The organism is Pseudooceanicola aquaeponti (genome assembly GCF_050897975.1).
GTDB lineage: Bacteria > Pseudomonadota > Alphaproteobacteria > Rhodobacterales > Rhodobacteraceae > Pseudooceanicola.
In genome coordinates this window covers 500,754-558,424 of the sequence record NZ_JBPAXY010000002.1, presented here as the reverse complement: position 1 = coordinate 558,424, position 57,671 = coordinate 500,754, and the positions used below count along the sequence as shown (strand labels likewise).

Annotated in this window: 47 protein-coding genes and 1 tRNA gene (2 of these 48 cut by a window edge); 27 read left to right on the top strand and 21 right to left on the bottom strand. The window is 66.2% G+C overall.

Going from position 1 to position 57,671, the window contains the following annotated elements:
- From ACRARE_RS06255 to ACRARE_RS06235, 5 genes are all read right to left on the bottom strand, one after another.
- Positions 1–10, bottom strand: the 5' portion of a protein-coding gene (locus ACRARE_RS06255; RefSeq protein ID WP_432655549.1) for a hypothetical protein. The gene continues 278 nt to the left of window position 1, outside the view; only the first 10 of its 288 coding nucleotides appear in the window; the start codon lies at positions 8–10; its stop codon lies off the left edge, out of view.
- 141 nt (positions 11–151) lie between these two features.
- Positions 152–418 carry a hypothetical protein gene (locus ACRARE_RS06250; RefSeq protein WP_432655548.1) on the bottom strand — a complete coding sequence of 89 codons (267 nt, stop codon included), beginning with the start codon at positions 416–418 and terminating at the stop codon, positions 152–154.
- 338 nt (positions 419–756) lie between these two features.
- Complete coding sequence (gene gltB, locus ACRARE_RS06245; protein ID WP_432655547.1) at positions 757–5,295, bottom strand: glutamate synthase large subunit; 4,539 nt, start codon at positions 5,293–5,295, stop codon at positions 757–759.
- A gap of 53 nt (positions 5,296–5,348) precedes the next feature.
- The gene (locus tag ACRARE_RS06240) at positions 5,349–6,089 is read right to left on the bottom strand and encodes a hypothetical protein (RefSeq protein ID WP_432655546.1); all 741 of its coding nucleotides are present in this window, start codon (positions 6,087–6,089) and stop codon (positions 5,349–5,351) included.
- A gap of 90 nt (positions 6,090–6,179) precedes the next feature.
- Entirely contained in the window at positions 6,180–7,619 is a 1,440-nt protein-coding gene (locus tag ACRARE_RS06235) for an NAD(P)-dependent oxidoreductase (RefSeq protein WP_432655545.1), read from the bottom strand.
- Positions 7,620–7,850: 231 nt separating this feature from the next.
- Here ACRARE_RS06235 and ACRARE_RS06230 point away from each other — a divergent pair, with 231 nt between their 5' ends.
- A complete protein-coding gene (locus tag ACRARE_RS06230; protein WP_432655544.1) occupies positions 7,851–8,654 on the top strand; it encodes an undecaprenyl-diphosphate phosphatase in 804 nt (267 codons plus the stop codon).
- A gap of 351 nt (positions 8,655–9,005) precedes the next feature.
- On the opposite strand, the gene ACRARE_RS06225 is transcribed toward ACRARE_RS06230, so the two are convergent.
- Positions 9,006–9,995, bottom strand: a complete 990-nt coding sequence (locus tag ACRARE_RS06225) for a complex I NDUFA9 subunit family protein (RefSeq protein WP_432655543.1) — start codon at positions 9,993–9,995, stop codon at positions 9,006–9,008.
- A 159-nt stretch (positions 9,996–10,154) separates the two neighbouring features.
- Between ACRARE_RS06225 and ACRARE_RS06220 the strand changes: the two genes are divergently transcribed.
- Positions 10,155–10,241: transfer RNA gene (locus tag ACRARE_RS06220), tRNA-Leu, on the top strand.
- A 121-nt stretch (positions 10,242–10,362) separates the two neighbouring features.
- Here the strand turns inward: ACRARE_RS06220 and ACRARE_RS06215 are convergent.
- Positions 10,363–11,118 carry a siderophore-interacting protein gene (locus ACRARE_RS06215; RefSeq protein ID WP_432655542.1) on the bottom strand — a complete coding sequence of 252 codons (756 nt, stop codon included), beginning with the start codon at positions 11,116–11,118 and terminating at the stop codon, positions 10,363–10,365.
- Between the two features lie 321 nt (positions 11,119–11,439).
- Positions 11,440–12,807, bottom strand: coding sequence for an aminotransferase family protein (locus ACRARE_RS06210; RefSeq protein ID WP_432655541.1), 1,368 nt, complete (start codon positions 12,805–12,807; stop codon positions 11,440–11,442).
- A gap of 210 nt (positions 12,808–13,017) precedes the next feature.
- Between ACRARE_RS06210 and ACRARE_RS06205 the strand changes: the two genes are divergently transcribed.
- From ACRARE_RS06205 to ACRARE_RS06130, 16 genes are all read left to right on the top strand, one after another.
- A complete protein-coding gene (locus ACRARE_RS06205; RefSeq protein ID WP_432655540.1) occupies positions 13,018–14,451 on the top strand; it encodes an aminotransferase-like domain-containing protein in 1,434 nt (477 codons plus the stop codon).
- A gap of 109 nt (positions 14,452–14,560) precedes the next feature.
- Positions 14,561–16,267 (top strand): amidohydrolase, encoded by a 1,707-nt coding sequence (locus ACRARE_RS06200; RefSeq protein WP_432655539.1) that lies wholly within the window; start codon positions 14,561–14,563, stop codon positions 16,265–16,267.
- Entirely contained in the window at positions 16,264–17,316 is a 1,053-nt protein-coding gene (locus tag ACRARE_RS06195) for a CobW family GTP-binding protein (protein WP_432655538.1), read from the top strand. The genes ACRARE_RS06200 and ACRARE_RS06195 overlap by 4 nt, the downstream gene beginning before the upstream one ends.
- Positions 17,317–17,334: 18 nt before the next feature.
- Positions 17,335–18,825: an aldehyde dehydrogenase family protein gene (locus ACRARE_RS06190; protein WP_432655537.1), complete on the top strand. Its 1,491-nt coding sequence runs from the start codon at positions 17,335–17,337 to the stop codon at positions 18,823–18,825.
- Positions 18,825–19,553, top strand: coding sequence for a sulfite exporter TauE/SafE family protein (locus ACRARE_RS06185; protein ID WP_432655536.1), 729 nt, complete (start codon positions 18,825–18,827; stop codon positions 19,551–19,553). The genes ACRARE_RS06190 and ACRARE_RS06185 overlap by 1 nt, the downstream gene beginning before the upstream one ends.
- 47 nt (positions 19,554–19,600) lie before the next feature.
- Positions 19,601–21,166, top strand: coding sequence for an ABC transporter substrate-binding protein (locus tag ACRARE_RS06180; RefSeq protein ID WP_432655535.1), 1,566 nt, complete (start codon positions 19,601–19,603; stop codon positions 21,164–21,166).
- 83 nt (positions 21,167–21,249) lie between these two features.
- Positions 21,250–22,251, top strand: a complete 1,002-nt coding sequence (locus ACRARE_RS06175) for an ABC transporter permease (RefSeq protein ID WP_432655534.1) — start codon at positions 21,250–21,252, stop codon at positions 22,249–22,251.
- Positions 22,248–23,147, top strand: coding sequence for an ABC transporter permease (locus ACRARE_RS06170; RefSeq protein WP_432655533.1), 900 nt, complete (start codon positions 22,248–22,250; stop codon positions 23,145–23,147). Before ACRARE_RS06175 ends, ACRARE_RS06170 begins: the two co-directional genes overlap by 4 nt.
- Complete coding sequence (locus ACRARE_RS06165; RefSeq protein ID WP_432655532.1) at positions 23,147–24,148, top strand: ABC transporter ATP-binding protein; 1,002 nt, start codon at positions 23,147–23,149, stop codon at positions 24,146–24,148. The genes ACRARE_RS06170 and ACRARE_RS06165 overlap by 1 nt, the downstream gene beginning before the upstream one ends.
- Complete coding sequence (locus ACRARE_RS06160) at positions 24,145–25,137, top strand: ABC transporter ATP-binding protein (protein WP_432655531.1); 993 nt, start codon at positions 24,145–24,147, stop codon at positions 25,135–25,137. Before ACRARE_RS06165 ends, ACRARE_RS06160 begins: the two co-directional genes overlap by 4 nt.
- 154 nt (positions 25,138–25,291) lie before the next feature.
- Positions 25,292–25,906: a ribonuclease D gene (locus ACRARE_RS06155; RefSeq protein ID WP_432655530.1), complete on the top strand. Its 615-nt coding sequence runs from the start codon at positions 25,292–25,294 to the stop codon at positions 25,904–25,906.
- An 8-nt stretch (positions 25,907–25,914) separates the two neighbouring features.
- Positions 25,915–26,535 carry an LPS export ABC transporter periplasmic protein LptC gene (gene lptC / locus ACRARE_RS06150; RefSeq protein WP_432655529.1) on the top strand — a complete coding sequence of 207 codons (621 nt, stop codon included), beginning with the start codon at positions 25,915–25,917 and terminating at the stop codon, positions 26,533–26,535.
- Between the two features lie 5 nt (positions 26,536–26,540).
- Positions 26,541–27,086, top strand: a complete 546-nt coding sequence (locus ACRARE_RS06145) for an LptA/OstA family protein (protein WP_432655528.1) — start codon at positions 26,541–26,543, stop codon at positions 27,084–27,086.
- 18 nt (positions 27,087–27,104) lie between these two features.
- Positions 27,105–27,848, top strand: a complete 744-nt coding sequence (lptB, locus tag ACRARE_RS06140; RefSeq protein WP_432655659.1) for an LPS export ABC transporter ATP-binding protein — start codon at positions 27,105–27,107, stop codon at positions 27,846–27,848.
- Positions 27,849–28,239: 391 nt separating this feature from the next.
- Entirely contained in the window at positions 28,240–28,809 is a 570-nt protein-coding gene (hpf, locus tag ACRARE_RS06135; RefSeq protein ID WP_432655527.1) for a ribosome hibernation-promoting factor, HPF/YfiA family, read from the top strand.
- Positions 28,810–28,866: 57 nt separating this feature from the next.
- Positions 28,867–29,331 carry a PTS sugar transporter subunit IIA gene (locus ACRARE_RS06130; protein ID WP_432655526.1) on the top strand — a complete coding sequence of 155 codons (465 nt, stop codon included), beginning with the start codon at positions 28,867–28,869 and terminating at the stop codon, positions 29,329–29,331.
- A gap of 72 nt (positions 29,332–29,403) precedes the next feature.
- On the opposite strand, the gene ACRARE_RS06125 is transcribed toward ACRARE_RS06130, so the two are convergent.
- From ACRARE_RS06125 to ACRARE_RS06100, 6 genes are all read right to left on the bottom strand, one after another.
- On the bottom strand, positions 29,404–30,813 hold the full coding sequence (locus ACRARE_RS06125) for a sulfotransferase family 2 domain-containing protein (RefSeq protein WP_432655525.1): 1,410 nt from the start codon (positions 30,811–30,813) through the stop codon (positions 29,404–29,406).
- A 6-nt stretch (positions 30,814–30,819) separates the two neighbouring features.
- Entirely contained in the window at positions 30,820–32,544 is a 1,725-nt protein-coding gene (locus ACRARE_RS06120; protein ID WP_432655524.1) for a DUF5927 domain-containing protein, read from the bottom strand.
- 28 nt (positions 32,545–32,572) lie between these two features.
- Positions 32,573–33,583: a glycosyltransferase family 2 protein gene (locus ACRARE_RS06115; RefSeq protein ID WP_432655523.1), complete on the bottom strand. Its 1,011-nt coding sequence runs from the start codon at positions 33,581–33,583 to the stop codon at positions 32,573–32,575.
- Positions 33,584–33,713: 130 nt separating this feature from the next.
- The gene (locus ACRARE_RS06110) at positions 33,714–34,760 is read right to left on the bottom strand and encodes a glycosyltransferase family 2 protein (RefSeq protein ID WP_432655522.1); all 1,047 of its coding nucleotides are present in this window, start codon (positions 34,758–34,760) and stop codon (positions 33,714–33,716) included.
- Complete coding sequence (gene galE / locus ACRARE_RS06105) at positions 34,757–35,740, bottom strand: UDP-glucose 4-epimerase GalE (protein WP_432655521.1); 984 nt, start codon at positions 35,738–35,740, stop codon at positions 34,757–34,759. Before galE ends, ACRARE_RS06110 begins: the two co-directional genes overlap by 4 nt.
- Before the next feature lie 14 nt (positions 35,741–35,754).
- Positions 35,755–36,651, bottom strand: coding sequence for a UTP--glucose-1-phosphate uridylyltransferase (locus tag ACRARE_RS06100; protein ID WP_432655520.1), 897 nt, complete (start codon positions 36,649–36,651; stop codon positions 35,755–35,757).
- 552 nt (positions 36,652–37,203) lie between these two features.
- Between ACRARE_RS06100 and ACRARE_RS06095 the strand changes: the two genes are divergently transcribed.
- Together ACRARE_RS06095 and ACRARE_RS06090 are read left to right on the top strand one after the other, a co-directional pair.
- Positions 37,204–38,025, top strand: a complete 822-nt coding sequence (locus ACRARE_RS06095) for an ABC transporter permease (protein WP_432655519.1) — start codon at positions 37,204–37,206, stop codon at positions 38,023–38,025.
- Between the two features lie 76 nt (positions 38,026–38,101).
- On the top strand, positions 38,102–38,749 hold the full coding sequence (locus ACRARE_RS06090; protein ID WP_432655518.1) for a COG3650 family protein: 648 nt from the start codon (positions 38,102–38,104) through the stop codon (positions 38,747–38,749).
- A 6-nt stretch (positions 38,750–38,755) separates the two neighbouring features.
- On the opposite strand, the gene ACRARE_RS06085 is transcribed toward ACRARE_RS06090, so the two are convergent.
- The gene (locus tag ACRARE_RS06085) at positions 38,756–39,367 is read right to left on the bottom strand and encodes an alpha-ketoglutarate-dependent dioxygenase AlkB family protein (protein ID WP_432655517.1); all 612 of its coding nucleotides are present in this window, start codon (positions 39,365–39,367) and stop codon (positions 38,756–38,758) included.
- A gap of 351 nt (positions 39,368–39,718) precedes the next feature.
- On the opposite strand from ACRARE_RS06085, the gene dnaK reads away from it, so the two are divergent.
- The 3 genes from dnaK to radC all read left to right on the top strand — a co-directional run bounded on the left by dnaK (position 39,719) and on the right by radC (position 43,833).
- Positions 39,719–41,638, top strand: coding sequence for a molecular chaperone DnaK (dnaK, locus tag ACRARE_RS06080; protein ID WP_432655516.1), 1,920 nt, complete (start codon positions 39,719–39,721; stop codon positions 41,636–41,638).
- 91 nt (positions 41,639–41,729) lie between these two features.
- On the top strand, positions 41,730–42,878 hold the full coding sequence (dnaJ, locus tag ACRARE_RS06075) for a molecular chaperone DnaJ (RefSeq protein WP_432655515.1): 1,149 nt from the start codon (positions 41,730–41,732) through the stop codon (positions 42,876–42,878).
- Between the two features lie 193 nt (positions 42,879–43,071).
- Positions 43,072–43,833, top strand: coding sequence for a RadC family protein (radC, locus tag ACRARE_RS06070; RefSeq protein WP_432655514.1), 762 nt, complete (start codon positions 43,072–43,074; stop codon positions 43,831–43,833).
- Between the two features lie 74 nt (positions 43,834–43,907).
- On the opposite strand, the gene ACRARE_RS06065 is transcribed toward radC, so the two are convergent.
- From ACRARE_RS06065 to secA, 5 genes are all read right to left on the bottom strand, one after another.
- Positions 43,908–44,330 (bottom strand): GlcG/HbpS family heme-binding protein, encoded by a 423-nt coding sequence (locus tag ACRARE_RS06065; protein ID WP_432655513.1) that lies wholly within the window; start codon positions 44,328–44,330, stop codon positions 43,908–43,910.
- Complete coding sequence (locus ACRARE_RS06060) at positions 44,327–46,486, bottom strand: malate synthase G (RefSeq protein WP_432655512.1); 2,160 nt, start codon at positions 46,484–46,486, stop codon at positions 44,327–44,329. Before ACRARE_RS06060 ends, ACRARE_RS06065 begins: the two co-directional genes overlap by 4 nt.
- 131 nt (positions 46,487–46,617) lie before the next feature.
- Positions 46,618–48,177, bottom strand: a complete 1,560-nt coding sequence (locus ACRARE_RS06055; protein WP_432655511.1) for a phosphate ABC transporter substrate-binding/OmpA family protein — start codon at positions 48,175–48,177, stop codon at positions 46,618–46,620.
- 25 nt (positions 48,178–48,202) lie between these two features.
- The gene (locus ACRARE_RS06050) at positions 48,203–49,249 is read right to left on the bottom strand and encodes a translocase (RefSeq protein ID WP_432655510.1); all 1,047 of its coding nucleotides are present in this window, start codon (positions 49,247–49,249) and stop codon (positions 48,203–48,205) included.
- 159 nt (positions 49,250–49,408) lie between these two features.
- A complete protein-coding gene (gene secA / locus ACRARE_RS06045; protein WP_432655509.1) occupies positions 49,409–52,150 on the bottom strand; it encodes a preprotein translocase subunit SecA in 2,742 nt (913 codons plus the stop codon).
- A 174-nt stretch (positions 52,151–52,324) separates the two neighbouring features.
- On the opposite strand from secA, the gene ACRARE_RS06040 reads away from it, so the two are divergent.
- From ACRARE_RS06040 to ACRARE_RS06025, 4 genes are all read left to right on the top strand, one after another.
- On the top strand, positions 52,325–53,233 hold the full coding sequence (locus ACRARE_RS06040) for a peptidylprolyl isomerase (RefSeq protein WP_432655508.1): 909 nt from the start codon (positions 52,325–52,327) through the stop codon (positions 53,231–53,233).
- A 6-nt stretch (positions 53,234–53,239) separates the two neighbouring features.
- Positions 53,240–54,469: a bifunctional glutamate N-acetyltransferase/amino-acid acetyltransferase ArgJ gene (gene argJ, locus ACRARE_RS06035; RefSeq protein ID WP_432655507.1), complete on the top strand. Its 1,230-nt coding sequence runs from the start codon at positions 53,240–53,242 to the stop codon at positions 54,467–54,469.
- Positions 54,466–54,870 carry a (deoxy)nucleoside triphosphate pyrophosphohydrolase gene (locus ACRARE_RS06030; RefSeq protein WP_222475902.1) on the top strand — a complete coding sequence of 135 codons (405 nt, stop codon included), beginning with the start codon at positions 54,466–54,468 and terminating at the stop codon, positions 54,868–54,870. The genes argJ and ACRARE_RS06030 overlap by 4 nt, the downstream gene beginning before the upstream one ends.
- A gap of 311 nt (positions 54,871–55,181) precedes the next feature.
- Entirely contained in the window at positions 55,182–55,322 is a 141-nt protein-coding gene (locus ACRARE_RS06025) for a hypothetical protein (protein ID WP_432655506.1), read from the top strand.
- Between the two features lie 163 nt (positions 55,323–55,485).
- Here the strand turns inward: ACRARE_RS06025 and infB are convergent, their stop codons facing one another.
- Positions 55,486–57,671: the 3' portion of a translation initiation factor IF-2 gene (gene infB, locus ACRARE_RS06020; RefSeq protein WP_432655505.1), read on the bottom strand. 313 nt of this gene lie beyond the right edge of the window; the window shows 2,186 of its 2,499 coding nt (coding positions 314–2,499); the start codon falls outside the window, past its right edge — the gene reads right to left on this strand; its stop codon occupies positions 55,486–55,488.

Here is a 57,671-nt window from a genome sequence, read left to right as displayed (position 1 = left end):
GGATCGTCATGGGAACCTCCCGGATATCCGGGTCTTGGCGGGGCCACGACCTCTGCGCCGGGCCCTATGCAAAACGGCACCGGCGCCTTTCGGGGCCGGTGCCGCTGTCCAGGTCGTCACCACGGGGAGCGTAGGGCGACGGAAGCCGGACTTACTTGGCTTCGGGCAGGACGTATGCGTTTGCACCGTTCAGGCCCGAGCGGGCGTCGTCGTCGTTGTAGTCGACAACGGCGTTGCCGGAAGCGGCCAGCGACGAGGTGTCGGTGTAGTTGCGGGTCACTTCTTGCTGTGCGGAGTGCACGCTGTTCAGGCCCGAACGTGCGTCGTCGTCGCTGTAGCCGTTGAAGAACTGAGCCGAAGCGGAGGTTGCGGAAGCTGCGACGAGGGCTGCGATGCCGAAGGCTTTGAGGGTTTTCATTGTAGGTCTCCTAAATCACTAAGTTTGTTTTGCTTCAGACGCTGTGTGTTTCTGTCTGCGTCCTTGCGATGAGAGAGATATAGGCCCAGGGCTCCGGCTTTGGAAGTGCATCTATGCACACATAAACGTTCGTGACGGCATAACGTGTCCTCACGAACATGAGAGCAGCCGCAACATATTGATTTTACTATATTTTACAATTCATTCATTGAACTAAATGCAAAACTAGACAGTTCAGTTTTGCCTTGAAAAACTTTCAGATCGCCTCTTGCATCAAAAAAGAGGGCCCGCGGCTGCGGACCCTCTTGAAAGATTTGTGACGCTTTCTAAGGCGGAAATTATTCCGCAGGAACAGACACTTGATCCTCGGACAGGGGGTGAGGCAAGTGTTGAAGCATCTCTTTCGGGCAGATTTGCAAGAACTTGCCCTTCTCCAGATCCCAGTGCTGAAGGATGTCTGCGGCCTTGCGCGAGCCGGTTTCGGCCGCGTGGCGTTCGATGAGTCCTTTCAGCTGTTGCTCCCAGTGATCTACGGCCACCGGGCAGGTCACCAGGGTCTCCATGTTGATCAGCTTGTCCGCCAGACCTTCGGGATCATAGAGATAGGCCATGCCCCCGGTCATACCGGCACCGAAGTTCGGGCCGATGGATCCCAGAATCACCGCCAGACCACCGGTCATGTATTCGCAACCGTTCGAGCCGCAGCCCTCGATCACCACCTTGGCGCCCGAGTTCCGCACCGCGAAGCGTTCGCCCGCGCGGCCCGCTGCGAACAGGTAACCATCGGTCGCGCCATAAAGCACGGTGTTGCCGATGATCGTGTTCTCGGCGGCCACCAGCGGCGACTGCATCGAGGGACGCACCACCACGGTGCCGCCCGACAGGCCCTTGCCGACATAGTCGTTGGCCTCGCCCGAGACCTCGATCTTCAGGCCCGGGGCCGCGAAGGCGCCCAGGGACTGGCCGGCGGAACCTTCCAGCTTCACCGTCAGGTGGTCGGGTTGCAGCGCGTTGCGCATCCCGAAGGCCTGCACGATGTGCGACGAGGTGCGCGTGCCCACGGTGCGGTGCGTGTTCTGCACCGCGTAGGACAGTTGCATCTTTTCGCCGTCCTTCAGGAAGCGGGCGGCGTCGCGCACGATCTCGGCGTCCAGGGTGTCGGGCACCGCGTTCCGGGGTTTCAGGCGGTCATAGACAATGTCCTTGGCGCCATCGACGGTGATCAGAAGCGGGTTCAGGTCCAGATCGTCGAGGTGTTCCGCGCCACGGCTGACCTGATGCAGCAGGTCGGCTCGGCCGATCACCTCGTCCAGGGACCGGGCGCCGATCTCGGCCAGGATTTCCCGCACTTCCTGGGCGTAGAAGGTGATCAGGTTGACCACCTTGTCCGCCGTGCCGGTGAACTTGGCGCGCAGGGCCGGGTCCTGGGTGCAGACGCCCACCGGGCAGGTGTTCGACTGGCACTGACGGACCATGATGCAGCCCATGGCGATCAGGGCGGCGGTGCCGATGCCGTATTCCTCGGCCCCCATCATCGCGGCCATGACGATGTCGCGGCCGGTGCGCAGGCCGCCATCGGTACGCAGCGTGACCCGCTCGCGCAGCTTGTTCATCGCCAGAACCTGGTGCGCCTCGGTCAGGCCCATTTCCCAGGGCAGACCGGCGAACTTGATCGAGGTCGCGGGCGAGGCGCCCGTGCCGCCATTGTGGCCCGAGATCAGGATCACGTCGGCCTTGGCCTTGGCCACACCGGCGGCAATCGTGCCCACGCCCGAGGACGACACCAGCTTCACCGTCACCTTCACGGTGGGGTTGATCTGCTTCAGGTCGTAGATCAGCTGGGCCAGATCCTCGATGGAATAGATATCGTGGTGCGGCGGCGGCGAAATCAGGGTCACGCCCTTGGTCGAATGGCGCAGACGGGCGATCAGGTCGGTGACCTTCATGCCGGGCAGCTGGCCACCCTCGCCGGGCTTGGCACCCTGGGCCACCTTGATCTCCAGCTCTTCACACTGGTTCAGGTATTCGGCGGTGACACCGAAACGGCCAGAGGCCACCTGCTTGATCTTTGCCGACGGGTTGTCGCCGTTGGGTTCGGGCACGAAGTGTGCCGGATCCTCGCCGCCCTCGCCCGAGTCGGACTTGGCCCCGATGCGGTTCATCGCGACGTTCAGCAGCTTGTGCGCCTCGGGCGACAGCGCGCCAAGGGACATGCCGGGGGTGACGAAGCGTTTACGGATCGAGGTGATCGATTCGACCTCTTCGATCGGGATCGACTTGCCCAGGGGCTTGATCGCCAGCAGGTCGCGCAGGTGGATCGGCGGGTTGGCCTGCATCCGTGCCGAATACTGCTTCCAGATCTCAAAGCTGGCCCGGTCACAGGCCGCTTGCAGCATGTGCATGGTCTGCGCTTCCCAGGCATGGGTCTCGCCCGACTTGCGCGCCTTGTAGAAACCACCGATCGGCAGCACGTCCTGGCCGGACTTCCAGCCAAGGCGGTGCACCTCTTCGATCTTCTTCTGGATGCCGTAGATCCCGATGCCGGAAATGCGGCTCAGCATCCCGGGGAAGAACTCGGCGCACATGGCGCGGCTCAGGCCCACGGCCTCGAAGTTCAGACCGCCGCGATAGGAGGAGATGACCGAGATACCCATCTTGGCCATGATCTTCAGCAGACCCTGGTCGATGGCATCGCGGTAGCGCTTCATGTTCTCGGTCAGGGTGCCGTCCAGCAGGCCGCGCTTGATGCGGTCGGCGATGCTGTCCTCGGCCAGGTAGGCGTTCACGATGGTCGCGCCCGAGGCGATCAGCACGGCAAAGTAATGCGGATCGACGCATTCGGCCGAGCGCACGCCGATGGAGCAGAAGGTGCGCAGGCCCTTCTGGGTCAGCCAGCTGTGCACCGCCGAGGTCGCCAGGATCATCGGCATGGCCACCTTGTCGGGGCCCTGGTTCTGATCGGTCAGGATGATGTGCCCGCCGCCAGAGCGCACCGCGTCCTCGGCCTCTTGCCGGATACGGTTCAGCGCCTCGCGCAGCGCGCCGCGCTCGCCGGTGGCCGGGAAGGTACAGTCGATCTCGACCATCTCGGCGTTGAAGTGGTTCTTCAGCTCGACGAACTGTTCATTGCCGACAAAGGGCGTGTCCAGCACCAGGATCTCGGTCTGTGCGCTCGACTCGTCCAGCACGTTCTTCAGGTTGCCGAACCGCGTCTTCAGGCTCATCACGCGGAATTCGCGCAAGGAGTCGATCGGCGGGTTGGTGACCTGGCTGAAGTTCTGGCGGAAGAAGTGGCTCAGCGGGCGGTACTTGTTGGACAGCACGGCAGAGGGCGTGTCGTCGCCCATCGAGGCGATGGCCTCTTTGCCATCCTCGGCCATGGGCGCCAGCATCTGTTCCAGCTCTTCCACCGAATAGCCAGCCGCGATCTGCCGCTTGCGCAACTCGGCGCCTTCATAGATCGGCTTTTCCTCGACCTCGGCCAGGGCTTCGTCCAGCTCGGAAATCTTGCCGACCCATTCGCCGAAGGGCTGACCGGCGGCCAGTTTGTCCTTGATCTCGACGTCGTGGTACAGCTTGCCCTCTTTGGTATCCACCGCCAGCAGCTGGCCCGGACCCAGGGCGCCCTTTTCGCGCACGGTGGCCTCGTTGGTCGGCACCATGCCCGCCTCGGAGCCCGCGATCAGCAGGCCGTCGCCGGTCACCACGTAACGCATCGGGCGCAGACCGTTCCGGTCGGTGCCCGCGCAGACCCAGCGACCATCGGTCATGGCAAGCGCCGCCGGGCCATCCCAGGGTTCCATCACCGAGTTGCAGTAGGAATACATGTCGCGCCAGGCTTCCGGCAGTTCCTCGGCCTGCTTGGACCACGACTCGGGCACCAGCATGGTTTTCGCCATGGGCGCCGAACGCCCGGCCCGCACCAGCACCTCGAAGACCGCATCCAGCGCCGCCGAGTCGGACGACCCACCGGGGATGATCGGCTTGATGTCTTCGGCCATGTCCCCGAAGGCCGAGGAGGCCATGCGGATCTCGTGGCTTTTCATCCAGTTCACGTTGCCCTTCAGCGTGTTGATCTCGCCGTTGTGGGCCAACATGCGGAAGGGCTGCGCCAGCCACCATTCCGGGAAGGTGTTGGTGGAATAGCGCTGGTGATACAGGGCGAAGGTCGAGGTGAAGCGCTCGTCCATCAGGTCGGGGTAGAAGACGGCCACCTGTTCGGCCAGCATCATCCCCTTGTAGATGATCGACCGGCAGGACAGCGAGGCCAGGTACAGATCGGTGATGCCCGCGCTCGCGGCGGCCTTCTCGATCCGGCGACGGATCACATACAGCTCGCGCTCGAACTGTTCCTCGTCGACACCCTTGATGTTGGAAATCAGGATCTGCTCGATCTCGGGGCGGGTGGCGTTGGCCTTTTCGCCCAGGCAGTCGATCTCGACCGGCACGTGGCGCCAGCCGTAGATATAGTAGCCCATGCGCAGCACTTCGGCCTCGACGATGGTCCGGCAGGTTTCCTGGGCGCCGAAATCGGTGCGCGGCAGGAAGACCTGGCCCACGGCCATCAGCTCGTCGCGGCGCGGCTCGTGGCCGGTGCGCTTGATCTGGTCATAGAAGAAGGGAACGGGGATCTGCACGTGGATGCCCGCACCATCGCCGGTCTTGCCGTCGGCATCCACGGCGCCACGGTGCCAGATCGCCTTCAGCGCGGTAATGCCCGCCTCGACCACCTTGCGCGACGGTTTGCCGTCGATCGAGACGACAAGGCCAACGCCGCAGGAAGAATGCTCGTGTTCCTCGCGGAACAGGCCGTTCTCTTCCATCCACTTGCGCTTGGCTTTCTCGGCGGCGGCCCAATTCGCGTCGATCTTGGTCATGGTCAGGTCTCCCTTTGCCGAAATGGCGGTGTTGCGGGGGAAAGCGGCGGCGCTCATGCCTGCGGCTCTCCGGTCAGGTCGTTCTCGCCGCCCTCTTCGGGCAGCGCATCTTCACGGCGGTAAACGCCCAGCGGTTCCAGGGTTTTGCGCAGCTTGCGCGCCTGGTTCAGAAAGGCGCGTTCCAGCACCTCGCCGGTCAGCCCGGCCTCGTCCAGAAGCTGCGGCACGGTCTTGTCGCCCGTGGGCAGGATCATCTGGTGGATATTCGGCTGCAACGGGAAGCTTTCCAGATGGGCGGCCTCGCCCGGCGCCTCGCCGTGGATCAGGTAGTAATCGGCGTCGCGGCCCAGCACCTCGCCCAGGTTGTGCAGGCGCAGGTCTTCCAGGCCCTTGCCCTCGGGGATGGCGCGGGCGGGCATCGCAAACAGCGGGCTCAGCGCCAGGGCCACCTTGACCTCTAGGAACGCAGGCATGGCCAGGGCCATGAAGCCCCCCATCCCCTGGCCCAGCACCATCACCGTCTCGGCGCCGACCTCGCGGTGATAGGCGGCGGCCCATTCCACGATCTCTTCGATCAGGCGCGGGCCGTTCAGCCAGGTATCCTGCGGATCGGCGAAGAACAGCACGTTGTCGCGCCCGCCGTGGCTGGCGGCATGGGCAAAGGCGGCCAGCGGCGCGCCGCCCTCTTCGCTGTCCCAGAAGGACAGGACCAGACGGGTGCTGGTGCCACGATAGAGCCAGACCTTCAGCGTTTCGCTGTCAGAGACCGGGGTGATGTCCAATGCGTCTGCCATGTCCTGCCCTTTCGGGGCGCGTTAGCGGTGGATGCGATGAGCGGGGGTCGGAGGGGCCCCGATGTGGCGCCCGCCCAGCCTATGGTGTCGTTACTCTGCCGCCACGGCGGCGGGGGCGTCGAGGTCGGCCAGGATCGCGGCAGCGCAATCGCGGCCATCGCGGATCGCCCAGACCACCAGGCTGGCACCGCGCACGATGTCGCCCACGGCATAGACCCGATCCAGCGAGGTGCGGCCGGTGCCGAAATCGGCGCGGACGGTGCCCCAGCGGGTCACTTCCAGACCCTCGGTGCCCCAAAGCGCGGGCAGATCCTCGGGTTCGAAGCCAAGCGCCTTGATGACGATATCGGCCTCTTCGGCATAGTCGCTGCCCTCGATGACCTCGGGCGACTGGCGGCCCGAGGCGTCGGGCTGGCCCAGGCGCATCTTCTGCACCATGGCCGCGCTGACCGTCTCGCCCTCGGTGGCAAAGCCCACGGGGTTGGACAGCCAGACGAATTCCACGCCCTCTTCCTCGGCGTTCTGCACTTCGCGTTGCGAGCCCGGCATGTTCTTGCGGTCGCGGCGATAGAGGCATTTCACGCTTTCGGCGCCCTGACGGATGGCCGTGCGCACGCAGTCCATGGCGGTGTCGCCGCCGCCCACCACGACGACCTTCTTGCCCTTGGCGTTCAGCTCGCCGTTCTCGTATTCCTCGACCGTGTCGCCAAAGCTGACGCGGTTGGAGCAGGTCAGATAGTCGATGGCGCGCACGATGCCCTCGGCGCCCGCATTGGGGCCGGTCAGGTCGCGGGTCTTGTAGACGCCGGTGGCGATCAGCACCGCGTCATGCTTGCCGCGAATGGCGTCAAAGGAAAGGTCTTCGCCCACGTTGCAGTTCAGCACGAATTCGACGCCCGACTGCTCCAGCTGCTCGACCCGGCGCATGACCACGTCCTTTTCCAGCTTGAACCCGGGGATGCCGTAGGTCAGCAGCCCGCCCGCGCGGTCGTAGCGGTCGTAGACCGTGACCTGCACGCCGGCGCGGCGCAGCATGTCGGCGGCGGCCAGGCCACCGGGGCCCGCGCCGATGATGCCGACGCTTTCCTCACGCTCGACCTCGGGGACGACGGGTTTCACCCAGCCGTTTTCCCAGGCGGTATCGGTGATGTATTTCTCGACCGCGCCGATGGTGACGGTGCCGTGGCCCGACTGTTCGATCACGCAATTGCCTTCGCACAGACGGTCCTGCGGGCAGATGCGGCCGCAGATCTCGGGGAAGGTATTGGTGGCCTGGCTGACCTGATAGGCCTCTTCCAGGCGGTGCGTCGCGGTCAGGCGCAGCCAGTCGGGGATATTGTTGTGCAGCGGGCAATGGGACTGGCAGTAGGGCACGCCACACTGGCTGCACCGGCTGGCCTGTTCCTCGGCCTTGGCGGCCGCGAATTCCGCATAGATCTCGTCGAAGTCATGGGCACGGGTGTCCGCATCGCGTTTCTGGGGGGTCTCCCGCCCGACGGACACGAATTTCAGCATCGGTTGCTTCGCCACGGCCAACTCCTCGTTTCGCTTGTCGCTACCTTGTTCCGGGGCCTTCTACAGCACGGATCGCGGCATGAAAAGTCAGAACCAGTGACCTATTAATGCGCAAACATCACGGGCGAAGCGTTTCACACGCAAAAGATGCGATACATTAAGTACCGAACCGGACCTATTTAACGGCTTCTCTTTCAACTACAAAGGGTTAATCCTAACCCCATCATAGCCTCCCCAGGATTTCCCATGCCTTTGCTTCAGCTCCTTCTTCTCGCGATTATTCAGGGCATTACCGAGTTTCTTCCCATCTCCTCCTCTGGCCACCTGATTCTGCTGCCCGCCCTGTCGGGGATGCAGGACCAGGGCCAGGTGATCGACGTGGCGGTCCATGTGGGCACGCTGGGCGCGGTCGTGCTGTACTTTTGGGCGGATGTCCGCGAAGCGCTGGCCGGGTTGCCGCGCCTGGCGCGCGGGCGCACCGACACGCCGGGCAGCCGCCTGGCCTTCCTGCTGATCGTGGCGACGATCCCGGGCATCCTCTTTGGCCTTTTCCTGGCGATCACCCATATCGACGACATGTTGCGCTCGGCTGCGGTGATCGGCTGGACCATGCTGGGCTTCGGCGTGCTGCTGTGGATCGCCGACCGGCGCGGAGACAGCGGGCGGGCGGCGGCGGAGTGGACCCTGCGGGACGCCATCGTGCTGGGCCTGTGGCAGGCCATCGCGCTGATTCCGGGCACCTCGCGCTCGGGCATCTGCATCACCGGGGCGCTGTTCGGCGGGTTCGAACGGCAGGCGGCGGCGAAGATCTCCATGCTGATGTCGATCCCGATGATCATCGCCTCGGCAGCCTATCTCTCGGTCGAGGTGATCGCGACCGCCAACGCCCAAGCCGCCATCGACGGCACGATCGCGGCGATCTTCGCCTTCCTCTCGGCGCTGCTGGCCCTGTCGCTGATGATGCGCCTGCTGCGCTCGGTTAGTTTCACCCCCTATGTGATCTACCGCGTCCTGCTGGGCACGGGCCTGCTGTGGTGGGCCTATAGCTGAGGAAGCGGAGCCGCGCTGCCCCGCCCTGAGCCTGGCACCGGCCGCGAGTCCGCCCGGTGTGTGTGGGGGGGGGGGGCGCTTTGGTGAAGAGGGGGTCGCGCCCGACCCTGGGTGGGCGCCTCGGCCCCCGTCCGCTGCCGATGCACCCCAAATTCCCGGCGAACCTCTGGCTGTGCGTGACATCGCCATGCGCCCTCCCGGGGGGAGGGTCGGGCGCGGCCCGGGCTTTCAGCCCGTGCCAAGGCCCGTAGGCGGGGTTCGCCCCGCCGCCCCCACCTTCCCCCACCAAAAACGAAAAGGCCCGGCCAATGGCCGGGCTCTCGCAATTCCGTCAGGGCCAGGGCCCCAGGCTCAGACCTTCAAGTTCTGCGCCGAATCCTTGATCGCCGCGTACTGGCCCGAGGGGCGATAGGTCCACATGTAGTCGGGCAGCACCGCTTCGGGGGCTACCGGCTCGATACCCAGATCGGCAAAGCCCAGGGCACCCTCGGAGACCACATTGTCGACCTTCAGCTGCTTCACCTGGTCCTTGGTCAGAACGGTGTTGGTCACCAGACCGAAGGTCAGCGATTCCACCAGCCCCACGGCCCCGGCAATCACACTACCCACCCAGAAGGGCAGCGCCAGAACGCCACGGCGGCGCTGGATCACGCCGAACATCTCTTTCATCCAGTCGCGGAAGGTCTTCACCTCGGGACCGCCCAGCTCGTAGATGCCGCCCACGGCCTGACCCAGCACGCCCTGCACGGCAGCGGCGGCCACGTCATCGACCCAGACCGGCTGGAACTTGGTCTCGGCGCCGATCACCGGCACCACGGGGGCGCGGCTGGCCATCTGGCCGAATCGGTTAAAGAAGTTGTCCTCGTAGCCGAAGATCACCGAGGGACGCAGGATCACGGCACCGGGGAAGGCGGCCTGCACGGCGGCCTCGCCCTCGCCCTTCGAGCGGGCGTAACCGCTGTCGGCCTGGGCATCGGCGCCCAGGGCCGAGATATGTACCAGGTTCGCCACGCCCTGCGCCGCGGCGATCCGGGCGATACGGCCCGCGCCTTCGGCCTGCACGGCGTCGAAGTTGTTCTTGCCCTTGGCGGCGAAGGTGCCGACGCAGTTCACCACCGCGTCAGAGCCCTGCATCGCCACCTCGACAGAGGCATCGTCACGGATGTTGCAGAACACCGGCTCGACCTGGCCCACGGCGCCGTAGGGGCGCACGAAGCCCGCTTCGCCCGGGCGCCGCACGGCCACGCGCACGCGCCAGCCCTGCTGCGCCATGCGCCGGGCGATGTAACGGCCGACGAATCCCGACCCGCCGAAAATGGTGACAAGCTTCGATTTGGGCATGGACGAACCTCCGGCTGATCGAATTCCTATAGGTTCCTAGCCCCGCTTTCCCTTGCACACAAGGCGGTTGGCGGCTTTGTCGAAATGACTTTCACAAAATGCTCAAAAACCTCGTTGACACCCCCCGACACACCCCATATATCGCCCCTCACGACACCGGCCCAGGTGGCGGAATTGGTAGACGCGCTAGCTTCAGGTGCTAGTGTCTGTATGGACGTGGAGGTTCGAGTCCTCTCCTGGGCACCATAAAACAAAGCCCCGCGAAGCCCTTGGTTTCGCGGGGCTTTTTTGTGTTCCGACCCTGGCCGATGCCCGAAAAAAAGGGCAGAGGTTTCCCCCTGCCCCAGCGTTTTCAGGCGTTCGGCCCTCAGGCGATGCCCTTGTCCGAGCCATCGGCCACGCCGCGCGTCCAATAGCCCGCGGCCTTCATCCGGGTCAGCGGGTGACCGCGCTCTTGCAGCGCATCACGCAGGGCCCGGGCCACGCTCGCCTCGGCGGCGATCCAGGCATAAAGGCCCGCGCTCAGCTCGACCTCGGCCAGGGCGGGCAGAATCGGGTCGACCAGATGGGCCTGGTCCTCGGGGCGGTGAATCCAGCGAATCTCGACCTGGGCATCGCTGTCAAAGCTCTGCTCGTCCGCCGCGCCCGGCACGGTGATCAGCGCGGTCACCTTGTGGCCCGCATCCAGCCCCTCGATGCGCCGGGCGATGGCGGGCAGCGCGGTTTCATCGCCGATCAGCAGCCACTCTTGCGGCCCGCTCAGAACCTGGCTGCCGCGCGGGCCGCCTACGGTCAGCTCGTCACCCGGCTGGGCCGCGATGGCCCAGGCGGTGGCGGGCCCGGCCTCGTGCACGGCGAAATCCAGCACCAGACGGCGGGCGGCGGTGTCGTAGCTGCGCGGGGTATATTCGCGCATCACCGGCTTCTCCTCGCCAGCAACCGGGAAGATCAGTTTCACGTGATCGTCGACGCCGGGCGAGGCGAAATCGGCCAGATCCTCGCCTTCGAAGGTCAGCCGCAGCATATGCGGGGTCAGCTCTTCCTTGCTCAGCAGGGTCAGCGGGCGGCGCTTCAGCTCGTGGCGGATGCGTTCGATGGTCAGTTCGGGGATCGTGTCGGACATGGGGGTCTTCCTCATCACATATGCGGAACGGGGCCTGCGTCCGGGGGTCGCCCGCGCGACGGGCCGCGCCCCTGGGCGGCGGTCGGTGGCGGGGCAACTGCCGCGTCAGACCCCGGGCCATCCATGCCCGGAAGCGGGCCAGGGATGGCGGGTCGCCCCTGACCTAGCGGGTATCGCCCCATGGCGTCACGTATAATCACCGCACAGAGCCCTGTGCGGCAGCGCCTCTGGACCTTTGGCGCCACCTTTGGGCAAAAGAAAACCCCCCGGTGCGGCGCCGGGGGGTTTGGATGCCTTGGCGATGCGCCCGCAGGCGCCGGATCAGCCGAAGACCTTGGTCAGGGCCACATCCATGGCGCCGACGATCTCGTCGATGTTGTCCTTGGTGGCGATCAGCGCGGGCGACAGGCAGAGCGTGTTGTTGAACCCGGGCAGCGAACGGTTGGTCACCCCGATCATCACCCCCCGGGCGCCGCATTCACCGACCACCTGCTGCGCCAGCTTCTCGGCCACCGGTTCCTTGGTGCCGCGATCCGCCACCAGCTCGGCGCCCAGGAACAGGCCCTTGCCGCGCACGTCGCCGACGACCTGGTGCTTGTCCTTCAGCTCTTCCAGCTTCTCGAGGCAGTAGTCGCCCATGGCCGTGGTGTTCTCCAGCAGGCCCTCGCGCTCGATGATCGCCAGGTTTTCCAGCGCGGCAGCGGGACCGGCGGTGCAGCCGCCGAAGGTGCTGATGTCGCGGAAATAGTTCAGCGGATCCTCGGCATCGTCCTTGAACATGTTGAACACCTCTTCGGTGGTCACCATGCAGGCGATGGCGGCATAGCCAGAGGCCACGCCCTTGGCCATGGTCACGAAGTCGGGCTTGATGCCGTAGTGCTGATAGCCGAACCAGGTGCCGGTCCGGCCGACGCCACAGACCACCTCGTCGATGTGCAGCAGCACGTCGTATTTCTTGCAAATCTCCTGCACCCGTTCCCAGTAACCCTTGGGGGGCGTGATCACGCCGCCGCCGGCGGTGACGGGCTCCAGGCAGATGGCGCCGACGGTATCGGGGCCTTCGCGCAGGATCACTTCCTCGATGGCATCAGCGGCGCGCTCGCCGTAGTTCTCGACGTCCCATTGCTTGCGGTATTCCAGGCAGTGCGGCACCTCGACGAAACCGGGGGTCAGGGGGCCGTACTGCATGTGACGCTCGGGCTGACCGCAGGCCGACAGGGCGGCGATGGTGGTGCCGTGATAATCCCGCTCACGGAACAGGATCTTGGTCTTCTTGCCGCCATAGCGCTTGTGCGCGATCTGGCGGACCATCTTGAAGGCCTTCTCGTTCGCCTCGGAGCCCGAGTTGCAGTAGTAGACGCGGGACAGGCCCGGCATCTTCGAGATCAGCTTTTCCGAGAACAGCGCCCCGGGGATCGAACCCGCGGAACCTGCAAAATAATTCAGCTTCACCAGCTGTTCGCGCACCGCATCGGCGATGGATTCGCGGCCATAGCCCACGTTCACCGTCCAGACCCCGCCCGAGACGGCGTCCAGGTAGCGCGTGCCCTTGGCATCCCAGACGTGAATGCCCTTGCCCTCGACGATCACGCGCGGATCGGAGGTTTCAAAGGGTTTGTGCTGCGTCAGGTGGTGCCAGACGTGCGCCTTGTCGGCGGCCACCACGTCACTGATATCGTTGTCATACATGGAACATAACTCCCGCTTGGGTCCTTGCCGTCACAAAGCCGCGTGCCGCGTCATCGCGACAGGTCCAGCAGGCACGAATACATGGGTCCACGGACTTGTCCACGCCCGGAACTTGGGCGAAAGGCGAGCCGCGCCAGCAGATTTGCGGGAAGCATCATGTATCATGCCCCGCCGGACCGGCTATGATCCGGCAAGATAGGACCGACACCCATGCTAACCATCATCACCCGGGAAAGCGAAGAGCCGATTCAGTCGCAGTTGCGACGCCGGATCGTCGAATCGATTCACTCGGGCCAGATGCAGCTGGGACAGAAGATGCCGCCCTCGCGCCAGTTGGCCGGGCAATTGGGCATCGCGCGCAACACCGTCACCGCCGTCTACGAGGAACTGGTGGCACGTGGCTATCTGGCCGCCGTGCCGCGCCGGGGCGTCTTCGTCGCCCGCGACCTGCCGCCCGAACCGGCGAACCAGCCCCGCGCCACCGAGGCCCGCGGCCCCGACTGGGAGACGCGATTGAAACAGCGGCCCTCGCAGCTGCGCCATATCATCAAGCCGTCGAACTGGCAGGACTATGCCTATCCCTTCGTCTACGGCCAGGTGGATCCCACCCTGTTTCCGATCAACACCTGGCGCACCTGTTCCCGCGACGCCCTGGGCCGGTCCGCCATCGACTGGTGGACCGCCGACCGCGCGGTCGAGGATGACCCGCTGCTGGTCGAGCAGATCCGCACCCAGATCCTGCCGCAAAGGGGCATCTATGCGAAACCCGAAGAGATCCTGATCACCCTGGGCACCCAGGAGGGGCTCTATCTGCTGGCCCGGCTGCTGGCCCGGCCCGGCACCCGTGTGGGCTGCGAAATGCCGGGCTATCCCGACAGCCGCAACATCATGGCCGCCGAGGGGGCAGACATCGTCGATCTACCCATCGACGCCGAGGGCGCCCGCCTGCCCGAGGCGCCCCTGGATCTGGCGGTGCTGACCCCGGCGCACCACTGCCCCACCATGGTCACCATGTCCCCCGAACGCCGCCTGGCCATCCTGGCCCGCGCCCGGCGCGACGGAACCGTGCTGATCGAAGACGACTACGAGGGCGAGACCGCCAGCGACAGCGACCAGACCACGCTGAAAAGCCTCGATAATTCGGGCCATGTCGCCTATCTGGGCACGCTGTCAAAGGTGCTGGCGCCCGGCGTGCGGCTGGGCTTCATGGTGGCCGCCCCCGCCCTGGTGGAAGAGGCCCGCTGGCTGCGCCGCCTGATCCACCGCTCGGCGCCGCTGAACAACCAGCGCACCGCCGGGATCTTTCTGGCCGAGGGGCACTATCTGGCCCTGCAACGCTCCCTTCGCGCCGCACTGGAACACCGCCACGCCAAGGTGGTGGAGGGCTGCGCGCGCTACCTGCCGGACTTTGTCCGCTCGGGCACCCATGGCGGATCCTCGGTCTGGCTGGAATGCCCGGCGGGCGTCGACGCCCGCGCCCTTTTCGCCGCCGCCTGTGCGCGCGGGGTGCTGTTCGAATCGGGCGATCCCTTCGTGCCCGAGGATCAGGCGGGCCGCTTCCTGCGCCTGGGCATTTCCTACATCGACGACCGCAAGATCGACGCGGGTCTGGCCGAGTTGGGCCGCGCCGTGGGCGACCTCTAGCGCCCCCTGCCGCCGGTCTGGCCCAACCCATGGGGCCAGGCTGGCCCTGTCTGGCGCGCGCACCCCCGGCCTAGGCTGCGGGCAAAACCACCAACAGGACTCTCCCCCCATGACCTCCTCCACCGTCACGATCTTCCGCGCGGCCAAGATCCGCACCATGAACCCCAATCGCGCCCTGGCCACCCATGTGGCGGTGCGCGAGGGCCGCATCCTGGCCGTGGGGGACGCGGAAGATTGCGCCGCCTGGCAGGCCACATGGGACTGCACCCTGGATGAGCGGTTCGCCGATCAGGTGCTGATGCCCGGCTTCGTCGAGGCCCATGGCCACGCCATGGAGGGCGCCCTTTGGGCCAACCTCTTCCTGGGCTATTTCAAGCGCACCTCTCCCGAGGGCACCGTCGAGGGTGGGTTGAAAAGCATCGAGGCCGTGGTCGAGCGCCTGAAAGAGGAAGAGGCCACCCTGACCGACCCCGACGCCCCGCTGATCGCCTGGGGCTTCGACCCGATCTACTACACCGAGCGGATGACGCGGAAACACCTGGACGCGGTGTCCTCCACCCGGCCGATCCTGATCATGCACGCCTCGCTGCACCTGCTGAACGTCAATACGGTGATCATGGAACGCGGCAACATGCTGGGCCAGATCAACGTCGAGGGGATCCTGAAGGATGCCAGCGGCGAACCCACGGGCGAGCTGCAAGAGATGGCCGCCATGAACATGGCCGCCCGCGTGGTCGGCGAGGCCATGTCGGTGCGCGATGTCACGGTCGAGGTGCTGAACCGCTATGGCCGCGCGGCCACCAACGCGGGCGTCACCACCACCACCGACCTGCACCAGCAGCTGAACGAGGCCTCGCTGGAGGCCTTCCTGACCGCCACCGCCGACGCCGCCTATCCGGTGCGCATCGTGCCGGCCCTGGGCGCCATCCAGTGGGGCGTGGAAGAGGGGGTGAAACGCGCCACCGAGGTGAAGAAGCTGGGCAATGAAAAGCTGTACCTCGGGCTGGTGAAGATCATGACCGACGGGTCCATCCAGGGCTTCACCGGGCGGCTGAAATGGCCGGGCTATCACAATGGCGCGCCCAATGGCCTGTGGAACGTGCCGCCCGCGCAGCTGGCGGCGATGATCAAGGCCTACCATGCGGCGGGCCTTCAGATGCATTGCCACGTGAACGGCGACCAGGCCTCGGAATTCGTCATCGACGTGATGGAAGAGGCGATGACCGAGGCCCCGCGCCCCGACCATCGCCACGTCTTGCAGCACTGCCAGATGGCCGACCGGGCGCAATTCCGGCGGATGAAGGCGCTTGGCCTGTCCGCCAACCTCTTTGCCAACCACATCTTCTATTGGGGCGAACAACACTATGCGCTGACCATGGGCCCCGACAAGGCGCGGCGCATGGATGCCTGCGGCACGGCCCTGGCCGAGGGCGTGCAATTCTCGGTCCATTGCGACGTGCCGGTGACACCGCTGAACCCCCTCTTCACCGCCTGGTGCGCCGTCAACCGCCTGACCAGCCAGGGCCGCACCATGGGCGCCGAGGAATGCATCCCGGTCGAAGAGGCGCTGAAGGCGATCACCATCAACGCCGCCTATCAGCTGAAGCTGGATCACCTGGTGGGCAGTATCGAGGTGGGCAAATTCGCCGATTTCGCCGTGCTGGACAGCGACCCCGCCGAGGTCGACCCGCTGGCCCTGCGCGAGGTGCGCGTGCTGGGCACCGTGGTCTCGGGCCGCTGGCAGCAAAGCGCGATCCCGGCGGATCAAGCGCCGGTGCCCGATGTCACCATCCCCGACACGCCGGTGCCCGCATGAGCGCGCCGCTGAGCGTCCTGGCCCAGCCCGCCCCCGGCGGCCCGATCCCAGTGACGGTGATTGGCGGCTTTCTGGGGGCGGGCAAGACCACCCTGGTGAACCGCATCCTGGGCGCCGCGCACAGCAGGATCGCCGTGCTGGTCAACGATTTCGGCGACATCAACGTCGATGCCGCACTGATCCGCTCGGACGACGGGCTTACGCTGGAATTGTCGGGGGGCTGCATCTGCTGCTCCATGGCCGAGGGCATCGGCCCGGCCCTGGTGGCGGCGATGGAAAAGGGCCCCGACGAGATCCTGATCGAGGCCTCGGGCGTGGGCGAACCGCGCCGGGTGGCCGAGTTTGCCCTGCTGGAGCGTGGGCTGAAGCTGGACATGGTGCTGACCCTGGCCAATGCGGTGGAACTGGCGGCGCAGCTGGACGATCCGCTGATCGGCGACACCGTGGCGCGGCAGTTCGACGGCGCCGATCTGGTGGTGCTGAACCATGTCGATGCGGCCAGCGGCCCGCAGCTGGACGCCGCCCGCGCCGCCCTGCGCCGCCTGGCCCCGGGCAAGACCGTCGCCGAGACCACCCGCGCCGATCTGCCCCTGGACCTGCTGGCGGGGTCAACCCTGTCGCTGCTCTCGGCGCCGCAGGGCGATCCGCTGGCCCATGACAACGTCTTCCACCGGGTGCTGGTGGAAACCGGCCCGATCCCCCGCCCCGCGCTGGAGGCCGCCCTGGCCGCCCTGCCGCCCGCGCTGCTGCGCCTGAAAGGCTGGGTCGAGATCGCGGGCGAAGGCCCGGCGCTGCTGCAATGGGTGGCCGGCCGGTGGGAGCTGACCCCGGCAGAGACTACCGATGCTCCCAATGCACAGGAATCGGGCACCCGCCTGGTCGGCATCGGCACCGCGCCCGATCTGGACCTGGGCGCGCCTCTGACCGGCGGGCCCATGAAAACAGGCGCTTACCCCCCCGGGCCGGGCCTCTGGCCCCATCCCGATTTCATTTCCACCCCGTGTGGACCCATCCAATGCCGCCCTCTGGACCAAGCCGGGGGCCCCTGACCCAAGGACTGTTTCCTCATGACCCAAAGCCCCTATCTGCCCCAGGATCCCGAGGCGCTGATCGCCTCTTATGCCGGTGTGAACCTGGTCGGCGGCGAGAAATGCGCCACCGCCGCAACGCTTGCGGTGCTGAACCCCGCGACGGGGGCCGAGATCGGCCAGGCCGCTGCCTCTTCCGCCGAGGAGACGGCGCAAGCGGTCGAAGAGGCCGCCCGCGCCTTCCCCGCCTGGACCCAGGTGCCCGCGCGCGAACGCGGCAAGCTGGTCGGCGCCGCCGCCCGCGCCATGACCGCCGAGGCCGAGGTGATCGCCCAGGCCCTGGCCCGCGAAACCGGCAAGGCCATCCGCACCGAATGCCGGGGCGAGGTGAAAACCGCCATCGACATCCTGGAGTTCTACTCGGGCCTCGGCTCCGAGCTGAAGGGCGAGACGGTGCCCTTCCACCCCCGCTCGCTGACCGTGACCACCCGCGAACCGCTGGGGGTCGTGGGCGCGATCCTGCCCTGGAACGTGCCCCTGGTGCTGATGATGCTAAAGATCGCGCCCGCGCTGGTGGCCGGGAACACCGTGGTCGTGAAGGCCTCGGAAGAGGCGCCCTATGCCACCTATGCGATGATCGAGATCCTGTCGCGTTTCCTGCCCGCGGGCGTGGTCAACGTGATCAACGGCACCGGCCCGGCCTGCGGCGCGCCGCTGTGCGAACATCCCAAGGTCGCCAAGATCACCTTCACCGGCTCCGAGGCCGTGGGCCAGACGGTCTATGAGACCGCCGCCAAGAAGATCATCCCGGTCAGCCTGGAACTGGGCGGCAAATCCCCGATGATCATCTGCGAGGATGCCGATCTGGATCAGACCGTGGCGGGCGCCATCTCGGGGATGCGCTTTACCCGTCAGGGGCAAAGCTGCACCGCCGCCAGCCGCATCTACGTCCATGCCTCGCTCATGGAGGCCTTCATGGAGAAACTGACCGCCCAGCTGGACCAGCTGGTGATCGGTGACCCGCTGGACGAGGCCACGGATGTGGGCACGATCATCAACGCCAAACAGGCCAAGGTGATCAACGACTACGTGGCCCAGGCCGAGGCGACCCCGGGCGCGAAGGTCATCCGCTGCGGCACCGCGCCCGAGGGCGCGGAGCTGGCGCCCGAGCTGTTCATGCAGCCAACCCTGCTGCTGGACCTGCCCGAAGACCACCCCTGCGTGATGAACGAGATCTTCGGCCCCGTCGCCTTTATCGCCGCCTGGGAGGACTACGAGGACGTGCTGGCCCGCGCCAATGCCACCCACTACGGGCTGGCGGCCTCGGTCTGGACGAAATCCCTGTCGGTGGCGCTGGACAGCACCGCGCGGCTGAACGCGGGCTATGTGCAGGTGAACCAGAACCTGACGATCCAACCCAACGTGTCCTACGGCGGTTTCGGCCGCTCGGGCCTGGGCAAGGAGGCCTCGCTGGAGGCGATGCTGGCCCATTTCACCCGGTCGAAAACCATCGTGATGAACTTCGACTGATGCAGGTCTACGCCCTCATATGCGCGGCGGTCTTCGCCGCCGCGGTCCTGCGGGGGCTGACGGGCTTCGGCTTTGCCCTGGCCGCCGTGCCGGCGCTCAGCCTGTTTCTGCCGCCCGCCCAGGCGGTGACCATCGCCATCCTGCTGCAATGCATGGTGGGGCTGCGCGATGTGATCACCACCCGGGGGCTGGTGATGTACCGCACGCTGGGGATCATGGCGATCGGCGCCCTGGTCGGAACGCCCATCGGGGTTTGGGCGCTGACGCAACTGTCGCCCGACCTGATGCGCGTGGTGCTGGCGGGGATCGTGGCCATCGGGCTGGCCGCCCTTCTGCTGAAGCTGCGCCTGCCCAGCGGGCCCGGCCCGGCCATCGGCGCAGGGCTGACCGCCGGGGTCTTCTCGGGGCTGGCCGCCATGCCCGGCCCGCCCGCCATCGCCTATTTCCTGGGAACCGACACCCCCGCGAAGAACACCCGCGCCTCGGCCATGGTGTTCTTCTTCCTCACCTCGCTGATGGCCCTTCCGGGCCTCTGGCTTGCGCATAAGATCGACGCGCAGGTCTTCACCCAGGCCCTGATCGCCCTGCCCGCCCTGCTGGTCGGCACCTGGGCGGGGGGCCGTGCCTTCGTCCGGCTGGGCGAGGGCGGATACCGGCTGGCCGCCATCGGCCTGCTGGCTGTCACCGCCGCCGTCACCGCCCTGCGCGGCCTCGGGGGCCTTCTCTAAGACCAAGACCAAAAACCAAACAAACTTCTCCCAACAGGATCGCTGCAATGAAACTCCTCAAGAAATCCACTCTCGCCGGGGCCCTGGCCCTGGGCCTGAGCGCCGGTTTCACCCCGGCCCTGGCCGAGACGCTGGTCGTCGGCACCACCCAGACCCCGCGCCATTTCAACGGCGCCATCCAGTCGGGCATCGCCACCTTCATGGCCACCGCACAGGTCTTCGCCTCGCCGCTGAAGTACGACGCCAACTGGAACCCCGAACCCTATCTGGCCGACAGCTGGGAAACCTCCGAGGATGGCCTGGCCGTCACCCTGCACCTGCACCCCGGCGTCACCTTCCACGATGGCGAGCCGCTGACCTCGGCGGATGTGAAATTCTCGATCGAGACGATCAAGGCCAACCACCCGTTCCAGACCATGCTGGCCCCGGTGACCGAGGTCGAAACCCCCGATGATCTGACCGTGGTGATCCACCTGGCCAACCCGCACCCGGCGCTGATGCTGGCCATGTCGCCCGCGCTGATGCCGATCATCCCCGAACACATCTATGGCGAGGGCAACATCCAGGAAAACCCGGCCAACCTGTCGCCCATCGGGTCCGGCCCGTTCAAGTTCGTCGAGTACCAGCAGGGCGAATACTACAAGCTGGAAAAGAACCCCGACTTCTTCATCGACGGCCTGCCGAAGATGGATGAGGTGATCGTGCAGATCATCGGCGACCAGGCCAACCTGACCCTGTCCGCCGAACGCGGCGACGTCGACATGGTGCCCTTCATGTCCGCCATCCGCGACGTGCAGCGCCTGGAAAAGGCCGAGGGCGTCGAGGTTTCGGACAGCGGCTATGACGCCGTCGGCCCGCTGAACTGGATCGCCTTCAACACCAAGAAGGCCCCCTTCGATGACGTCCGCGTGCGCCAGGCCATCGGCTATGCGATCAACAAGGACTTCATCCTGACCCGTCTGCTGGGCGGCGTGGCCAAGGATTCCATGGGCCCGATCACCGGCACCTCGCCGCTGGCCACCGACGAGGTCGAGGCCTACAGCTTCGACCTGGCCAAGGCCACCGCGCTGCTGGACGAGGCGGGGCTGACGCCGGATGCCGACGGCGTGCGTTTCACCGCCACGATGGACTTCATCCCCGGCATGGCCGAGATGGGCCGCAACCTGGCGGAATACATGCGCACCCAGCTGAAACCCCTCGGGATCGAGGTCGAGGTGCGCACCGCGCCGGACTTCCCCACCTGGGCCCAGCGCATCGCCTCTTATGATTTCGACATGACCGAGGACAGCGTCTACAACTGGGGCGACCCGGTGATCGGGGTGCACCGCACCTACCTGACCTCGAACATCCGCGAGGGCGTGATCTGGTCCAACACCCAGCAGTATTCCAACCCCGAGGTGGACGCCCTTCTGGATCAGGCCGCGGTCGAGCTGGACCCGGCGAAACGCGCCGAGCTGTACAAGCAGTTCCAGCAGATCGTCGTGGCCGAGGCACCGATCCTCTTCATCAACGAAGTGCCCTTCTACACCGCCTACAACGACAGCCTGACCGGGCTGCCGCAAACCATCTGGGGCGCCGTGTCGCCCTGGGACGAAGTCGAGTGGACTGAATAAGACCACTCCCTGCCCGGTCCGCGACTGCTCCCCCGCGGGCCGGGCGCCTCTCTCCAGCCTTCTCCCCTGCCTGAGGAGCTTTCATGCCTGCCCTCGTCAAACGTCTTGCCTCTGCCCTGGGCCTTCTGGTCGCGGTGCTGGTGCTGAACTTCCTGCTGATCCAGATGGCGCCGGGGGATCCCGTCGAGGTCATCGTCGGCGAGATGGGCGGCGCCTCGGAAGAGCTGATCGCCCGGCTGCGCGCCGAATACGGCCTGGACAAACCGGTCATCGTGCAGCTTGGCCTCTATCTGTCGAAGGTCGTCACCGGCGATTTCGGCTATTCCTACTATTTCAACCAGCCGGTGCTGTCGCTGATCCTGCAACGGCTGCCCGCCACCATCCTGCTGGTGGTGTCCTCGCTGATCGTGGCGGTGGTGATCGGCACCCTGATGGGGATCTATTCGGCGCGCAAACCCAAAGGTCTGCTGTCGCATTTCGTCACCATCTTTTCGCTCGTGGGCTATGCCGCGCCGGTCTTCTGGACCGGGCTGATGCTGCTGATCCTCTTCGCCTCGATCTTTCCGATCTTCCCCGTGTCGGGGATGCAGAACGTGCGCGGGTCCGAGACCTGGATCGGCGCGGTTTTCGATGTGCTGCATCACCTGGTGCTGCCCTCGGTGACCCTGGCCTCGATCTATATCGCCACCTATTCGCGCCTCAGCCGGGCCTCGATGCTGGACGTGCTGGGATCGGACTATATCCGCACCGCGCGGGCCAAGGGGCTGAACGAACGGCGGGTGGTCTTCGGCCATGCCCTGCGCAACGGGCTGATCCCGGTGGTCACCATGATCGGCCTGCAATTCGGCCAGCTGTTCGCCGGCGCCGTGCTGGTGGAAACGGTGTTCAACTGGCCGGGCCTCGGGCGGCTGGCCTACGAATCCATCCTGCGCCGCGACTATCCCACGATCCTGGCGATCCTCTTCTTCTCGGCCATCCTCGTCATGGTCGCCAACATCCTGACCGACCTGGCCTATGGGCGCATCGACCCCCGCATCGGCGGGTCGCGCCGCAAGGCCCCGAAACCCAAAGGAGCGGCCCAATGACGAACGTCACCTCCGCCCCCGCCGCCACCCCCCCCGAGGCCACTGGGCCGAAACCCGCCCATCCGGCGCTGGAGTTCCTGCGCGCCTTCGCCCGCAACCAGTCGGCCATCATCGGCGTGGTGCTGCTGGCGCTGGTGCTGGCCACCACCTTCCTTGGCCCGATCTTCTATGACGTGGATCCCTATTCCATGGTCGACATGCCCTTCGCGCGCCCGGGCGGCGACTACGCCCCCCTGGGGACCGATTACCTGGGCCGCGACATGCTGGCGGGGATCATCGAAGGGGGCCGCGCAACGCTTGCCGTGGGCGCGGCGGCGGCCGTGATCTCGGTGGTGATCGGGATCCTGATCGGCAGTTTCGCGGGCTATTTCGGCGGCTTCGTCGATGCCGCCCTGATGAAGGTGACCGAGTTCTTTCAGATCCTGCCGACCCTGCTTCTGGCCATGGTGCTGGTGACGATCTTCGGCGCCACGCTGGTGACGATCACCATCGCCATTGGCGCGGTCAGCTGGCCCCAGGTCGCCCGCCTGGCCCGGGCCGAGTTCCTGAAGATCCGCAAGCTGGACTATGTGCAGGCCGCCCGCACCGCAGGCGCCCGCGATGCCTATCTGATCTTCCGCGTGATCCTGCCCGCCGCCCTGCCGCCGCTGGTGGTGGCCGCAGGCCTGGCCGTGGGCGCCGCGATCCTCTTCGAGGCTGGCATGTCCTTCCTCGGCCTCGGCGATCCCAACACCATGTCCTGGGGCCTGATCATCGGCCAGAACCGCAACTACCTGCTGGACGCCTGGTGGACGGTCACCCTGCCCGGCGTGGCGATCTTCATCACCGTGCTGGCGATCAGCCTCGTCGGCGACGGCATCAACGACGCCCTCAACCCCAAACTGCGGAGGCGCTGATGGATCCCGTTCTGGAAATTACCGACCTCAAGGTCGGCGTGGACACCGGCCGCCAGGTGCATTCCGTCCTGGATGGCGTGTCGCTGCAACTGACGCCCGGCAAAACCCTGGGCGTGGTGGGCGAGTCGGGCTGCGGCAAGTCGATGACGGCGCTGTCGACCATGGGCCTGCTGCCCGACCGCTTCGCCGTCTCGGGCGGGTCGATCAAACTGATGGGCGAAGAGCTGCTCTCGGCCAAACCCGCCCGGATGCGCGAGCTGCGCGGCAATGCCATCTCGATGATCTTCCAAGAGCCGATGACGGCCCTGAACCCTGTGCTGACCGTCGAACGCCAGATCGCCGAGGTGGTCGAGCTGCACCAGGGCAAGACCGCCGCCGAGGCCCGCGAGATCGCGCTGGAGATGCTGCGCGCCGTGCAGATCCCCTCGCCCGAGGACCGGCTGACGGCCTATCCGCACGAGCTGTCGGGGGGGATGCGCCAGCGGGTGATGATCGCCATTGCCCTGGCCTGTCGCCCCAAGGTGATCATCGCGGACGAACCCACCACGGCGCTGGACGTGACCGTGCAGGCGCAGATCTTCCGCCTGCTGAGAGAGCTTCAGGATCAGACCGAAACCGCGATCATGCTGATCACCCACGACCTGGGCGCGGTGGCGGAAATGGCAGACGAGGTCGCCGTGCTATACGCGGGCAAATGCGTCGAAAGCGGCCCGGTGGGAGAGATCCTGGGCAACCCCTCGCATCCCTACACGCGGGGCCTGATGGCCTGCACCCCGCGCCTGCGTCTGGGCGCCGCTGCGGCCAGCGCCGCCGAGGAGGGCTTGGGCGAGATCCCCGGCATGGTGCCGCCCCTGGGTCGCTTCCCCAAGGCCTGCCGCTTTGCCCCGCGCTGTGCCCTGGCCGATGCCCGCTGCCACGCCGAAGCGCCGCCCCTTGTGCCCACCGGCCCCGATCATTCCGCCCTGTGCTGGCACACCCAAAAGATGGAGCAGGTCGCATGAAACCCCTTCTCGACGTGAAAGACCTGAAGGTGCACTTCCCGCTGGCCAATGGCGCCACCGTCCATGCGGTCGACGGGGTCAGCTTTCAGGTGAACGAGGGCGACAGCTTCGGCATCGTGGGCGAAAGCGGCTCGGGCAAATCCACCACCGCCCAGGCGCTGATGCGGCTGGTCGATCCGGTGGCGGGCAGTATCAAGCTGGACAAGCACGATCTGGGCGCGCTGGAGGGCGAGGCCCTGCGCAGCCTTCGGCACATGCTGCAAATGGTGTTCCAGGATCCCTATTCCTCGCTCAACCCGCGCCTGCGGGCGGGGCAGGCGGTGCGCGAACCGCTGGATCTGATGGGCCTTGGCCCGGCGCGGGGACGGGACAAGCGGGTGGACGAGATGTTCCGCGCCGTGGGTCTGCACCCGGACGCCAAGCGGCTGTTTCCGCACCAGTTCTCGGGCGGGCAGCGGCAGCGCCTGTGCATCGCCCGGGCCATGGTCACCGAACCCCGTCTGATCGTCTGCGACGAGCCGGTCTCGGCCCTAGACGTGGCAATTCAGGCGCAGATCCTGAACCTGCTGAAGCAATTGCAGGCGGAAAAGCATCTGACCTATGTCTTCATCAGCCACGACCTGGCGGTGGTGCAGCACCTGTGCACCCATGTGGCGGTGATGTACCTGGGCGAGTTCGTCGAGACCGCCCCGACCCAGGAACTGTTTGCCAACGCCAAACACCCCTACACCTGGTCGCTGATGGCCGCGGCCCTGTCGCCGGACGACCGGACGCCGTCCAAGGATCGCTTCACCGTGACGGGCGAGCCGCCCTCGCCCATCAACCCGCCGAAGGGCTGCCGCTTTGCCGGGCGCTGTCCCTTCGCCACCGACACCTGCCGGGCCGAGAAACCCCCGGTGAAGACCTTCGCCGAGGGCCACAAGGTCGCCTGTCACTACGCGGGCGAGCTGACGCCGCCGCTGCCGGAACTGGCCGCCCACGCCGCCTGAGGCGCCCCACCCCCGCCTGGGCCACGGCCCGGGCCGGGGGATCACCGCAAAAGGGCCGCGCCCCCACCCCGGCGACGCCCGAAAGCGCCAACTTCAATTGCATCCCGGGCGCGGGCCGCTTACATCCTTTGCCAACCCAGCAAGGATGCGGCCCGTGACCAATCACCTGTACCAGAACGACCTGCCCGACGGGCTCGACCTTGGCCCCGTGGTGGCCATCGACTGCGAAACCATGGGGCTGAACCCGCATCGCGACCGCCTCTGCGTCATCCAGATGTCGGGCGGCGACGGCAATGCCCACATCGTGCAGGTGGCCAAGGGCCAGACCGAGGCGCCGAACCTCTGCCGGATGCTGGAAGACCCCCAGGTGCTGAAGCTGTTCCATTTCGGCCGTTTCGACATCGCCGCCATGTTCAACGCCTTCGGCGCCCTGGCCGCACCCGTCTATTGCACCAAGATCGCCAGCCGCCTGGTGCGCACCTATACCGACCGCCACGGGCTGAAGAACCTGACCCAGGAACTGATCGGCGTCGACATTTCCAAGCAGCAGCAGATGTCGGACTGGGGTGCGCCCGAGCTGACCGAGGCGCAGCTGGACTATGCCGCCTCGGACGTGCTGTACCTGCACCGCCTGCGCGAAAAGCTGGACGAACGCCTGGCCCGCGAAGGCCGCACCGAGATCGCCCAGGCCTGTTTCGATTTCCTGCCGACGCGGGCCAAACTCGACCTCGCGGGCTGGCCCGAGATCGACATCTTCGCCCATTCCTGAGGTCCGCCATGGCGCTAAGCGAGGCCTCCCGCAGCCGGTTGATCGGCTGGCTGAAGATTGTCCTGCCGCTGGCGGCCATCGGCCTGCTGTCGACGCTGTTCCTGATCTCGCGCACCGTTGATCCGCTGGCCGAGATCCCCTTTTCCACCGTCGATCTGCGCGACAGCGCGCGCAGCGAACGGGTGACCCAGCCCAGCTTTGCCGGCGCCACCGAAGAGGGCGACATGATCGCCTTCACCGCCGACAGCGCCCTGCCGGGCGAGGGCAACCGGCTGGACACCATCGACCTGGCCGCCACCATCGACTTTGCCACCGGCGGCAGCCTGTCCTTTTCCGCCGATGCCGGGCTGATCGACCAGCCCGCCGATACCGCCACCCTGCGCGGCGGGGTCGAGATCACCTCGTCCACCGGCTACCGGGTCGAGACCGAGGCCCTGGCCGTGGGGATGCGCCAGACCCGCGCCGAGACCGAGGGCGAGATCCGCGCCGAGGGCCCGCCGGGCACCTTTACCGCCGGGCGAATGCACCTGACCACGGATCCCGAAACCGGCCAGGCCTATATGGTTTTCACCGATGGCGTGAAGCTGATATACGAACCCGGAGCCCCCTCCGGACCAACCGAGGAGTAACGCCTGTGACCCGCGTTTCGACCCACGCCTGCCCGCCGCGTCGCGGCCTGTCCCTGCTGGCGCGGATGCGGCCGCTGGCCGCCCCTGCCGCCCTGCTGGCGGCCCTCGCCGCGGCACCGGTCGCGGCGCAGCAGACCACGGTGCCCTTCGGCAGCCAGTCCGACAGTTCGGCACCGATCCAGGTCGAAAGCGAAAGCCTGTCGGTCAGCCAGGACAATGGCGCCGCCATCTTCGACGGCAATGTGCTGATCGAACAGGACAACATGCGCCTGTCGGCGGCCCGGGTCGAAGTGATCTATGACGAGGCCCAGTCGAAGATCGCCAGCCTGGCGGCCTCGGGCGGGGTGACCCTGGTCAGCGGCGACGACGCCGCCGAAGCCGAGCGCGCCGATTACGACGTGACCTCGGGCGCGCTGGTGTTGTCGGGCGACGTGCTGCTGGTGCGCGGCCCCAGCACCATTGCCGCCGAACGGATGCGGGTCGATGTCGACGCGGGCACCGCCCAGCTGGAGGGCCGGGTGCGCACCTTCCTGTCCCAGGACGGGAACTGACATTTGACCGCCTCGGAGATGACCCAGCAAGAGGGCCAGCACGGCCTGCGGATCGAAGGCCTGCGCAAGGCCTACAAGAAGCGCGTGGTGATCCGCGACGTGACCATGACCCTGGACCGGGGCGAAGTGGTGGCCCTTCTGGGCCCCAACGGCTCGGGCAAGACCACCTCGTTCTACGCCATCGCCGGGCTGGTGATTCCCGAGGGCGGCCGCGTCCTGCTGGACGGGGTCGATGTGACCGGCCTGCCGATGTATCGCCGCGCCCGGCTGGGCATCGGCTATCTGCCGCAGGAGATGTCGATCTTTCGCGGCATGAACGTCGAGGACAACATCGCCGCGATCCTCGACATCACCCATTCCGACCGCCACAAGAAGCGTGAGCGCCTGGAAGAGCTGCTGTCGGAGTTCTCGATCGAGCATCTGCGCCGCGCCCCCGCCCTGGCCCTGTCGGGCGGTGAACGGCGCCGGGTCGAAATTGCCCGCTGCCTGGCCGCCGAGCCCAAGTACCTGTTGCTGGACGAACCCTTTGCCGGGGTCGACCCGATCTCGGTCGCCGACATCCGCCACCTGGTGGCCGACCTGAAGACGCGCGGCATCGGCGTGCTGATCACCGACCATAACGTGCGGGAAACGCTGGAGATCGTGGATCGCGCCTATATCCTGCACGACGGCAAGGTGCTGATGTCCGGCACCCCCGAAGAGGTGGTCGAGGACGACAACGTGCGCCGCGTCTACCTGGGCGACAGCTTCTCGATCGGCTGATTGCCGCGCGGCGAAATCCGGCCATTTTGACGCATCCCACCGGCGCTTTTCTGCACCGCAGAACCAGGGCCTGCGGCCCAGGACCAACGCCATAAGGCACGTACCACCATCATCCCGCCCGGCGGCCCTGCCGGGGGCGGTTTACGCTGCTTTGCGGCGCAAGATCCTGGCAATCTCGTGCACCGGATTTCATTGACAGCCCGGTCACTTTGCCCGTCAAATGATCTCATGACAGGTCTGACTCACGCCGCAAAATCCCCGATGCACCGCTCTGGCAGCGCCGTCCGGGGTTTGGCCGTCACCCTGTCGTATTTCCGCAGCAGTCGAGCCTAAGCCCCCCGCGGCCCCGCCGCGCCCGGGCGACGCCCGAATTGTCATGAGAGGAGACGGAATGCGCTACAAAATCACCGGAAAACAGATCGACATCGGCGATGCCCTGCAAACCCACGTCAAGGACGGCGTCAGCGCCGCCGTGGCGAAATATGCCGAGCGCCCCACCGATGCGATCGTCACGTTTTCCAAGGACGCCCATGAATATGTCTGCGAAACCACCGTGCATCTCTCCACCGGGCTGACCGCCCAGGCGCGCGGCGCATCGACCGAAATTTACGCGGCCTTCGAGAAATGCTGCGACAAGATGGAGAAGCAGCTGCGCCGCTACAAGCGCCGGTTGAAAGACCATCACAAAACCCGTGCCACGCCGGTTGAAATCCTCGAGGGCTCCTCGTATATCCTCGCCTCGGATCAGGATAACGAGGATTCGGAACCCGAGACCCTGCAACCCATTATCGTCGCGGAGATGGAAACTCGGATCCCGTCGCTCTCGGTTGGCGAAGCCGTCATGCAGATGGAGCTTGCCGGGGCCCCGGTTCTGGTCTTCCGCAATGAGGGTAAGAACGGTCTGAACGTGGTCTACCGCCGCGATGATGGAAACATTGGTTGGATTGACCCGCGTAGCTGACGGCCGCCTCCGGCCCCGCCACGCGGGGTCGGACCGCCCGAAACAGCACGAGGCAGAATGAAACTGTCACAGATCCTGAAGCCCGAGGCGATCAAGGTTGTCGCCTCGGCCTCCAGCAAGAAACGCCTGCTGCACGATGTCGGCGAACTGGCCCATACCGCGTTCAATCTGAACCAGTCGCGCGTCGTCGAAGCCCTGCAAGAGCGGGAATCGCTGGGCCCGACCGGTGTCGGCCATGGCGTGGCCCTGCCCCATGCCCGGCTGGACGGTCTGGACAGCGTGCAGGGCGGCTTCATCATGCTGGAAAAGCCGGTGGATTTCGACGCCGTCGATCGCCAGCCGGTGGATCTGGTCTTTGCCCTGTTCGCCCCGCAGGACGCCGGTGTCGAACACCTCAAGGCGCTGGCACTGGTGTCGCGCAGCCTGCGCGACCAGGGCCTGTGCAAGAAGCTTCGCGCCAATCCCGACCCGTCCACGCTTTACGCGATCCTGACCTCGGATCAGAACGTCGCCGCCGCCTGAGGCAAGGCGCACCGACCGGATCATGCAGCGGGGCCCCTGAGGCCCCGTTTTCGTGTCAGCCGCCTGCGTCCCTCAGCCCGCCCAGGGACCGAAGCCGAAGATCATGTAATCGCGCTGATAGGCCTCGGCGGCGCGCGCCTCCAGATCCGCATCGTGGATCTGCGCCAGGGTATAGGGGGTATCCGCGGGCGCGGGGCCGGGCGCCGGGGCCTCGATCCCCAGCCGTGCGGCCAGGCGCGGCAGGTCCTCGGCCATTTCCTCTTCGCGCAGCACCAGATCGGGGGTGGCGAACTGCGCCATCCCTTCCAGCAGCGCCGACTGGCTGGCCCAATGGGGGTCGATGCGCAGGCCGGTCTGCTGCGCCAGGTTGGCCTTGAGGAAATCGAGGAACAGGCCAAAGGCCTCGCGGTGCTGTTCCAGGCTGTAGACGCCATCGGGCTTGCCGGGGATCGGCAGGGAATAGCGCTGCCGCAGGATCTTGCGGATCTCGGCGAACTTGCCCGACAGGATCTTCTCGCAGAAGACCGCATGGGCCCGGGCCAGCGGGTGGCGCAGCACGGTGAAACTGCGATGGCCGGTCTGGGCGCGCAGCCACTGGCGCAGATCCTTTTGCGACATCTTGCGGATCAGGTCGCGCGGCTTGCCGCCATCCAGCGCCGCCAGCCAGTGTTCGACCTGCCGGTCCGGGCCGCCCTTCACCGGCATGTACAGCAGCGGCGCCCGGGTCGCAGCGACAAAGCCCGGCACCTGCGGGCCCCGGCGCGGCTCGAAATTGGGCGTGCGCGACAGGTTGAAGCGGTCCAGCCGCGCCAGCACCCCTTCCATCTGGTCGAAATTGGCCACCTTCTCGGCCAGGGCCTGGGGGTTCTGCACCTTCAGCTTCTGGGTCAGCCCTTCCAGCCGGGCCTCGACGCCCAGCCAGTCGGCCAGGCCGTTCATCACGTCGACCGATTGCAGATCCTCGTAATCGACGTAGAAGGCCGTCTGCCCGGTGACCTGAAGCACCGACATCAGGCGCATCTGGAACTGCTGCAAGGCCTCCAGATGGGCCTCGAATTCCTCGGCGTCGAAAGTGGCCTGTTCTTCCTTGCGGCGACGCACATCGGTCAGCTTCCACTGGCCGGTGGCCTGGGCGATCTTCCAGCTGACATAGCTTTCGGCCGGATTGCGGGTCAGCACGATCTTGGCGCAGCGCGGATCGGCAAGGGCCAGGTCCAGCACCCGCGGGTCGTGGTCATGGAAGAAGCGGAAGCCGTTCAGGCCGGGGGCGGCGCGCACCGCCTCGATCATCGCCAGCGGATCGGCATCGCGCGCCTCTTGGGTCAGGCCCAGACAGTCCTCGGCATTGGGATAGGCGATGAAATAGGGGTTGAAGACCTCGCCCAGACAGCTGACGCCATCAAGCGCATTCAGGTTCGCCTCGAGGAAATTCGACCCGGTGCGCATTTCGGCGAAGACGATGAAGTAATCGAAGCGGGCCATGACGTCCTATTTCTGCACCAGGTAGGGGCGGCGCGGTTTGCGCGGTTTCTCGTCGCCCGTCCCTTCTGGCGGGACGGCCTCGGCCGAGGGGACGGGGAAATCGCCCATCAGATAGGGGTGCATCCCCTGGTTCTTCAGGTTTTGCAGGAATTGGCCGAACCCGTCCAGCGCCCGCATCCGGGGCACTTCGGACAGGCGCCGCGCGGTGCGCGCGCCCATCTCGTCCACCACCATCTGCAAGGGCTCCATCGGGGCCTCGACGAACTCGGCCATGGTCCAGATGCGCACCCGCGCCTTGGCATGGGGCGAGCGCAGGGCGTGCAGGAAATCGGCCTCGATCTTCTGTTGCTGCGCGGCCTCCTTGCGGATCTCGCTGAAGGGGCGGTCAGACAGGAACAGCGGCACCGCCCAGGCGCCCGAGATGACGCTGATCTGCGCATTGCCGTCCTTGGCCATGTCCCAGGTCACCGCCTGATTGGCGCGCGGCGAGAACTGAAAGCACTGACGCTCGCCCCGGGTGTTCCACAGCAGGTTGGTCAGGAAGGCGCGCGGCGCATAGTCCCGCAGGCTGGCCGAGGCGGTCAGCGCACCGTTGATCACCGGCTGACGCCCCGCGAATTCGGCATCGCCCGGCCCGAAAAGCTGCCCATGCACGCGACAGCCCGTGGCCCGCGCCAGCCAGGGTTCGAAATCCTCGTAAAGCTCGGCAAAGCCCTGGAAGACGGAATACTTGGTGCCCGTCAGCCCCCCTTCCCAGCCGTCGCGGGGATAGCGCGACTGCATGTAAAGGCCCGCCCGCCCGCGCGTGCGCCGTTCCACCGCCTTGGAAAAGATGCGGTCGATCTTGCCGGGGTTCGGCTCTCGTTTCTTCATCGCCCCCGCCGGGTCGGTCAGGAAGGCGCGGTACAGGCGGTTGGCATGGGGCCAGATCTTGCGCGCCACAAAGCAGTCGGACCGGCGCAGCAATTGCAGGTGATCGTCGTAGAAGATGTGCGGCTTGCCCTGGAAATCGAACTTCGACAGGGTCAGAGACCGGCTTTCCACATGGGACGAATACTTGCGCGTCAGGGTCTGGAAATAGCTTTCGTCGGGGATCCAGACCTTGCTGAAATAGCGGTCGTATTCGGCCCGCTGCGGATCGGTCAGAATGGCCTGGAGGGTCTGACGTGTCAGGCACCACCACTGGCTGCCCATATGCGGCACGATGCCCGCCGGGATCCGGCGGCGGAACCCCACGCGGCGCTGGAAATCGACGTACCAGTCGAAGGCCCGGCGCTGCGTCTTCCAGGAAAACGGAAAGCGCAGGGTGAACCGTTCCTCGTCCAGCCCGCCCACGGTCCAGGGCACATCCGCCGTGGTGGCGCTTTCGATGAAATCGGTGCGCGGGCGGGCGCGCAGATAGGTCTTCAGCTCTTCCACCGGGCGCAGCGGCAGGCAGGACCCCGACGACAGGTAGACATGGCGGATCTCGGGGAAGTCGCGCAGCAGCATTTCGGCCGCGTCCTGGGTGGCGGCAACGATCCCCCAGGCGCCCCAGGTGCACAGGTGGCGCGGGGAAAAGCGGATCAGATCCTGATCCGCCAGTGCACTGCGGAACTTGTCATAAACCCGGTCGCCGACCTTCTTGTCGACATGGATGACCACGGGGCATCCGGCCGCCGCCCAATGGCGCGCGACCTGCTCGGCCCGTCCCAGGGCCGTATGGACCAGCATCACGATCCCGACGCCCAAATCCCCGCTCTCTCCGCTCTCGGGCCGATCAGGCCCAGTTTCCCTTCGACATCAGCCCGAGGATCTCGAGCTGGCGCCAGTTGATGTATTTCTCGGACCATTTGCACCACAGCTCGGGCTCGTCCTTCAGCCGCTGGTGATAGGCGATGTATTCCTGGCTGTCGCCGTAGTGCTGACCGCGCGTCAGCTCTTCCGCCGCCTTGGCGGTGAAGGTGTCCAGGAACTTGGTGTGCAGCAACACCCCCGAGGCCTTCTCGCCCCCCCATTCGTCGAAGACCAGGTTCATCCCGCGCGGCAACAGGGAATGGGTGGAGGACTGGAAGGCATAGCGCCGGTGCCAGCGCACCAGCGGCACCTTGTTCAGCGCCGGCGCCTTCCAGGGCTCGTCCTCGAAGAAGACCCGCATCCGCGGCCCGCCCTGGATCCACAGGTTGCCGTTCCGCCAGTTGCGGCTGATCGTGTAGTTGCCCGCGTCGAACCAGCTGGCGATTTCCAGCGGGTCCTGCCCCTCCCGGTAGGGGTCCGCGGTGATCGGCCCCTTGGGGTACATATCCAGCAGCATGGCCGAGAAGCTGCGGATCTCCGAGGCATCCAGCCAGTCGGTCAGGGCGTTCAGGGGCCGGGTGTCGCAGAAGGGGTAGACGAAGAATTCGTCGGGATCGACCGTCAGCGTCCAGTGATCATGGGCGTAGCGCAGCAGCAGCCAATTGATCCAGTCCATGCCGAAGCGCGATTTCAGATAGCTGGCTCGGGTGGTCCAGACCGAGCAATCTTTCTGCTCGGCCAGATACTCGCGCGAGCCGTCATCGCTGTCATTGTCCACGAAAAGGAAATGGTTGATCCCCAGGTCGCGGTAGTACTCCAGGAAGTAGGGCAGGCGGATCCGTTCGTTGCGCAGGGTGGTGAAGGCCAGGATGTGGCGTTTGCGAATCTTGCGGGTGCGGTTGGCCACCACCCTCAGCTGGTGCCGCTTGCGCAGCGCCCTGTAGTGCAGGAAGCGCTTTTCCCGCCCCAGATTGTAGGATTCGAAGACGCCCAATCCACTGCTCCTGCGCCGGTTGCCCCCTGGCCACGGCTTGCCCCTGCCGGCGATGTCATCCCGGTCACTCTATCTTCTATTTCTCTATGAAAACAGAACTGTCGGAAAGGGTCGAATGCCCCCCGCGCCCTCAGTCGCGGCGCATCAGCCCCAGCTGTTCCAGTTGGGCGGGGCCGGTATAGCGACAGCTGCCCGCGTGCCAGGCATCGGGGGCGGCACTGACCGCGCGGTAATAGGGGTCGAAGACCTCTGGCGCGCCGAAATGCTGGCCGCGTTGCTGTTCCTGCCGGGCGCGCGCCGGGCTATCGGGCAGGAATTTCGTGTGCAGCAGCACCCCCGAGGGGCCAGGCCCCGCAGGGCCGCGATAGGCCGCGTTGCGCGCCGGGGGCAGCAGGGAATGGGTCGAGTTCAGATAGGCATCGCGCCAGTGCCAGCGCACCAGCGGCAGCTTGTTCAGCGTCGGCCCCCGCGTGGGATCCTCGCCGAAGAACAGCCGCTCGCGCATCCCGCCCTGCACCCAAAGGTTGCCATGGCGCGGCTGCCAGCGGGCGCGGTAGGGGCCCGGGTCGAAGCCACGCAGAACCTCGGTCGGATCCTGACCCGGCGCATAGGCCCCGGCGTCCAGCGGCCCTTCGGGATAAAGGTCCAGCATCAGCGCCCCCAGGACGCCCCGCCCCGCCGCCGCCAGCCGCGCGGTCAGCCCCGCCAGCCCCTCGGCCTCGGCCCCGGGCCAGACCAGCAGCTCGTCGGCATCCACGGTCAGGCACCAGTGGCCCGCGCCATGGCGCATCAGCAGCCAGCCCAGCCAGTCCATGCCGAAACGGCTGTCGCGATAGCTGTCCCCGGTCTGCCAAAGCGAGACGTCCCCCTGCCCCGCCAGCATCTCGGCGCTGCCATCGTCACTGTCATTGTCCACGATCAGGAAATGATCGGCGCCCAGGGCGCGGTAGTGCGACAGGAAGAACGGCAGGCGCAGCCCCTCGTTGCGCACGCAGGCGACGACCAGAACCGCATCATCGGCCAGGCCGTCCGTGCGATCGGCCACCGGGCGCAGCCTGTGCCGCGCCCGCAGCGCCCGCCACAGCAGCCGCCGCCGCAACAGGCGCAGCCGGTAGCGCCGCCAAGGCGACAGGACAGGCGCGGGGCCGGGATCCCCGGCCCCGGCGTCCGGGGTCATTTCTGATACTGTCCTGTCTGGTGCCACCGCCATGCGTCCTCGATCATAATATCGAGGGTGGACCGCTGCGGTGTCCAGCCCAGTTCGGCCTCGGCGCGCACGGATCCCGAGACCAGCTTGGTGCAATCGCCGGGGCGCCGCGGGCCTTCGTCGTAAGGCACGGCGCGGTTGGTCACCGCGCGCGACTGTTCGATCACCTCGCGCACCGAGAACCCCGCCCCGGTGCCGAGGTTGAACACCCGGTTGCCCTTGCCCGCCTCCAGCCAGCGCACCCCCAGCACATGGGCGTCGACCAGGTCGCAGACATGGACGTAGTCGCGGATGCAGGTGCCGTCCGGCGTGTCGTAATCGGTGCCGAAGATGGTCAACGCCGGGCGCTTGCCGTCGATCGCCTCCAGCATGATCGGGATCAGGTGCGTCTCGGGGCGGTGGTATTCGCCCACCTCGGCCTCGGGATCGCCCCCCGCCACGTTGAAATAGCGGAAGATCACATGGCGCAGCCCGTGGCTTTCGCCGAAGTTGCGCAAGATCTCTTCCACCGCCTTTTTCGACGCGCCATAGGCGTTGATCGGCAGCTGCGGCGTGTCTTCGTCCAGCACCACGTTGTCATGTTCGCCATAGGTGGCGCAGGTCGAGGAGAAGACCATGTTCATGCAGCCCGTATCCACCGCCGCCTCGACCAGGTTGAGCGAGCCCAGCACGTTGTTGCGCCAGTAGAGGCCCGGGTCGCGCATCGACTCGCCGACCTGGCTGAGGGCGGCGAAATGCATCACGGCGACGGGTTGGTATTTGGCAAAGACCGCGTCCAGCCGGGCGCGGTCCAGCAGGTCACCCTTCTCGAAGGGGCCGAATTTCACCGCGTCCTGCCAGCCGGTGACCAGGGAATCATAGGTGACCGGCGTGAACCCCGCCCGCGCCAGCGCCTTGCAGGCGTGCGAGCCGATATAGCCCGCACCGCCGGTGACCAGGACGTTTTCCACGTCGCGCGCCCCGCTTACTGCGCCGCCTGCGAGCTGGCGATGACGTCCTGAAGATAGCCCATCAGCTCGTCCCGCAGGTCGTCGCGTTGCAGGCCAAAGGACACGGTGGCCTGAAGGAAGCCCGCCTTCGAGCCGCAGTCGAAACGCTGGCCGTTGAAGCGGAAGCCGTGCACGTCGCGGCCCGCCCGGATCTCGTCGGCAATGGCATCGGTCAGCTGGATCTCACCGCCCGCGCCCTTCTTCAGCTCGTTCAGGTTGTCCATCACCTGCGGCGTCAGCACGTAGCGGCCGATGACGGCCAGGTTGGACGGCTGGGTGCCCGGTGCGGGTTTCTCGACCATGCCCTTGACCGAGACCACGCTGCCCATGTCCTCTTTGACATCCAGGATGCCGTAGGACTTCGCCTTGTCGGCGGGCACTTCCATGGCCGCGACCATGCAGGCGGGGTTTTCCTCGAAGGCCTCGACCATCTGTTGCAGGCAGGGCCTGTCAGCGGCGATCACGTCATCGGGCAGGATGACGGCAAAGGGTTCGTCCTTGTTCAGCAGGCGCCGCGCGCACCAGACCGCATGGCCCAGGCCAAGCGCCTTGTGCTGGCGGATATAGGCGATCTGGCCGCTTTCCATATAGGTGGATTGCAGCACGTTCAGCAGGTCATCCTTGCCCTTGGCGGCAAGCTCGGCCTCAAGCACGGCGCTGTGATCGAAGTAATCTTCCAGCGCCGACTTGCCGCGCGAGGTGACGAAGATGAACTCTTCGATGCCCGCCGCGCGGGCCTCGTCGATGGCGTATTGGATCAGCGGCCGATCGACCAGGGTCATGATCTCTTTCGGCACCGACTTGGTGGCAGGCAGAAAGCGGGTGCCGAGACCGGCGACCGGGAAAATGGCTTTTGTGACCTTGTTTTGCACTGTGCACTCTCAATCTATTGCTGTTCGGACGGCCCGCAGGCCCCCGGGATGATCATCTATGGCCCGGTCCCTGCCTGGCCAGTTCAAATACGTGAAACCCGTTAACCACCTACTGCGACCCTGACGCCCGACCCCCTGGCATACCGGCGATCCCCGTCCGGCCGGAGCTTCACAAAGGTTTGACTCTCGAGACAAGCGTAGGCCTCGGGACCCGTGAAGAAAAGGCCGGTAGCGCGAACAAGCGCGGCATCGCCCATGGGCGCTCTGCCTGCGCCGGAAGCCGCCGAGAGCGCTGTGTTTTCCGCCCCTTGCCGCAGCGGCACCCTGCCTGTGTCGCTGCCCCAAACACAACCCGGCGCATAAATTGCAGGCGGAATTGCCCGGAAAAGTCGCATAATCGCAATGCTCCGCAAGGGGCCGCGCCGCAACGGCGCGCAGGTCGGGCATAATTGATCGCCGGGGCGAGGCAAGTTATCTTTGGGTAACAATAGAGACGCAGGATAACCGCCCCGATGCCGGGCGGATCGGCGGACAGAGGCAAAGAACCGACGCATGTTTCAGCAAAGATCGAGGAAGACGCGGTTCCAGTCAGCCATCGCCATGAGCGAGCTGATCTTCCATTCGACCGCCCATAACATCCGCAAAAGCCACAACAACGCGGTTCTGTCGATCGTCAACAACCTGATCCGCGTGGCCATCATGATGGCGGTTTTCTACGCCATGTTCGCCATTCTGGGCCTGCGCCGCACGGCGATTCGCGGCGACTTCCTGCTGTTCATGCTCTCGGGCGTCTTCATCTACATGACCCATGTAAAGACGGTCTCTTCGGTCATGGGCTCGGACGGCCCCTCGTCGCCGATGATGAAACACGCGCCGATGAACACGGTGATCGCGCTGGCCTCTTCGGCGCTGTCGACGCTGTATCTTCAGGTGCTGACCCTGCTGCTGATCCTGTTTGTCTACCACGTCGCCGTGCGGCCGTTCGAGATCTACGAACCCGCCGGGGCCTTCGCCTGCATCCTGACGGCCTGGTTCTACGGGATCGCGGTCGGGGTCTGTTTCCTGGCGCTGAAACCCTGGTTCCCGGAGTTCACCGGCATCGCGGCCCAGCTTTACACCCGGGCGAACATGATCGCCTCGGGCAAGATGTTCGTGGCCAACCAGATCACGCCCTCGATGCGCAACCTCTTCGACTGGAACCCGCTGTACCATTCCATCGACCAGGCGCGCGGCCATACCTTCATCAACTACAACCCGCATTTCTCGTCGCTGGAATATGCGCTGTCGGTGGCGGTGGCGCTGTTCTGCCTGGGCATGATCGGCGAGTTCTACACCCGCCGCCATGCCTCGCTGTCGTGGAACGCGCGGCGCTGAGGGCGACGTTTTCCCTGGCCTGACGGCCCCGCGCGGGGCAAGCTGGGCCAGAGACCCCGTCCCGGAGCCTGCCGCCATGTCCCGCCTTCTGTCCCTGCTCTGCCTCTGCCTGATCGCCCTGGCCCTGCCCGGCACGGCCCGGGCACAGCCGCAGCTGCCCGCGCTTTATGCCGTCACCGGGGTGGCCGCGAACGACCGGCTGAACATCCGCGCCGCGCCCTCTGCCCGGGCCGAGATCCTGGGCAGCTTCGACCCCGACGCCGAACGGGTCGAAGTGATCCGCCTGGACCCCGCCACCGGCTGGGGGCAAGTCAACCTGGAGGGACGCCAGGGCTGGGTCTCGATGCGCTACCTGCGGGCGATGCCTCAGCGCAGCATGTTCCTGTCGTCGGACCTGGCCTGTTTCGGCACCGAGCCCTTCTGGCTCATGGCCCGCGCCTCTGACGCCCATTACGTGCTGGAAACCCCCGACAGCGGCCGATGGCCGGTGCTGACCATGCTGGAGGACGACGCCCCGGGCGACCGGATCTATGCCCTGTCGGCGCGGTCGGAAGAGTTGACGGTGACCGGCGTGATGCGTCGGGAACTGTGTTCAGACGGGATGTCCGACAGCCTTTACGGCTTCTCGGTGGGGCTGGTGCTGAACGGGCGGCACGAGGGCGAGGAACGCTATCGCCTGATGACCGGCTGCTGCACCCTGACCATCACCGATCCGAACGACTAGGGCACCCTAGTCCACCACCCGGCAGGTCAGGTTGATCCGCCCGCCCTGGGCCAGCAGCGTGGAAGACCCAAAGCGGATCCGGTCCACCCCGTGGTAGAGCAGCCGCGCCTCTCCGCCCAGGATCAGCACGTCGCCGCTTTTCAGCCACAGGCTTTCGGTCTTGCCGCCGCGCTCTGTATTGCCGATGCGGAAAAGCCCCTCGTCGCCCAGCGAGACCGACAGGACGGGCCAGGAAAAATCGGCCTCGTCCCGGTCCTGGTGCAGGCCCATCTTCGCGCCCTCGCCGTAAAGGTTCACCAGACAGCAATCGGGCTGCCGGGTCAGCCCGGTCAGCGCCGACCAGATCCGCAGCACGCTGTCGGGAATGGGCGGCCAGTCGGCGCCCGAGGGGTGACGCCGCTCATAGCGATAGCCGCGCCGGTCGGAATACCAGCCGTATTTCCCCGCCGAGGTCATGCGCACCGACATCTTCTTGCCCCAGCGGGTTTCCGGCGAGAACAGCGGCGCGGCCTGCTGCACCGCCCGCAGATCCCCCAACAGGGCCTCTTGCGCGGGGCGATCAAGAAATCCCTGCCAGATCTGGACGCCGCGCAGGGTCAGGGTGGGATCGGGCGACATCGGGCTATCCTCTTTGGCTCGGGCGGCGGATTATTCCCCTATGTAGGGGATCTTTCGGCGACGGACACAACAGATTGCCCCTGCCGCCGCGCCCCTTCGGCGGCGCCCCGTTTTCCTGACATTGCAACATTTCGCGACGCAAACCCGGGGCAATGGCGCAAAAGCCGGACCAAGCGGAAATTTTGCCGATCTCGCGCTTGTGACCGGCTTGCAGGGCCGAAACCCCCTCCTTATATACCCTTGAGCCCGGCGGGCGGGGCCAAAACCCCCGCCGGACCGGGTCGCGGAAGGCCGATGCCGTAACGGGTCGGACTTCTGGACCATCGCCTTAAGTAGAAGGGATTGCAAACCATGGGTAAAGTGATCGGGATCGACCTCGGCACCACCAACTCCTGCGTCGCCATCATGGACGGCGCCCAGCCGAAGGTCATCGAAAACTCTGAAGGCGCACGCACCACGCCTTCGATCGTCGCCTTCACCGAAGAAGAGCGGCTGGTCGGCCAGAGCGCCAAGCGCCAGGCCGTGACCAACTCCACCAACACCGTGTTCGGCGTCAAACGCCTGATCGGCCGTCGCGCCAGCGACCCGGCCCTGTCCGCGGACAAATCCAACCTCCCCTACACCATCGTCGACGGCGGCAATGGTGACGCATGGGTCGAGGCCCGTGGCGAGAAATACTCGCCCTCTCAAATCTCAGCCTTCATCCTCGGCAAGATGAAGGAAACCGCCGAAAGCTACCTCGGCGAGGAAGTGACCCAGGCGGTCATCACCGTCCCGGCCTACTTCAACGACGCCCAGCGTCAGGCCACCAAGGACGCCGGCAAGATCGCCGGTCTGGAAGTGCTGCGGATCATCAACGAGCCGACCGCCGCTGCCCTGGCCTATGGTCTGGACAAGGAAGAAACCCACACCATCGCGGTCTATGACCTTGGCGGTGGTACCTTCGACGTGACCATCCTGGAAATCGACGATGGCCTCTTCGAGGTGAAGTCGACCAACGGCGACACCCACCTGGGCGGCGAAGACTTCGACATGAAGATCGTCAACTACCTGGCCGAGGAGTTCAAGAAAGAGAACAACGTCGACCTGCGTCAGGACAAGATGGCCCTGCAACGCCTGAAAGAGGCGGCAGAGAAGGCCAAGATCGAACTGTCGTCCAGCCAGTCGACCGAGATCAACCAGCCCTTCATCTCGATGGGGTCGAACGGTCAGCCGCTGCACATGGTGATGAAGCTGACCCGCGCCAAGCTGGAAAGCCTGGTGTCGGATCTGATCAAGGCCTCGATCAAGCCCTGCCAGGCCGCGCTGAAGGATGCCGGTCTGTCCACCGGCGACATCGACGAGGTCGTCCTGGTCGGCGGTATGACCCGGATGCCCCGCGTGGTCGAGGAAGTGACCAAGTTCTTCGGCAAGGAACCCCACAAGGGCGTGAACCCGGACGAAGTGGTCGCCATGGGCGCCGCCATCCAGGCCGGTGTTCTGCAAGGTGACGTCAAGGACGTGGTCCTGCTGGACGTGACGCCCCTGTCCCTGGGCATCGAAACGCTGGGTGGCGTGTTCACCCGTCTGATCGACCGCAACACGACCATCCCCACCAAGAAGTCCCAGGTCTTCTCGACCGCCGAGGACAACCAGAACGCCGTGACGATCCGCGTGTTCCAGGGTGAGCGTGAGATGGCCGCCGACAACAAGATGCTTGGCCAGTTCAACCTGGAAGACATCCCGCCGGCGCCCCGTGGGATGCCCCAGATCGAGGTGACCTTCGACATCGACGCCAACGGCATCGTGTCGGTTTCCGCCAAGGACAAGGGCACCAACAAGGAACAGAAGATCACCATCCAGGCCTCGGGTGGCCTCAGCGACGCCGACATCGAACAGATGGTGAAGGACGCCGAAGAGAACGCCGAAGCCGACAAGGCCCGCAAGGACCTGGTCGAGGCCCGCAACCAGGCCGAAAGCCTGATCCATTCGACCGAGAAGTCGATCGAGGATCACGGCGACAAGGTCGACCCCTCGACCGTCGAGGCGATCGAACTGGCCGTGGCCGCCCTGAAGGACGAGCTGGAAACCGACAACGCCGAGAAAATCCGCGCCGGTATCCAGAACGTCACCGAAGCGGCCATGCGTCTGGGCGAGGCGATCTACAAGTCGCAGCAGGACGAAGGCTCGGACGAGCCCCAGGCCGCTGACGACGCCTCGGGCGGGGCCTCGGACGACGACAATATCGTCGATGCCGACTTCGAGGATCTGGATGACAACAAGCGTGGCTGATCTGTTCAGCCCACGCTGAGGAACCTCTGGGGCCGGTCCTCCCTTCGGGCGGGCCGGCCTTCAACGTTCCTGAGGCAAGGGATATCCTACCGTGGCAAAACGTGACTATTACGAGGTTCTCGGCCTGAGCAAGGGCGCCTCTGCGGACGAGATCAAGAAGGCCTATCGCAAGAAGGCGAAGGAACTTCACCCCGACCGCAACGCAGACAACCCCCAGGCCGAAGACCAGTTCAAAGAAGTGAACGAGGCCTACGACTGTCTCAAGGACGCCGACAAGAAGGCAGCCTATGACCGCTATGGCCATGCGGCCTTCGAGGGTGGCATGGGCGGCGGGCGCCCCGGTGGCGGTGGCCCCGGCGGCAATGCCGATTTCGCCTCGGCCTTCTCGGATGTGTTCGACGACCTGTTCGGCGATTTCATGGGCGGGCGCCAGCCCGGCGGGCGCCAGCGCGCCACCCGGGGCGCCGACCTGCGCTATAACCTGCGGGTGACCCTGGAAGAGGCCTATACCGGCCTGCAAAAGACCATCAACGTGCCGACATCGGTGCAATGTACGGTCTGCGAGGGCACGGGCGCCGAGGGCGGCGCCGAGCCCACCACCTGCCCCACCTGTTCCGGCATGGGCAAGGTGCGCGCGCAGCAGGGTTTCTTCACCGTCGAACGCACCTGCCCGACCTGTTCGGGCCTGGGCCAGATCATCAAGAACCCCTGCAAGGCCTGTGGCGGCCAGGGCCGCGTCGATCGCGACCGGCAGCTGTCGGTGAACATCCCCGCCGGGGTGGAAACCGGCACCCGCATTCGCCTGGGCGGCGAGGGCGAGGCCGGGATGCGCGGCGGGCCTGCGGGCGACCTCTATATCTTCATCGAGGTGGCCAAGCATCCGATCTTCGAACGCGACGGGACCAACCTGTTCTGCCGCGTGCCGGTGTCGATGGCCACCGCCGCCCTGGGCGGCGACATCGAGGTGCCGACGATGGATGGCGGACGCTCGCGGGTGAAGATCCCCGAAGGGTCGCAATCGGGCCGCCAGATGCGCCTGCGCGGCAAGGGGATGCCGGCGCTGCGTGGCGGCGGCGCGGGCGACATGTTCATCGAACTGGCGGTCGAGACCCCGGTGAACCTGACCGGGCGGCAAAAGGAACTGCTGCGCGAGTTCGAGGACCTATCGGAAGAGAACAACCCCGAGAGCGAAGGCTTCTTCAAATCCGTCAAGAACTTCTGGGATTCGATGAAGGGGTGAATTGCCAAACCGGGGCCTTCGGCCCCGGCAAAAGGTCCAGTGGACCTTTTGGGCAATTCACGGGCGGAGCCCCGGTCACGGGGCCCCTATACCCACTCATTACTCCAACCAGGGCGGCCCCGTGCCGCCCTTTTTCCTGCGTGGCGCGCGCCCCTTAACCGAACGCTAACCATTGCGGGCGCAGGCTGGCCGCATGACCAGACCCGCCGCCTTTTCCGACAGCGCCCCCTCGCTCTTCGACAGCGACGAGGCCCCGGTGCAGCCGCTGAAATCCGGCCGCCTGCCCTCTTATATCGGCGACCACCGCAAACGCCTGCGCGAACGCTTCATGCAGGGGGGCGCGGCGGCCCTGCCCGATTACGAGATGCTGGAACTGGTCCTTTTCCGCGCCAACAGCCGCCAGGACATGAAACCGCTGGCCCGCCGCCTGCTGCAACGCTTCGGCGATTTCAATGGCGTCATCAGCGCCCCGCGCGATCAGCTGCTGGAACAGCACGAGGTCGGCGAGGCCGTGATCTGCGAGCTGAAGATCATCGAGGCCGCCGCCCAGCGCCTGGCCCGCGCGCGGGTGATGCAACGCCCCGTGGTCAGCTCCTGGGATGCGCTGCTGGACTATTGCCACACCGCCATGGCGCATCGCGAAACCGAACAGTTCCGCGTCCTCTACCTGGACCGGAAGAACGTGCTGATCGCGGATGAGGAACAGGGCAAGGGCACCGTCGACCATGTGCCCGTTTACCCGCGCGAGGTGGTCAAACGCGCCCTGCAACTGAACGCCAGCGCGCTGATCCTGGTGCACAACCACCCCTCTGGCGATCCCTCGCCCTCGCAGGCCGATATCGACATGACCGCCCAGATCGAGGCCGCGGCCGAGGCCCTGGGCCTGGCGCTGCATGACCACATCATCGTCGGCCGCTCACGCGAGCTGTCCTTCCGCTCTGAAGGGTACCTGTAGCCCCGACATAGCCCCCGAAACGCCAGACGGCCCCCGCAGGGGCCGCCGGTCTAGCTCGCAAAGGCAGATGCCGCTTAAAGCGTCGCCTCGAAGGCCGCGATCCCGGCCTCGGCCACCTCGCGGTCCTGCCCCGGCGTGCCGGAACTGACGCCGATGCCGCCGACGCAGTCGCCGCCCGCCATCACCGGCAGGCCCCCCGCCACGACCATCAGCCGCCCGCCAATGGCCGAGGCGATGCCATAGGCCGGGGCGCCGGGCTGCGAGGCGGTGCCATAGTCATGGGTCGCCTTCTTGGCCCCCGAGGCGGTAAAGCTCTTGTCGATGGCCACGGTGATAGAGGTCACCTTGCCGCCCTCCATCCGCTCGAAGGCCAGCAGGTTGCCGCTTTCGTCGGTGATGGCAATGCACATGGGCACGCCGATCTCGGCGGCCTTGGCCTTGGCGCCCTCCAGCAGAACGCGGGCATCGGCAAGGTCCAAACGGGTGATCTGGATCATTGGGCGGCCTCCTTGGCCTTGGCTTCGCGGCGCCGCGCGTGCAGCACCGGTTCGGTATAGCCCGAGGGCTGGGCGACCCCGGTAAAGATCAGGTCGCGCGCCGCGGCAAAGGCCACGCCGTCGAAATCGGGCGCCATGGGGATATAGGCCGGATCGCCCGCGTTCTGGGCGTCTACCTTGACCGCCATACGGCGCAGGGCGTCCTCGACCTGGGCCTCGGTCACCAGCCCGTGCAGCAACCAGTTGGCCAGATACTGCGACGAGATCCGCAGGGTGGCGCGGTCTTCCATCAGGCCCACATCGTTGATGTCGGGCACCTTGGAACAGCCGACGCCCTGGTCGATCCAGCGCACCACATAGCCCAGGATCCCCTGGCAATTGTTCTCGACCTCGCGGGCCACCTCCTCCTCGGTCAGGTTGCGCCCCGACAGCAGCGGCGGCGTCAGCAACGCGTCCAGCGAGGCGGCGGCGCGGCCCTTCAGCGCGTCCTGGCGGGCGAAGACGTCCACCTGGTGGTAATGGGTGGCGTGCAGCGTGGCGGCCGTGGGCGAGGGCACCCAGGCGGTGGTGGCCCCGGCCATCGGGTGGCCGATCTTGGCCTCCAGCATCTCGGCCATGCGGTCGGGCTTGGCCCACATGCCCTTGCCGATCTGACCGCGCCCTTGCAGGCCCAGGGTCAGGCCCGCGTCCACATTGCCCTGCTCATAGGCGGCCAGCCAACCGGCCTTGGCCATGTCGGCCTTGGGCACGAAGGCGCCCGCCTGCATCGAGGTGTGGATCTCGTCGCCGGTGCGATCCAGGAAGCCGGTGTTGATGAAGACCACGCGGTCCTTCACCTGGCGCAGACATTCCGACAGGTTGACCGAAGTGCGGCGTTCCTCGTCCATCACCCCCAGCTTGACGGTGTTCATCGGCAGGCCCAGCTCGGCCTCGACCCCGGCATACAGGCGGTCGGCAAAGGCCACTTCCTCGGGGCCGTGCATCTTGGGCTTCACCACATAGACCGACCCGGCGCGAGAGTTGCGGGGGCCCTCGGTCTTCTTCAGGTCATGCATGGCGCAGGCCACGGTGACCATGGCGTCCAGCATCCCTTCCGGGGTCTCTTCGCCCTCGAACAGCACCGCGTCGGTGGTCATCAGATGGCCCACGTTGCGCACCAGCAGCAGGGCGCGGCCCGGCAGGGTCAGGGCGCCGCCCTCGGGCGCGGTCAGTGCAAGATCGGGGGCCAGGGCGCGGGTCATGACCTGCCCGCCCTTCTCGAAGGTTTCGGCCAGGTCGCCCTTCATCAGGCCCAGCCAGTTGGAATAGGCCAGAACCTTGTCCTGGGCATCGACGCAGGCCACGCTGTCTTCGCAGTCCTGGATGGCGGTCAGGGCCGATTCCAGCAGCACATCGCGCAGCCCCGCCGCGCTGTCGCGGCCCACCGGGTGGCTGGGGTCGATCAGCAGGCCGATATGCAACCCGTTGTGGCGCAGCATATAGGTGGCCGTGGCCCCCTCTTCGGCATAGCCCACGAAGACCGAAGGATCCTTGAACCCATGCACGCCAGAGGCCGCCCGGGCCAGCAGCTCGCCGCCCTCGCGGAAATACTCGCTGACCTCGGTATGCGAGATCGACTTCAGCGGCACGGCAGTGTCCAGGAACTCGGCCGCCCAGGCCACCGCCTGCGCGCCGCGCTTGGGGTCATAGCCCTTGCCCTCGGGCGCGCCCGGCAGGGCGTCGGTGCCGTACAGCGCGTCGTAAAGCGATCCCCAGCGAGCATTGGCGGCGTTCAGGGCGAAGCGGCCATTGGTGATCGGCACCACCAGCTGCGGCCCGGCCACGCGGGCGATCTCGTCATCGACATTCTGGGTGCCGATCGAGAACTCCGGCCCCTCGGGCACGATATAGCCGATCTCGGTCAGGAAGGCGCGATAGGCGGCGCCATCCCAGGGCTGGCCCTTGCGTTCGGTCAGCCAGGCGTCGATCTGCGCCTGAAGGCGGTCACGCGTTTCCAGCAGGGCCAGGTTTTCCGGCACCAGATCGCGCAGCAGACGGGCATAACCGGCCCAGAAATGCTCGGCGGTGACGGGCAGTCCGGGCAGAACCTGCCCTTCGATCAGATCGGCCAGATCCGTGGCCACGGACAGGCCGGCGCGGCTGACATAGTCGGTCATAACGATCTCCTGAAATATCTGCGCCGAAGATAGCGAATGCGCCGCCGCTGGCGATGAAATTCGCGCGGCTTTCCACGATACGGAAAGGTTGGTGAGGTGGGCGCGCGGCAGCGGACGGATCAGCCGGGCGCCTAGCGCAGCCAGACCTCGACCCGGCGGTTCACCTGGCGGCCCCAGTCGCTGTCGTCGCAGGCCATGGGCATGGCCTCGCCGAAGGTATCGGTGCCCAGGGTGACCCGCGACAGATCGGCGGTTTCGGCGGCGGCCAGCACGGCGCGGCGCACCGTCTCGGCCCGTTCGGCCGAGATCCGCAGGTTCGCCTCGGCGCTGCCGTCGCCATCGGAAAAGCCGATCAGCAGCACCTCGCGCCCGTCGAACTGGCCGCTTTCCAGGGCGCGCGCCATCATCCGCACGTTGGACAGCGACTGCGCATCCAGCCGGGTGGATCCGGCGCGGAAGCGGAAAGAGGTGGTCAGCCGTTTCATCCCGGTCAGGGTGGTCACCATGCGCTGCAATTCGGCCAGGGGCACCTCGTCGCCCGCCTGGGCAATGGCATTGGCGAAGCGGTCGCCCTGGTCGTCAATGGCCACCTCTTCTGGCAGCTGGTCGACGAAGCCGGCGCGGCGGATCACATATTGCGCCTGGGGGTCGCGGGTATAGGCCAGGAAATCGCGCGCCAGTTTCGGCAGCCGCACGGCGGGCTGATAGAGGAAGACCGGCGCGGTCATCGGGTAATCCTCGGTCTTGGCATTGCGCCGCGTGGCCTGAAGGGTGAAACCGCAGGCGCCCGACAGGGCCAGCCCCGCCGCCGCCCCCACCTCGGAGGCCGAAGACAGGCCGATGGCGAAGGGATCCGCCAGCACCGCCTTCAGCAAATCCTCGTCGCTGTCGTGCTGCACCGCACCCGCGGCCAGACCGGCGCCACCGGGGCGCAGCAGGCGGTCCTGCACCACCTGCCCCAGGCCCGAGGTCAGATCCCGCAGGTGCGGCACGATGGGGGCATCGGCCCCGCCCAGGTCCTGCCAGTTGGTGATCCGCCCGGCAAAGACATCCGCCAGCTGCGGCATGGTCAGCCGCTGCACCGGGTTGCCCGGCGCCACGATGGGCACCAGCGCATCCAGCGCCAGCACCCGGGCGCGGCCCTTCTGGGTCAGGTCGCCCAGACCGGCGGCGCGGGCGGCCTCCAGCTCGGTCTCGCGGACCTCGCGCAGGGCCATGACCAGATCGGCGCCCGCCTCGATCAGCTCGGCAAAGCCGCGGTCGGTGGTGTGGCTGTGGATGGTGAACTCGCCCGCGACGCGCCCGCCCGCGCGCTCGGTCAGGGTATACAGAACCTGCCCCGGCCCCAGTTCCTCGCGCCGCACCGCATAGCCCGCGCGCAGGCCGAAGCCCTCGACCAGGGCGGGCATCAGCACCTCGCCCACGGTTTCGGCGCCGGAAATGGTGATACGGGCCACGTAATCGGTCAGGTCGGGGCAGCCCGGCCCGTCGCACAGCACGCCAGAGCCATCCAGCGTCAGCACGCCAAATTCGGTTTGCAGCCGGTAGAATTCGCCGTCAAAGCCCAGCAGGTCGCCGGACAATTCGACATTGCCGTCGCGCGAGGTCAGCGTCACATCCTGCGCGCGGACCCATGTCGCAAGGGGCAAAAGGAAAAGTGCGGCGAAAATCGCCGCACGCAGGGATCGCATGTGCCTGGCCTCGGGTTCCCGCAGGTTACTTGGCGGCGATCTTCAGATCATCGAGAAGATTCTTCAACAGCAGATAGTCGCCCGCCGCGTCGCAGGCGGGCATCGTGACATTCAGGTCATGGAAGCTGCCGAAGGCGCCTTCGCTGACATGGATCACCTGGGCGGCAATGTCCTTGCCGCAATTGGCCTCGGTCACCTGGGCCTCGACCGACAGGTCGATGGTGCCCGCCTTGCGGGCAATGCCCAGCGGGAAGGAATAGACCTGCGCCATGCGGGCCTGGGGCAGATCCGGGTTGCCCAGCAGGGTCAGGAACCCGCCCTCGCCGCGCGCGGCCACGGCGGCCTCTTGCGGGGCCTCGGCCCAGACATGGCCCGGCTCGGCATAGCTGGCACCGTATTCCAGCGCGTGCAGCTCCAGCCCCGTGTCGCCCTGCCATTGCACGACCGAGCGGTCGTAAAAGGCCAGGGAAGAGACCTCGGTATCGGCGCTGGCGCCCTCGCCGTCCTGGAAGACGGCCACGAAGATGGCGAACTCGGCCAGGGCGGGCACCGACAGGGTCAGGGCGCCGCTGGCGTCGGTCAGCTCGGTAAAGACCATGCCCTCGTGATGAAAGGCGACGCGGTCGTCGGCGTAGCAGGGCGCGTCCAGGGTCAGGGTGACCATGGCGGCGGCGGCGGGCTCGGCGGTCAGGGTGACGGCACAGGCGGCCCCCTCGGAGGCCTCGGCGCTCTCGGTCTGGATGGGATCGGCGGTGCCCTCGGCCTGCACCGGGGTCGGGGCCAGCGGCGCGGCGGGGCCGGTGGCGGCCAGCTCGGCCTCGGGGTGCAGCACGGGCGAGGAGGTCAGTTCGATGTCTTGCAGCGCCAGACCATCCTCTTCGGGCGCCTCGGCCAGGACGGGGTCGGCCAGCGGCGCGGCCTGGGCGGCCGCCTGGGCGGCGGCGGCCTGGGCCTGGGCGGCAGCCACGTTGCGCGAATGGCGTTCCATCATATAGCCGCTGCCCCCGGCCACAAGCAGCCCGGCCCCGGCAATGGCGGCGGTCTTGATCAGCATGGCCTTGGCGATCGGCATGACTAGTCCTCCTGCGATGGTGGCACCCTCGCGTCCGATTCGGGCGCCCATGTGGCACCAAGGGGGAGAATTCGGGCCAGATCCCCCGGCCCAAGGCGGAATGCGAAAGGGGCGGCGCCATCGGCACCGCCCCCTCTTTCCGTCAGTCACGCCTGTCGGTCAGACCAGCGCGCCGTGGCAATGTTTGAACTTCTTGCCCGACCCGCAGGGGCAGGCCGAGTTGCGGCCCGGGGTACCCCAGGTCTCGGGGTTCTCGGGATCGAAGCCCGGCACATAGCCCGGCCCGTCGGGGAAGACCCCCTCGGGGGCGTCTTCGCCCGAGGCGCGGGCCTCGGCCTGTTGCACGGCGGCGTCGACCTGCGCCTGCTGCGCCGCCATCTGCTGTTGCAGGGCGGCGATCTGCGCCTGACGCTCTTCCTCGGTCATCGGGCGGACACGGGACAGGGTCGCGGTGACCTCTTCGCGCAGGCTGTCCAGCAGGGTCTCGAACAGCTGGAAGGCCTCGTTCTTGTATTCGTTCAGCGGATCGCGCTGCGCATAGCCGCGGAAGCCGATGACAGAGCGCAGATGCTCCATCGTCAGCAGGTGCTCGCGCCATTTGCCGTCGATGGTTTGCAGCAGGATCTGCTTTTCGATCACCCGCATATGCTCGGGGCCGAAGGCGGCGGCCTTGGCGGCCATGGCCTCGTCCGAGGCCTTTTCCAGACGCTCGATCACATGCTCGTCGTCCACGCCCTCTTCGGCGGCCCATTGATCGACCGGCACGTCGATGCCCAGCTTCTCGATACAGGCGGCGCGCAGGCCCTCTGTGTCCCACTGATCGGCGTAGGTCTTGGGCGGCATGTACTGTTCGACCAGATCCGCGATCACCTCATAGCGCATGTCCTGCACGATCTCGGACAGGTCCTGCGCCTCCATGATCTCGCGGCGCTGACCGAAGATCAGCTTCCGCTGGTCGTTCATCACGTCATCGAACTTCAGCACGTTTTTCCGCATGTCGAAGTTGCGGCCCTCGACCTTGGCCTGGGCGCGTTCCAGCGACTTGTTCACCCAGGGGTGAATGATCGCCTCGCCTTCCTTCATGCCCAGCCCCGACAGCACCTTGTCCAGACGTTCGGACCCGAAGATGCGCATCAGGTCGTCTTCGAGGCTGAGGAAGAAGCTGGATTTGCCCGGGTCGCCCTGACGGCCCGAGCGGCCGCGCAGCTGGTTGTCGATGCGGCGGCTTTCGTGGCGTTCCGTGGCCAGAACGTAGAGACCGCCGGCGGTCTTCACCTCTGCCTCGGCGGCGGCGTGTTCCGCCTCGATCTTTTCGCGCACGGCGTCGGGGTCGGCCTCGGGGTTGGCGGCCAGGGCCTCCATCACCTTGATCTCGACGTTGCCGCCCAGTTTGATGTCGGTGCCGCGCCCCGCCATGTTGGTGGCGATGGTGATCGCCCCCAGCTTGCCCGCCTCGGCAACGATCTGCGCCTCTTGCTCGTGGTGGCGGGCGTTCAGCACGTTGTGCTCCAGCCCGGCCTGGGTCAGCAGCTGGCTCAGCAGTTCGGATTTCTCGATCGAAGTCGTGCCGACAAGGATCGGCTGGCCCTTTTCATGGGCGGCGCGGATCTCTTCGATGATCGCCTGATATTTTTCCTGCTGGGTGCGATAGATGCGGTCGTCGTTGTCGATCCGCGCAATCGGCTTGTTGGTCGGCACTTCGACCACGCCCAGGCCATAGATTTCCTGGAATTCCTCGGCCTCGGTGGTGGCGGTGCCGGTCATGCCCGACAGCCGGTTGTACAGGCGGAAGTAGTTCTGGAAGGTGACCTGTGCCAAGGTGACGTTCTCGGGCTGGATCTCGACCTTTTCCTTGGCCTCGATGGCCTGGTGCAGACCCTCGGACAGGCGGCGGCCCGGCATCATGCGGCCGGTGAACTCGTCGATCAGAACCACGTCGCCGTTGCGCACGATGTAATGCTGGTCCTTGATGAACAGCTTGTGGGCACGCAGGGCCTGGTTCACGTGGTGCACAATGGTGGTGGACTCGGGATCATACAGCGTTGCCCCCTCTTCCAGCAGACCGGCCTCGTGCAGCAGGGTCTCCAGCTTTTCGTTGCCCTCTTCGGTGAAGGTCACGCCGCGCTGTTTCTCGTCGGTGGTGTAATCCTCTTCCGACAGCGAGGGGATCAGGGCGTCGATGGCGGTATAAAGATCGCTGCGGTCCTGGGCGGGGCCCGAGATGATCAGCGGCGTGCGCGCCTCGTCGATCAGGATGCTGTCCACCTCGTCGACGATCGCGAAGTTGTGCTCGCGCTGATAGAGGTCCTTCAGCTCGGACTTCATGTTGTCGCGCAGATAATCGAAGCCCAGTTCGTTGTTGGTGGCATAGGTGATGTCGCACTGATAGGCGGCGCGTTTCTCCGCATCCGGCTGGCCGGGATAGACGACGCCGGTCGTCAATCCGAGGAAGCCGTAGACCTTGGACATCCAGTCGGCATCGCGCTTGGCCAGGTAGTCGTTCACCGTGACCACATGCACACCCAGCCCCGACAGGGCGTTCAGATAGGCGGGGAAGGTGGCGACCAGGGTCTTGCCCTCGCCGGTCTTCATCTCGGCGATATTGCCCTGGTGCAGGAAGATGCCGCCCATCAACTGAACGTCAAAGGCCCGCAGGCCAATGGCGCGGCGGGCCCCTTCGCGGCAGTTAGCAAAGGCTTCGGGCAGCAGATCGTCCAGGGTCTCGCCGCCTGCCAGCCGTGTCTTGAACTCTTCCGTCTTGGCGCGCAGGCCCTCGTCGGTGAGCGCCTTGAACTCGTCTTCCAGCGCGTTGATCTTCGCGACCAGCGGGCGCGTCGCCTTGACCTTGCGGTCGTTCGGCGTGCCGAAGACCTTCTTGGCGAGTGTTCCGAAACCCAGCATGATCTATCTTCCGCTTCTTTACGCCATCGTGTGAGGGGGCCTGTTGTGTGGGCGCCTTACGACCCGTAAACAGGGCCGGAACAGGCCGCCAAGCCCCTTTGCCATAAGGCGATGTAGTGGGCGGGCGGAAGAGTGTCAACGCCACGGCCCCCGTGGCAAACGGAAGGAAAATCCATGTTGCACCGTCTCACCCTTGCCGCCCTGCTGACCCTGTCGGTTCCCGCACCGCTTCTGGCGCAGGAGACTGCCGCAACGGAAGGCACCGTGCCGTCGAACTACACCCTGACCGTCGAGGGCCCTCTGAGCCTTGATACCGTCCTGGCCCGCGTGGGCGAGACCGAGATCACCCTGGGCCATCTGGTCGCCGCCCAGATGGAGGCCCCGCAGCCCTATAACCAAATGCCCCTGGCCCAGCTGGCCGAGCCCCTGCTGAAGCAGGTCGTGCAGCAGGAAGAGCTGCGCCAGACCTTCGAGGGCGAGACCCCGGCGGCCACCCGCTATCTGCTGGACAACACCGAACGCAAGGTCGTGGCCACCGACGCCATGCTGCAATACCTCTCGGCCACCATCACCGACGAACGTATCCAGCAGGCCTATGACGAGGCCTACCCCGATGACAGCTCGGGCCCGGTGGAATATCACGCTGCCCATATTCTGGTCGAAACCGAGGAAGAGGCCCAGGCGCTGGTCGAAGAGTTGGAGGGCGGCGCCGAGTTCGCGACCCTGGCGCGCGACAAGTCCACCGGCCCCTCGGGCCCCAATGGCGGCGATCTGGGCTGGTTCACCCCCGACAAGATGGTCGCCGAGTTCAGCCAGGCGGTTTCGGCGATGGAACCGGGCGAGATCTCGGCCCCGGTGCAGACCCAGTTCGGCTGGCATGTGATCAAGCTGGAGGAAACCCGCCAGCGCAAACCCGAGCTGGAGGCGGTGCGCCAGCAGCTGATCGGCCAGCTTCAGGAAAGCGAGAGCATGGCCTATCTTGACGAACTCTCCGCAAACTCCGATGCATCCATGGCCGATCTCAGCGAGCTGGACCTGAGCAACGAGGTTCTGATGCCGCTTTACATGGAAATGCAGGAGTAACAGCGCATGGCTGGCAAGTATCCGACCTCTCCCCTGGCGCCCGCCGCCTTTCCCGCGCTGCCCGTCATCAAGGGCGTGCGTTTCGCGACCGCTGCGGCGGGGGTGAAATACCAGGGGCGCACGGATGTGATGCTTGCCGCCCTCGACGCCGGCACCACGGTGGCCGGCGTCTTTACCAAATCCAAGACCCGCTCGGCGCCGGTGCTGGACTGCCAGGCCAAGATCGGCCTGGACGGCAGCGGCCCGGCGGCCATCGTGGTGAACTCGGGCAACTCGAACGCCTTCACCGGCAAGAACGGCATCGAGGCGACCCGCGCGGTCACCTCTGCCGCCGCCGCCGCCCTGGGCATCGACGAGACGCGCGTCTTTTCGTCCTCGACCGGGGTGATCGGAGAGCCCCTGCCCCATGCCCGCATCACCGCCAAGCTGGACGAGCTGGCGGGCAACCTGTCTGAGACCAAGATCGAAGAGGCCGCCGGTGCGATCATGACCACCGACACCTTCCCCAAGGGGGCCTCGGCCGAGGTGATGGTGGACGGCACGCCGGTCAAGATCGCGGGCATCGCCAAGGGGTCCGGCATGATCGCCCCCGACATGGCGACGATGCTGGTCTATATCTTTACCGATGCGCAGGTCGAACGCTCGGTCCTTCAGGACATGCTCTCGGCGCTGACCGATGTCACCTTCAACTGCATCACCGTGGACAGCGACACCTCGACCTCTGACACCCTGCTGCTGGCGGCCACCGGCACCTCGGGCGCCCAGGTCGGGCCCGAAAGCACCGGCTTCATCGAGGCGCTGCGCGGGGTGATGCTGGACCTGTCGCACCAGGTGGTGAAAGACGGCGAAGGGGCGACCAAGTTCGTCGAGATCCACGTCTCCGGCGCCGCCTCGGACGAGGACGCCAAGATCCACGCCATGTCGATTGCCAATTCGCCGCTGATCAAGACCGCCATCGCGGGCGAGGATCCCAACTGGGGCCGCGTCGTCATGGCGATCGGCAAATCCGGCGCCGCCGCCGACCGCGACCTGCTGACCATCCGCTTTGGCGACGTCCTGGTGGCCGAGAACGGCTGGGTCTCGCCCGACTACCGCGAGGAACAGGGCGCGGCGATCATGAAGGAACAGGAGATCGCCATTTCGGTGGATCTGGGCCTGGGCGGCGGCACCGCCACCGTCTGGACCTGCGACCTGACCCATGGCTACATCTCGATCAACGCGGACTACCGCTCGTGACCAAGAAGATCATCCTTGTCTCCGCCGTCGCCCTGATCGACGTGGACGGCCGGGTGCTGCTGGCGCAGCGCCCGGAGGGCAAGTCCATGGCGGGCCTGTGGGAGTTCCCGGGCGGCAAGGTCGAGCCGGGCGAAAGCCCCGAGGCCGCGCTGATCCGCGAGCTGAAGGAAGAGCTGGGCATCGACACCTGGTCGTCCTGCCTGGCGCCGCTGACCTTCGCCAGCCACGCCTATGACGACTTCCACCTGCTGATGCCGCTGTTCGCCTGCCGTCGCTGGGAGGGCACGCCGCAGCCGCAGGAAGGCCAGACCCTGGCCTGGGCGCGTGGAAACGAGCTGCGCAACTACGAGATGCCCCCCGCGGACGTGCCCCTGCTGCCGATCCTGCGCGACTGGCTCTAGGCGAATCACCCCTGCAAAGGCAGCGCGACAGCCAACTCGCCCCATACGTGTGTCTACATTTGACACATAATCCAGGCGAGAGTGCCGCCTATTTCCTCGACAAGTCAACGGGTTTTGCCGATTTTCACAGCGCACAACCCGACCATACGCACAAGGTATACTTCTGCGTCGCGGCAAGATTTCCGCGACGCGGCGTCAGATTGTGTAGAAATTAAGGCAAAAGCGTAACAACAGAGTAAGATTTGACTGCTCTGTTAACAGAGGTTGCGGTGTAATTAAGGCACAACATCTGTGGGGAAGGGGTTCCTACCATGCTGAAGACCATTACTCTTGGCACGTGCGTCTCCGTTCAGGGCACCTTTGTGCGCGCACTGCCGAACGGCAAGGTCGAAGTTCGCGTCGGCCAGCAAGTGTTCACCGGTGCACCGGTGAGCCAGGATGCCGCCGCCTGAACATCCCGGCACGGCCGAAATGAAGAACGTCAGGGCAGCCCACGGGCTGCCTTTTCGTTTGTGGCCCCGGGGGCTCCAGCCAGGACCCCGCGACAATAGCACCGCACCAACGCAAAAGGCCGGCCCCCAGGAGACCGGCCTTTCGCTGTTTCCAGGCGGGGGGTCAAAGCTTGCGCTCGACCTCCTCGCGCTCGAAGATCTCGATGACATCGTTCGGGCGGATGTCGTCGTAGTTCTCGAAGGCCATACCGCATTCCTGGCCCGACTGAACCTCGGCCACTTCGTCCTTGAAGCGCTTCAGGGTCTTCAGCGTGCCTTCGTGGATCACCACGTCGTCGCGCAGCAGGCGGACGCCTGCGGAACGGCGGGCGACACCTTCGGTAACCAGACAGCCCGCGACCTTGCCGACGTTGGAGACCTTGAAGACCTCCTTGATCGAGGCGTAGCCGATGAAGTGCTCGCGGATCTCGTTCGACAGCAGGCCCGAGGCCGCCGCCTTCACGTCATCCACCAGGTCGTAGATCACGCTGTAGTAGCGGATCTCGACACCCTTCTGGTTGGCGCTGTTACGCGCGGGCGCATTGGCCCGAACGTTGAAGCCGATGACCGGACAGCCCGAGGCCTCGGCCAGGCCCACGTCGGTTTCGGTGATGGCACCGACGCCGTAGTGGATGACCCGCACGCGGACCTCTTCGTTGCCGACCTTCTCCAGCGCCTGCACGATCGCCTCGGCAGAGCCCTGCACGTCGGCCTTCACGATGACCGGCAGTTCCGAGACATTCTCGTCTGCCTTGGCCTTCGCCATCAGCTGTTCCAGCGTGGTGCCTGCGCCGATGGCCGCGGATTTCTCCTTGGCCACGTTGTGGCGGTACTCGGCGATCTCGCGGGCCTGGGCCTCGGTCGAAACCACGTTCAGAACGTCACCCGCTTCGGGCGTGCCGTTCAGGCCCAGCACCTCGACCGGCACCGAGGGGCCAGCTTCGTCGACGCGGTCGCCCTTGTCGTTCACCAGGGCACGGACCTTGCCGTACTGCTCGCCGACGACAAAGATGTCGCCCTTGCGCAGGGTGCCCTTCTGAACCAGCACGGTGGCGACGGGGCCACGGCCCACGTCCAGCTGGGCCTCGATCACGGCGCCTTCGGCGGCGCGGTCGGGGTTGGCCTTCAGCTCCAGGATCTCAGATTGCAGCGCGATGGCTTCGAGCAGTTCATCCAGACCCTTGCCGGTCAGCGCGGACACTTCGACGTCCTGCACTTCGCCCGACATCTTCTCGACGATCACCTCGTGTTGCAGCAGCTCGGCGCGAACCTTGTCCGGGTCGGCGGCGGGCTTGTCGCACTTGTTGATCGCGACGATCATCGGCACACCGGCCGCTTTCGCGTGGTGAATGGCCTCGATGGTCTGCGGCATGACCGAATCATCCGCGGCCACCACCAGCACGACGATGTCCGTCACCTGGGCGCCACGCGAGCGCATCGAGGTGAAGGCAGCGTGGCCGGGCGTGTCGAGGAAGGACAGCACAGCGCCGCTTTCGGTGGTCACCTGGTAGGCGCCGATGTGCTGGGTGATGCCCCCGGCTTCGCCCGCAACCACCTTGGCGTTGCGGATCGCATCCAGAAGCGAGGTCTTGCCGTGGTCGACGTGGCCCATGATCGTGATCACCGGGGGACGCGACTTCAGGTCTTCGGGCTTGTCCTCGACCGACTGGATCACGTCTTCGACGTCGGCATCGGAAACCCGCTGCACGTTGTGGCCGAATTCCTCGATGATCAGCTCGGCGGTGTCGGCGTCGATGGTCTGGTTCTGGGTGACCATCATGCCGTTCTGCATCAGGGCCTTGACCACATCGGCGACGCGTTCGGCCATACGGTTGGCCAGTTCCGACACCACGATGGTTTCGGGCAGCTGGACGTCACGCACCACCTTTTCACGGGGCACGTTGCCGCCCATGGCCTTCTGCCGGGCGCGTTCCTGCTTCCGCTTCATCGCGGCCATGGATTTCTGACGGCCACCCTCGCCACCGCGAAGGGCTTGATTCAGCGTCAGTTTACCGGACCGGCGGCCATCGTCACGCCCCTTGCCACGGCCGCCGCGATCGTCACGATCGGCGTTACCGCGATCGGTGCGTTCGGGCATGGCGGGCTTGGCGGTACGACCCTTGGCGGCGCGGCCGCCATCCTCGGCGGGCGCCTCGGCAGGCGCGGCAGCAGCCGCAGCGGCGCGCTTGGCGGCCTCGGCTTCTTCCTTGCGCTTGCGCTCTTCTTCCTCGGCCTTGGCCTTGGCTTTCTCCTCGGCCTCGCGGGCTTCACGCTCTTTCTGCTCCGCCTCTTCACGGCGGCGCTGGCGCT

Excerpts from the sequence above, each read along its gene's own strand:
- ACRARE_RS06250 (WP_432655548.1), bottom strand. The coding sequence starts at position 418 with ATGAAAACCCTCAAAGCCTTCGGCATCGCAGCCCTCGTCGCAGCTTCC.
- gltB (WP_432655547.1), bottom strand. The coding sequence starts at position 5,295 with ATGACCAAGATCGACGCGAATTGGGCCGCCGCCGAGAAAGCCAAGCGC.
- ACRARE_RS06240 (WP_432655546.1), bottom strand. The coding sequence starts at position 6,089 with ATGGCAGACGCATTGGACATCACCCCGGTCTCTGACAGCGAAACGCTG.
- ACRARE_RS06230 (WP_432655544.1), top strand. The coding sequence starts at position 7,851 with ATGCCTTTGCTTCAGCTCCTTCTTCTCGCGATTATTCAGGGCATTACC.
- ACRARE_RS06225 (WP_432655543.1), bottom strand. The coding sequence starts at position 9,995 with ATGCCCAAATCGAAGCTTGTCACCATTTTCGGCGGGTCGGGATTCGTC.
- ACRARE_RS06215 (WP_432655542.1), bottom strand. The coding sequence starts at position 11,118 with ATGTCCGACACGATCCCCGAACTGACCATCGAACGCATCCGCCACGAG.
- ACRARE_RS06210 (WP_432655541.1), bottom strand. The coding sequence starts at position 12,807 with ATGTATGACAACGATATCAGTGACGTGGTGGCCGCCGACAAGGCGCAC.
- ACRARE_RS06205 (WP_432655540.1), top strand. The coding sequence starts at position 13,018 with ATGCTAACCATCATCACCCGGGAAAGCGAAGAGCCGATTCAGTCGCAG.
- ACRARE_RS06200 (WP_432655539.1), top strand. The coding sequence starts at position 14,561 with ATGACCTCCTCCACCGTCACGATCTTCCGCGCGGCCAAGATCCGCACC.
- ACRARE_RS06195 (WP_432655538.1), top strand. The coding sequence starts at position 16,264 with ATGAGCGCGCCGCTGAGCGTCCTGGCCCAGCCCGCCCCCGGCGGCCCG.
- ACRARE_RS06190 (WP_432655537.1), top strand. The coding sequence starts at position 17,335 with ATGACCCAAAGCCCCTATCTGCCCCAGGATCCCGAGGCGCTGATCGCC.
- ACRARE_RS06185 (WP_432655536.1), top strand. The coding sequence starts at position 18,825 with ATGCAGGTCTACGCCCTCATATGCGCGGCGGTCTTCGCCGCCGCGGTC.
- ACRARE_RS06180 (WP_432655535.1), top strand. The coding sequence starts at position 19,601 with ATGAAACTCCTCAAGAAATCCACTCTCGCCGGGGCCCTGGCCCTGGGC.
- ACRARE_RS06175 (WP_432655534.1), top strand. The coding sequence starts at position 21,250 with ATGCCTGCCCTCGTCAAACGTCTTGCCTCTGCCCTGGGCCTTCTGGTC.
- ACRARE_RS06170 (WP_432655533.1), top strand. The coding sequence starts at position 22,248 with ATGACGAACGTCACCTCCGCCCCCGCCGCCACCCCCCCCGAGGCCACT.
- ACRARE_RS06165 (WP_432655532.1), top strand. The coding sequence starts at position 23,147 with ATGGATCCCGTTCTGGAAATTACCGACCTCAAGGTCGGCGTGGACACC.
- ACRARE_RS06160 (WP_432655531.1), top strand. The coding sequence starts at position 24,145 with ATGAAACCCCTTCTCGACGTGAAAGACCTGAAGGTGCACTTCCCGCTG.
- lptC (WP_432655529.1), top strand. The coding sequence starts at position 25,915 with ATGGCGCTAAGCGAGGCCTCCCGCAGCCGGTTGATCGGCTGGCTGAAG.
- lptB (WP_432655659.1), top strand. The coding sequence starts at position 27,105 with ATGACCCAGCAAGAGGGCCAGCACGGCCTGCGGATCGAAGGCCTGCGC.
- hpf (WP_432655527.1), top strand. The coding sequence starts at position 28,240 with ATGCGCTACAAAATCACCGGAAAACAGATCGACATCGGCGATGCCCTG.
- ACRARE_RS06130 (WP_432655526.1), top strand. The coding sequence starts at position 28,867 with ATGAAACTGTCACAGATCCTGAAGCCCGAGGCGATCAAGGTTGTCGCC.
- ACRARE_RS06125 (WP_432655525.1), bottom strand. The coding sequence starts at position 30,813 with ATGGCCCGCTTCGATTACTTCATCGTCTTCGCCGAAATGCGCACCGGG.
- ACRARE_RS06110 (WP_432655522.1), bottom strand. The coding sequence starts at position 34,760 with ATGACCCCGGACGCCGGGGCCGGGGATCCCGGCCCCGCGCCTGTCCTG.
- ACRARE_RS06095 (WP_432655519.1), top strand. The coding sequence starts at position 37,204 with ATGTTTCAGCAAAGATCGAGGAAGACGCGGTTCCAGTCAGCCATCGCC.
- ACRARE_RS06090 (WP_432655518.1), top strand. The coding sequence starts at position 38,102 with ATGTCCCGCCTTCTGTCCCTGCTCTGCCTCTGCCTGATCGCCCTGGCC.
- ACRARE_RS06085 (WP_432655517.1), bottom strand. The coding sequence starts at position 39,367 with ATGTCGCCCGATCCCACCCTGACCCTGCGCGGCGTCCAGATCTGGCAG.
- dnaK (WP_432655516.1), top strand. The coding sequence starts at position 39,719 with ATGGGTAAAGTGATCGGGATCGACCTCGGCACCACCAACTCCTGCGTC.
- radC (WP_432655514.1), top strand. The coding sequence starts at position 43,072 with ATGACCAGACCCGCCGCCTTTTCCGACAGCGCCCCCTCGCTCTTCGAC.
- ACRARE_RS06065 (WP_432655513.1), bottom strand. The coding sequence starts at position 44,330 with ATGATCCAGATCACCCGTTTGGACCTTGCCGATGCCCGCGTTCTGCTG.
- ACRARE_RS06060 (WP_432655512.1), bottom strand. The coding sequence starts at position 46,486 with ATGACCGACTATGTCAGCCGCGCCGGCCTGTCCGTGGCCACGGATCTG.
- ACRARE_RS06055 (WP_432655511.1), bottom strand. The coding sequence starts at position 48,177 with ATGCGATCCCTGCGTGCGGCGATTTTCGCCGCACTTTTCCTTTTGCCC.
- ACRARE_RS06050 (WP_432655510.1), bottom strand. The coding sequence starts at position 49,249 with ATGCCGATCGCCAAGGCCATGCTGATCAAGACCGCCGCCATTGCCGGG.
- secA (WP_432655509.1), bottom strand. The coding sequence starts at position 52,150 with ATGCTGGGTTTCGGAACACTCGCCAAGAAGGTCTTCGGCACGCCGAAC.
- ACRARE_RS06040 (WP_432655508.1), top strand. The coding sequence starts at position 52,325 with ATGTTGCACCGTCTCACCCTTGCCGCCCTGCTGACCCTGTCGGTTCCC.
- argJ (WP_432655507.1), top strand. The coding sequence starts at position 53,240 with ATGGCTGGCAAGTATCCGACCTCTCCCCTGGCGCCCGCCGCCTTTCCC.
- ACRARE_RS06025 (WP_432655506.1), top strand. The coding sequence starts at position 55,182 with ATGCTGAAGACCATTACTCTTGGCACGTGCGTCTCCGTTCAGGGCACC.